The sequence below is a fragment of the Temperatibacter marinus genome (genome assembly GCF_031598375.1).
Lineage (GTDB): Bacteria > Pseudomonadota > Alphaproteobacteria > Sphingomonadales > Kordiimonadaceae > Temperatibacter > Temperatibacter marinus.
Genome location: NZ_CP123872.1, coordinates 1,263,550 through 1,321,220 on the forward strand (window position 1 = coordinate 1,263,550; position 57,671 = coordinate 1,321,220).

The following is a 57,671-nucleotide window of genomic DNA, read 5'->3' on the forward strand; positions in this document are numbered from 1 at the left end:
TACCATGGAGTTGGTGAGCGGCCTAGCTATTGCTTATGGTATGAGTGGTGATAATCAACTTCTTGATATCTCTGCTCGCCAGAAAAGAGTTGCCTTGACCGGAGGCGGAGCAAAAATAGCCTTGGCCCGTGACGCCGGAAAAATAGTGCCTTTTCAATTTAAAACAATGAAACTGAGCGACGGCGCTGAAGGGGATGAAGGCGCGCTTGTGATCCTACGCTCTTCAGATAAGCCAGGACATCAGGCACTTGTATTGAAAAACACATCTCAAGGAATGGGACACGGTCATTTCGATAAACTCTCTTGGATTTTTTATGATAATGGTCAGGAGATTATTACGGACTATGGCGCTGCGCGGTTCTTAAATGTGGAAGCCAAAAATGGAGGCCGCTATTTGCCTGAAAATAAAAGTTGGGCAAAGCAGACCATTGCGCACAACACACTGGTCGTGGATGAAACCAGCCATTTTCATGGGAAATGGAAAGACGGTCAAAAGAAAAGTCCAGAACAGCTCGCCTTTGATGAGACTGAAACAATCCAACTTTCTTCTGCAGTTATGAGAGGTGCCTACGAGGGCGTTGCCATGACACGTACGATAGCCTTGATTAAGGATCCTGAATTAGAATTTCCAGTGACGCTTGATGTGTTGAAAGTTGATGCAACTCAGCCTCACCTCTATGACCTTCCTGTTCATTATAATGGCCAATTAATGGATCAGTCAGTTGTCTTGAAATCTGCAACCTCAGGCATGAGAGCCTTAGGGGATAAAAATGGGTATGAACATTTATGGTTAAAGGCAGTTGGAACGCCTAAAGAAGGCAAGCTTGCACGATTTACATGGTTAACAGATAATCGCTTTTACACATTAAATACAGTCAGTGAAGAGCAATCTCAGTTTTTATTCACTGAGCTTGGGGCACATGACCCGAACTTTAATTTGCGGCGTGAACAAGCGATTATCCACCGGATTCCAAAGGGTGAAAAAACAATATTTGTCAGTCTTTTAGAGCCACATGGGGATTATAACCCTGCTGTTGAATATACACTAGGCAGTCATAGTCAGATTAAAAGTTTGAAGCTTCACAAGCGTGGTTCGTATCAGGCGATAACTTTTACAACTGTCTTTGGCAAGCGCTGGATTTTGACACTCTCTTATGATCAGGACAAGCAAAAAACTCATCAGATAAAGCTTGGTGATAAAGAAATTAGTTGGCAGGGATTTTATAGCCTGCAGACGGTGGAGTGAAAAGATTATGGATACTTCTGTTAGTGAAAAATTTCTACTGTCCGAGTCCTTGCCAAAAGAGCAAGTGGCGAAGGGCGTGTTTCGACAGATACACGGCTACAATAAGGACATTATGTTAGTCCGCGCTTATTTTGACAAAGATGGTATCGGTGCGATGCATAATCACTTCCACTCACAAGTGACATACGTTGAGAGTGGTAGATTTGCTGTGACCATAGACGGCGAGGAAAAGATTTTAGCTGCAGGAGACAGTTTTTTCATACCGCCGCATGAAGATCACGGGGCTGTTTGCCTTGAAGAAGGGACATTGGTCGATGTCTTTTCTCCCGTTAGAGAAGACTTTTTGAGAGGGGAGGGCCTTTATAATGAAGATTAACGGACTGAGATGGTATATCGTATCGCTAGTGGCGCTCGCGACCATTATTAACTATATTGATAGAGGGGCGCTTGGATTTCTCTGGCCTGAAATATCCAAAGATTTGGGCCTGACGAAAACAGATTATGCAATAATTTTGAATGTCTTTACATTCTCATATGCTTTTGGACAGACCCTTTTTGGGAAAATCTTTGATTGGATTGGGACTAGGACTGGCTTTATACTTTCGATTGTTGTCTGGTCTGCAGCGACAATGCTGCATGCCGTCGCAACCTCTTTAACAACTTTTGCTATTTTTCGAGCTATTCTCGGGGTGTCTGAGGCAGGAAACTGGCCGGGTGCAACGAAGGCAAATGCAGAATGGTTCCCCATTAAGGAGCGCGCATTAGCACAGGGAATTTTTAACTCTGGTGCAGCGATAGGCGGCATCGTCTCTCCTTTGATTATTGGCTATCTTTTTGTCTTTTTAGGCAGTTGGCAGGCAACATTTGTTGTGATTGGCCTATTAGGCTTTTTATGGCTTGTTCCTTGGCTCATCTTATATAAATCCGGACCCGATAGCCATCCATGGCTTGGTGATGAAGAGCGTGAATATATATTAACCGGTCAGAAGAATACGGAAACAAATTCTGAAGCTGATTACGCGCCCACTTCTAAAGAGATATTATCCCGCAAAGAGAGTTGGGGGGTCATTCTTGCCTCTTTCTTCCTTGATCCCATCTGGTGGCTTTTTGTGGGCTGGTTACCGCTATACCTTTCTGAAACATATGGTTTCGGTGTTGCTGAAATTGCAGTCTATGCTTGGATCCCATACGTGGGCGCTATGTTTGGGGCTTGGTTTGGTGGATTGCTGGCACAGAACCGTATCAAAGCGGGCTGGACTGTGAATAAAACAAGAAAATTTGTGATTGGGCTTGGCGGCTTAATCATGCTGGTCTCACTCTTGATGACAGTAAAAGCGTCATCGCCCATTATAGCGGTTCTTTTAATGGCCGCCATATTATTTGGTTTTCAGACAGTGGTTGGTAATATTCAGACACTACCGAGCGATTTTTACAGTGGTAAATCTGTCGCTTCGCTTGCAGGATTTGCAGGCACAGCAGCGAAACTTGCTGTTGTAGGTCTGAACTTCCTAATCCCTATTATCACAGTGAATAGCTATGCTCCTGCATTTGTTGTTGGAGCGGCCCTTGCCATTCTGACAGTGGCTTCAGTCTGGCTTCTGTGTGGTCGAATTCAACCTTTAAAACCTAAAACATAAAATTATCTTCAACTGAAGGATTCAGAACATGAAACTAGAAAATAAAGTAGCAATCGTCACTGGTGGTGGCCGTGATATCGGTAAACAAGTTTCTCTAAAGCTTGCTGCTGAAGGCGCAAAAGTTGTAGTAAACTATTTCGATAGTGAGGAAGAGTGCCAAGCCACTGTTCAAGAAATTAAAGATGCAGGCGGTGAAGCAATACTTGTCTACGGTGATATGACCAAAGAAGAAGATGTTGCAAATCTTGTTGCTCAAACGACCAAGGCTTATGGGAATTCAATTGATGTACTTGTCAATGTCGCTGGCGGCCTAGTTGCTCGAAAGACAATCGGCGAGATGGATCTTGATTTCTTTGAATTTGTGATGAAACTTAATCTTACAAGTACATTCCTTGTGACAAAGGCAGTGGTGCCTCATATGTCTTCTGGGGCTTCTATAGTTAATTTTGCGTCTCAAGCTGGCCGTGATGGCGGGGGACCTGGTGCGTCTGTTTATGCCACATCTAAAGGGGCTGTGATGACCCTTACACGTTCCTATGCAAAGGAATTTGGTCCAAAAGGCATTCGCGTCAACGCACTTTGCCCAGGCGTCATTAGCACCACCTTCCATGATACTTTCTCAAAAGATGAAGTGCGCAAATTCTTGCAAGGCGCGACCCCCCTAAAGCGTGAAGGTAATCCAAAAGAAGTGGGTGATGTTGTTGCGTATCTTGCTTCAGACGAGTCTTCCTTCCTGAATGGCATTAACTTGGATGTTAATGGTGGATTGTTAATGTCATAAGTGCATTAGGCTTGATATGATTTACGATAAACTTAAAAAAATGGCTGTGGTGCCTGTCGTCGAGATTGAGGACAGTCACCAGGCAGTCCCCGTGGCAGAAGCCTTAATAAATGCGGGACTGCCTGTGATAGAAATTACTTTCAGAACGGACGCTGCATTAGAGGCCATTAAAAATATTGCAGATCAGTACCCTAGTTTTCTCATCGGAGCTGGAACGATTTCGTCTGTCCAGCAAGTTCAAGAAGCTGTGGATGCAGGGGCAACATTTATCGTGACTCCGGGTGTGAATATTCCTGTTCTTACTTATTGTAGAGATATGAAAATTCCTGTGATTCCAGGCGTTTGTACACCTTCAGATATTGAACGTCTTTTAGGCTACGATCTTCCTATGTTGAAATTTTTCCCCGCAGAAGCAGCGGGGGGTGTTGCAATGTTAAAAGCGCTCGCTGGGCCTTATGGTGCCATACAATTTATGCCAACTGGTGGGATCTCTCCTGAAAATTTAGAGTCCTATCTTTCTTGTGGTAATGTGAGTGTATGTGGGGGATCATGGATTGCAGCCAAAGGCCTGATTCAAAAGGCTGATTTTGAAGAAATTCAAAAACTTGGTGAAAAAGCGGTGGCTCAGGTCTCTTCAATTCGAGCAAAGGGGCAGTCATATGCGGCATAAAGTCATAACATTTGGAGAAATGCTACTCAGGTTGAAAACGCCGGGCTATGAGCGGTTTTTTCAGACGCAAGCCTTAGAAGCTACTTTTGGCGGTGCAGAGTCTAATGTGGCTGTCGCGCTTTGTAATTACGAAATGGATGCGTCTCATGTGACAGCTGTTCCAGATAATGAACTTGGCATCGCAGCCATTCAAGAGTTGCGTCGATTCGGAGTTGATACTCGGTTTATCAAGAAACAAGGCGAACGCCTAGGGACATATTATCTTGAAGCTGGGGCTGCTCAGAGGCCAAGTCGTGTGGTTTATGATCGGGCATATTCGTCTCTCGCGATGGCCCAGCCAAGTGATTTCGATTGGGAAGAGATCTTTAAAGGGGCCACTTGGTTTCATACATCAGGTATTACGCCAGCGATTAGTCAATCAGCCGCTGATATGTCTTTAGAAGCTATGAAGGCCGCAAAAGCACGCGGTGTGACGACGTCTTTAGACTTAAATTACCGGGGTAAGCTATGGACCTATGGTAAAGGGCCCAAGGACGTCATGCCGGCCCTTGTGGAACAAGCAGATCTTGTGATTGCAGGCCGAGAAGATTGTCAAAAATGCCTGGGTATTGATAGCGACATTCCCGCAGAAGAAGATATCGCACAGCTTGATCATTTTCATGATCTCGCGGATGAATTCCTCAAAAAATTTGACAGTGTCAGCAAATTATCCATCACTCTTCGGCAGTCAATGAGTGCTAATTATCATCGGTGGTCAGCCTGTCTATGGGACCGAGATAGTAAAGTTGTAGCTGATATATACAAAATTAAAAACATCATAGACCGAGTGGGAGGCGGGGATAGTTTCGCTTCCGGATTGATATATGGTTTAACTCATTATAAAACCGCACAACAAGCTTTGGATTTTGCTACAGCTGCCAGTTGTTTGAAGCATTCAATACCAGGAGACTTAAATCGAGTGACAGCTTCGGAAGTAGAATGTTTAATGGCTGGGGATAGTACTGGCCGAGTGCAGAGATAAGAACCTCCGATTTATTAGCAAATATTGTGGACCAGCTGCTAATGAATCAACGGTGGGAAGAGGAGTAATCCTCTTCCCTTTTTCTTTACCGGGTCTAATCTTTTTCTAGATTAATATGAAGCTTCTCAAAACCTTTAATTGAAAGTATGAAGATACTCTCAAATATAGGAAATCGGGTCGGAGTAAATACATGCAAGAAAGAAGTCTCGAAGTACAGCGCGACGAGTATAAGAGAAGACGGTTCTTAGCCATGCCCCTAGCAGGGACAATAATGTGGTTTGCTGTCGGTATGGCTAGCTTATTTTTAGAAGGCTATCAGCTTGTGTTGATGACGTATATATGTGTCGGTTCTATTGCCTATCTCGGGATGTTTTTATCGAAGCTAACTGGAGAGGATTTTCTTGATAAATCGAAACCAAAGAATGAATTTGATACTCTATTTATGATGACAGTTATGATGTCATTTCTTGTTTTTTCTATTGCTATTCCCTTTGGCCTTCAAGATCCGCAATCTATTCCGTTTTCCTTAGGTATTTTAACAGGATTGATGTGGTTGCCTTTGTCCTGGACAATCAAACATCCTATAGGAATTTTACATGCTGTTGGAAGAACAGTTGCCTTGCTGTTGATTTGGTTCCTTTTCCCAAATGAGACATATACGCTTATTCCATTTACAATTGTTGGGATTTATCTGGTTGTCATATTTGTCTTGGAACGTCGCTGGAAACAGTTTCAGGTGAATGAGATACCCTAAGCTTATCTTAGCCGTTTCACCCAATTTGCAAAAAGCATGATCCACTGATCGGTGCCATCTTCAGCCCGGCCTAAGCCAAAGCCATGACCGCCTTTTGGGAAAAGATGCATTTCCATAGGGACCTTATGTTTGGCCAGCTGTTCAGCGTAAAGAGTGCTTTCACTATAGTGACAGACATCATCGTCCATTGAATGAACAAGAAAGGCAGGGACAGTATTCTCTGTCACAAGATTGAGCAGACGATTTGCCTTGATTTCGTGTGCAGTCATAGGCCGGTGATAGAGACTGTTCTCAAGCCATTTTTGATTTTCTACATTTAAGCGGGTAACACCGTAGATAAGGGCAGAAAAATCAGGGTTCTTGTCTGAATCTGAATCAGTCCAGAGGCTCGCGACTGTCGCGAGATGGCTGCCTGCAGAAAAGCCCAATAGGCCTATTTGCCCTTGGATGCCATACTCGGGCGCCCTTGTTCGCAATATTTTCAAGGCCTGCCTGACATCCTGTAGGGGAACTTGGTGAGGTCGATGAAAAGCTTGTTTTTTGGGTAGACGGTATTTAAGAACAATGGCTGTGATCCCTTGGCCAGATAGGGTTTTCGCGACGTCATACCCTTCATGAAGAAGGGCTTCTACTTCATATCCTCCTCCAGGTAGAATAAGCACAGCCTTGCCCGAATTATCTCCTTGAGCATGATAGATGGTCATGGTTGGCACAGTAATATCGTAGCGACATATATATCCACCGCAATCAGCTTCATATTCTTTCAAATTGTGAGGCTTGTTGTTGGGTATTTCTCCGCTCGGCCACAGGGGTATGATAACAGGTGCTCTCGAGAATTCTCCTGTTTGTTCAGCACCCGTCGTGAAGGATACGATTATTAAAAGAAAGAAACTGAGAGGCTTAATCATAGGAGTGCAAAGGCCCTATATTCTACTTTATTCCCAGTTTCTCGTGCTTCTGCAACTGCCATGGTTCTATTGAGCCATTGATATTTTTCATGACCAGTTTCAAATTGCATTTGGACTTGGAATAAGGTTTCGCCATAGTCATAGCCAAGGCCTTTTCGAAGGCGCTCGGACAAGCTTTCATTAAATTGATATAAGCCTTGGTATGTCACATAAATCAAAGCATCATCGTGTGTCACAAAGGTTTTACGCACATCGATTTTCGAAAGACCATCATTGACAATCATCATCCAGTCAGCAGAAACGCCGTCTTTGACATAGCCGCTCAGTCGTGGCCCCTCGAACTGACCCCCAGTGACTTGATAAATATACCGTGTACCATAAGGGGTTGTTCCCACATTCTGGATTTCTTTGACGTCGCTGTCAAAGGTCATCAAATAGTCAAGTTTCATGAGGATCCTCCTTGAGCCATCTAAGCAGTGTTCGTGTCATGAAAACGAAAGCGAAAGCGATCGGCAGCCCAGAGAGAAGAGTTGCAGACTGCACAACTTTTAAACCGCCAATGAACATCAATCCAATGGGAAGAATTCCCAAGAAAAAAGCCCAAAAGAGTCTATGCCACCGCGCGGGGTTTTCCCCAGCATGGAGCTCTTTTGTCGCTGCGGATGCGAGTGTGTAACTGGCTGAATCATAGGTTGTTGCCACAAAGATTATGACCACAAGGGTAAAGACCACAAGAGCAACTTTGCCAAGCGGTAAGCTGCTGATCACCTTTGCAATGGCAGTGAACCCCTCACCGCCATTCACCATCGAGGCAACAGGTAAGATATTTTCTAATTCTAAGAAAAGCGCATAATTGCCCAAGATGATATAAAAAGCCCATGCGCCTAAGCTGCCATACGCACACATAGATAAAATAATTTGCTTTATGGTGCGGCCTTTAGAGATGCGTGTCACGAAGATGCCTACATAGGGTGCAAACGCGAGCCACCAGGCCCAGTAAAAGATGGTCCAGTCTTGTACAAATCCTGTTTCTTTTATTGGGTCCGTCCAAGTGATCATGGTAAAGACGTTGTTGATCATCGTTCCGATGCTTTCAGTACCCATGGCGAGAATAAAGCCTGTAGGCCCAGCGACCAGAACAAATAGTAAGAAGACAATAGACATATAGAGATTGGCATCAGCCAATTTTTTAATGCCCTTTTCCAAGCCGAGATACACTGAGGCAGCAAATAAAGAAACACAAACCACGATGACAAAAATATCAAGTGGTACACCACTTTCAATACCAGTTAATTCAGATAGGCCAGCGGAAACCATCGGCGTCGTCAAAGCGAGAGATGTCCCTGCCCCACCAATAAGACCAAACATAAAAGCCAAATCAATAACCTTTGCCCATGGGGATGTGGCTGCTTTATCGCCCAGGATAGCAGCGCTGAGCCTCAAATATGGAATTTTCTTTTTGTAAAAGGCATACCCAATTGCCACTGTTGGTAGGGCGTAAATACACCATGCTGTGAAGCCCCAGTGAAAAAGACCATAGCTTGTGGCCCATTTAATGGCATCCATCGACTTTGGTTTAGCCCCAAAGGGCGGTGCATCATAATAAAAGGCCCATTCAATACCTGCCCAATAGAGCAGACCGCCGCCAACGCCTGCGGAAAAGAGCATGGCTATCCAACTTGTTGTAGAAAATTCAGGAACATCATCTGGATCCCCGAGCTTGACCGAACCATATTTTCCAAAAGCCAGCCAACCCAAGAGGATCATTGTGGCTATCGCCACCCACTGAAAGAGCAAGCCCATATTCGAAGCAACCCAGTCATATAGCTGTGTAATAAACGGGCCCATTGTTTTATTCATCAAAATCATGGGCACAGCAACAATAAGCATACTCACAACAGCAATAAAAAAAGTTGGTTTATCTATAGGTTTATTATGGTCATCAGCCATTCTTACATTCCTTTAAACAGGCGGCAAATCGCCTGAAAGTTATCGGTATTTTTTCGGATCGGGCTATCTAATTCCTGAATATAGGGATCAGGCGTATCATAGTTTGGCCAAGTGGGTACTGACGGACCGTTCGGATTGCCAGTGGCAGCGAAATTAACCCAGTAACTGACCATTGCAGCGGTTAACGCTCTGTCTTCTTCCTCTGTGGGGAGCCATGAATCGTGCGTATTAAAAACATAAGGAATTTCTGCACCGTGATAGGCAAGAAGTTTCTCACTTCCCTTTCTTGCACGAGAGAAATTATAAACATAGCGCTCTGAGGAAAGTGCATTGGCCAGTCTTAAACTCGGGCAGGTGAAACTTTCCAGCGTGGTGATAAAGTCGAGCTGCAGTGATGGCTCGCTATATTTCTGTGCCGCAAAGGCTCTGATTTTTGGATCGTAATTTTTCAAGGCCTTCGCATTAATTTCAGCATCTTGAGAGAGATACATGAGCATTTCATTTGCATTGCTGCCAATTAAGAGAGGGATATCGCTTTGATACGCTGGTTCAGCTAACACATTCTGACCATCATGCACTGGATAATGATAGTAGCCAATCCCTGTTTTTCTCGGCCAATCAAGGAACTGAGGCCAGTCTAAGCGTCTTGCTTGCTCAAGTGAGGATAGGGTCAGTTTATGATAAAATTGCCGGCTCTTCTCAGCGGCTTCTTCTTGACTGATTGTTGGGTAAGGTCCTAGGGCTCCGCTCTGAATGATGGCTTTATGAAAGAGGCCTTTTGAGGCGGGGTTGAGCATTAATGCAGCGATGTTACCCCCTCCAGCACTTTCGCCGAATAGGGTGACATTCTCTGGATCACCGCCAAAAGCATGAATGTTTTTTTGAACCCACCTTAGCGCCGCGTTGAGATCTGAGAGGCCGTAATTATTGGCAAAGGCATCTTTATTTTGGCCAAAGGGGGTCGGCAAAAAACCAAGCGGTCCCATTCGATACTGGACGGAAATAATCACCACATCTTTTGTTGCAAGGAACTGGCCTCGATAGTTTGGCTCATAGGACCAGCCATTCACATTCGCGCCACCGTGAATCCAAACCATGACAGGCTTCTTCCCGTCATGGCTCTTTGTCCATATATTGAGATGAAGGCAATCTTCAGAAATGGAAGTGAGATCTGGAATCAGCGATGGGTCCTTCTGAAACCCTTTGGCGACATCTCTATACCAATCAGGATTGCCCTGATCTTGAGGACAGGCTGCAGGAAAATGTATGGCTTCGATGGGCGCCTTATATAAAAAATCTTGTGCAGGCTTAAATCTTAGAGTGCCCGTGGGGGCTTGGGCATATTGAATGCCGCGGTAAGAATACACACCATTTGGCTCACGTAAGCCAGTGATTTTCTGCCCCTGAATGGATGTGACAGCTGTTGTTTCTTTTGCAATAGTTTTTTGTGCAATACTTGAGATAAAGTAAGCCAAAGCAGCCATCGTGAGTAAAAAAACAAAATGTGATCGTCGCTTCAACATCTATTAATCCTGTCAATTTCATAGGATCATGCGCATATTGAACCCCAATTACAAATGAGAATAATCCGTCTATGTAATAGTTTTTCTCACACCATCCTATGTTATTAGAGAGGCGAGACGGCGGGACTTTAGATCCTCATCTTCCTCTAATTTTTCTAGGAGCCACTCTCTAAACTGCTTTACCTTTTTCACTGTTCTTTTTTCAGAAGGGCACACCAAGTACCAATTGCCTGGCGCTGGTGTTGTCAGGTCTTTGAAGGGGCGAACGAGAACGCCGCTGTTTATTTCTTCCTCGACATAGGGTTGCATGCCGAGGGCAATCCCAAGGCCACGTACTGCAGTCTTGAGCGCATGGTCATATGAATCGAAGTTAATGCCAGAGCTTAGATCAATATTCTCAACCTTATATTTATTGAGCCAGACAAGCCAATCCCGCTCTGAAGGGTAAACTTGCAGGATGGTGTGATTAGCTAGGTCCGTTGGCTTTTCAAGGGGAGTTTCACCCTCAAGCATGCTCGGAGCACAGACGGGAAAAATCTCTGGGGAGAATAGATATTCAAAGAAGAGATCACTCTCTTCAGGGTGGCCGATCATAATGGCCAGATCTATATCTTGGTTGTTAAAGTCCACATCAATCTGTGATGTATTAAGGCGAACTTGATAGTCGGGATACATTTCTGAGAATTCAGGCAAGCGTTGGATAAGCCACCGAATTGCGAAGGAGGAATAGGTTTGAATAGTTAAGACATTGCTTTGATGGGGTTGCAACAGGACTTTCGTTCCTTCTGAAATTCGGTCAAACGACTCGCGAAGGACAAGAAAGTATTTTTTACCGGCTGAAGTTAACTCCACGGACCGAGGGTAGCGAATAAATAATTCAGTCAAGAGATGGTCTTCAAGTTTCTTTATCTGATGTGAAATCGCTGAGTGAGAGACAAAAAGTTCGTCCGCAGCATCTCTAAATGAACCAAGACGTGCCGCTGCTTCAAAAGCTTTCAGAGCGTTTAGAGGGGGGAGTTGGCGCCTCACTGAGGTATCCTTTCTCATATCAAAAATATCATTGAGTTAGTTTTTCTCACCCTAGTGAATGTAATATCAAATTGTCAATAGCTCTTAAACCCTTCATTTATATAGGGTGATCTTAGGAGGTGGTTTTCATGCAGTATGAAAATAATTTACTACAAAATAAACGCGTGATTATAACGGCGGGTGCTGGAGGCATCGGCCTGGGCATGGCAGAAGCTTTTGTTGCAGCTGGGGCAGCTGTATCCATTTGTGATGTGGACGATCAATCATTTGCTGACATAAAGGACAAAGGCATTGTGCATTGTGGCCAGGCGAATGTAGCGTCTTTTGATTGCATGCAGGCGTATTTTGAAGACGCCTTAAAGGCATTGGGTGGGCTGGACATACTAGTGAATAATGCTGGAATCGCAGGGCCAAACGGACTGATGGAAGATATTGACCCTGAAGAGTGGCGGAAAACAATTGATGTAGATTTGAACGGTGTTTTCTATGCGACGAAATTGGCAATTCCTCATTTAAAGAAAAATGATGCAGGGTCGATTTTAAACATTGCCTCAAGTGCTGCATTTTTTGGGTATCCAAATCGGGCACCCTATGCGTCAGCGAAATGGGCCGTTGTCGGAATGACGAAGACAATGGCAATGGAATTGGGGCCTCACAACATTCGTGTGAATGCCATTTGTCCAGGAAGTGTGAACGGGGACCGAATTGACCGAGTGATCCGGGCTGAATCAGAAAGTAGAAATATATCTGAGCGGGAAGTCATGGATAGTTATTTAAAACATGTCTCCTTAAAAACCTTTGTTGATAAGGAAGATGTCGCCAATGCAGCGCTTTTCCTTTTATCAGATTTAGGCAGGCGTATTTCAGGGCAAATTATTGGTGTTGATGGGCATACAGAGTCACTGAGTCAGCATTAAATTGATCAAATCATAGAGTAATTGAAGAAGAGAGTAGGACAAGAAATGAAGGCTGTTTGGTATGAAACGACTGGTGAGGCTGAATCAGTATTAACGATTGGGGAAATTGCTGTACCTGAGTTGAATGCTGGAGAAGTGATGGTGAGAGTGCATGCTTCAGGAGTTAATCCTTCTGACGTAAAAACACGGGCTGGTGCTAGAGGCCCTCTTGCTTTTGATCGCGTTATTCCTCATTCAGACGGAGCTGGTGTGATTGAGGCTGTCGGTGCGGGTGTTTCTACAGAGCGTATTGGGGAGCGTGTTTGGATCTGGAATGGCGCATGGGCGCGGGCGATGGGGACCAATGCTGAATATATTGTAGTTCCCGCCGAACAAGCAGCGCATTTGCCTGATGCCGTGAGTTTCGAAGCAGGGGCTTGTCTTGGCATTCCAGCTTCTACAGCTTACTATGGTGTATATGCTGACGGCTCTGTAGAGGGGAAAACTATCCTTGTCACAGGCGGTGCTGGCGCTGTTGGTCACTATGCTATTCAATTTGCCAAAGCGGGCGGTGCGAAAGTTATTACAACGGTTAGCGGCCCTGAAAAAGCAGCCCATGCTGAGACCGCGGGTCCCGACGCAGTGATCAATTATAGAGAAGGGGATGCAGCAGAAGCCATTTTGGCTGCAACGAACGGAGAAGGCGTTGATCGTGTTGTCGAGGTTGAATTTGGTGGAAATCTAGAGGTAACCAATAAAATCTTAAAACCAAATGGTGTTGTTGCGACCTATGGTTCAATGGGAGATATGGAACCTAAATTGCCCTTCTACCCAATGATGTTTAATTGCGTAACTGTGCGAATGTACCTTGTATACCTATTGTCACAAGAGGCGCGTGCATTGACTGTCAATGGTGTGAATGAATGTATTAAGGACCCTTCATTTAAGCATATGATCACAGAAGTTTACCCTTTTGAAAAAACTGCAGAAGCGCATAAAGCTGTTGAAAGTGGAACGCTTATTGGTAATGTTGTCGTTAAAGTCAAATAACGAAAGCAGTCTGCATCATGGTGGCCGTAGATTCAGCATCTGAAAAGCTTCATCAAGCCTATGCACTTTTCCAGAAAGGGCAGATTGAAGAGGCTGAATCTCTGAGCCGAGATCTATTAAGAAAAGATCCGAATAATGTTTCAGCACTTCGATTATTAGCTGAGATAGGAATTCAAGTGGGCGTCTATGAAGAGGCAGAAAATTTGCTTCTTCATTGCTTAGACTTAGCCCCTGATTTTACCCTTGCTCGTTTAAATTATGCTGCCTTGCTTGCCAAGCGAACGCGCTATCAAGAGAGTATGCTTGAGCTAAAGCGTTTACTCGAAAGCGAGCCTGATAATGTTGCTATTCTTGTGCAAAAAGCTTCGGTTCTTGTGAGCCTCGGTGATTTTGACGCAGCGGAAAAATTATACCGAAATTTGACAAAGAGGCTGCCTGAGCATGCTCATATTCAATTGTCACTTGGTCATGTTCTAAAAACAAAAGGGGATGTGGCAAAAGCTATTGACGCTTATCGGGCTGCTATTGCACTTGAACCAGCGATGGGGGAGGCCTATTGGTCTTTGGCTAATTTAAAAACATTCACTTTCACGGACGCGGATATTCTGCAAATGAAAGAACAGATGTTGGTTGAACAGCCCAAGGCACAAGATTTTGTGCATCTCTGTTTTGCTCTTGGCTATGCTCTCGAGAAGCAAGGTGATGTGGACGGTTCTTTCGCAGCTTATGCAAAAGGTAATCAGGTGAAGCGGCACATTGTTCACTATGATGCGCGAACGCATTGCCAGGATATGTTGCGCCAAAAAAGATTTTTTTCACCGGCTCATTATGAAAAGAAAGGGATGGAGGGCTGTGATGATTCTGCCCCTATTTTTATCGTCGGTCTCCCTCGTGCGGGCTCCACACTCATCGAGCAAATTCTCTCTTCCCACTCTCAGGTGGAAGGAACAATGGAATTGCCCGATATTATTTCTATGGCCCGCCGCTTGAGCGGAAAAAAAGTTGTCACGGATAAAGGAAACTATCCTGAAATTCTATCTACTCTTTCCTCAGAGGACATTGAAAACTTAGGGGAAGAATATATTGAAAGGACGAAGGTGCATCGGTCTGGCTTGCCTTTCTTTATTGATAAGATGCCAAACAATTTCATGCATATTGGGTTTATAAAAGAAATTTTACCAAAGGCAAAAATTATTGATGCCAGACGCCATCCGATGGCTGGATGTTTTAGCTGTTTCAAACAGCTCTTCGCAAAGGGTCAAAACTTTACATATTCTTTGAACGATATCGGGAATTATTACTGCGATTATTATGAAATAATGGAGCACTGGGACACTGTTTTACCGCAAGCCGTTCACAGGGTATATTATGAAAAAATGATTACTGATACGGAAATGGAAGTGCGCCGTTTGCTAGACTATTGCGGCTTGCCTTTTGAAGAAGCATGTCTCACATTCTATCAAAATGACCGAGCAGTGCGGACGGCCAGTTCGGAACAAGTTCGCCAGCCCATTTACCAAAGTGGCCTTGAGGCATGGAAGCCCTATGAAGGCCACCTTGCGCCCCTTCAAAAAGCACTTGCTCATGTATTGCCGAAATATCCGGCACTCTAAAAGATAAGCTTAACCTTTAGTTTTATTCATACAATTTGCTGGGTTTTTGATGATTTTCCCTATTCAAGGGTAAATTTAATTCATGTCAGTGTATGAAAAGGTCGTTTGCCTAATTCTTTCTGCTTCCCTAGCCTGCGAGATGGGAAAAATATATTCTGGAGGGAAATATGAAAGAATATTCAAAAGCCACGTTAAAAGTGGCACTGTTAACTACAACTGTTATGTCAGCACCGCTGGCGGCTCAGGCACAAGATGATGAAATGATGCTTGAAGAAATTGTCGTTACCGCACGTAAGACATCTGAATCTATGCAGTCAGTTCCTATCTCAATTCAAGCTTTAGGCCAGTCTAAACTAGAGGATGCTAATGTCGGAGGTTTCTCTGATTTTACCAAAATGCTGCCAAGCGTCTCTATCGCTTCCGTAGGCCCAGGGAATGCCCAAATTTATATGCGGGGTATTTCTGATGGCGGGGATGGTAACTTTTCTGGGACAAATCCGAGTGTGGGTGTCTATCTAGACGATCAACCTGTAACGGCAATTGGGCGTGTGCTGGACGTTCACATGTATGACATTGCTCGTGTGGAAGCTCTCTCTGGACCGCAAGGCACGTTATACGGGGCAAGCTCTCAGGCGGGAACCATAAGAATTATTACAAATGAGCCAGACCCATCAGGGTTTTCAGCCGGCATTGACATGAGTGCTGGATTCACCAGAAAAGGTGAAGAAAGCTACTCACTTGAAGGGTTTGTCAATGTGCCTGTGTCTGATACTGCAGCGCTCCGTGTTGTTGGATGGCATGTGAGTGATGGCGGATATATTGACAATGTGAAAGGCGCAAAAGTCTTTACAGTTGATGGATTAAACAATGCTGGAAATCCAGCTACATCGCGTATCAGAGTCACCAATGATGACTATCTAGAGAAAGACTTTAACGATGAAGAAAACACAGGGATGCGTGCAGCGTTAAAAGTAGACCTCAATGATAGTTGGACGGCAACAGCTAAATTGATGCATCAAAAGCAAAAGACAACAGGTGTTTGGGATCACGACCCTGAAGATGTTGGGGATTTAAAGGTGCAGCGCTTCTTTGAGGATCGCGGAGAAGATAAATTCACTCAAGCCGGGTTAACCATTGAAGGTGAAGTTGCAGGCATGGATCTTGTCTATGCTGGATCCTACCTAGACCGTGATGTTCAATATGATATTGATTATAGTGAATATGCGGCATACTCAAGCTTCATCCCTTACTATACGTGTGATTTTGATGCGAACTATTATTTCTTGACGGACACTTGTACAGACCCACGCATTCAGTTTGATCAAGAATCTAAATATAAAGTTCAAACTCATGAAATTCGCCTTCAGAGCGCTCAGGATAAACGCTTAAGATTCATCGCAGGGTTATTCTATCAGGATGCTGAGCATGCTTACGACAATCAGTGGCGTATTCCAACACTGCGCGCTGGTAAACGAGCAGATGATAACTTTACAGGGAATGTCTCTGGCCATTATTCAGATTCATACTTCATTACTGATCAAGTTAGGACGGACACAGAAAAAGCAGTGTTCGGGGAAGTGACTTACGACATTAATGAACAGCTTTCTGCGACAGTTGGGGCAAGGTTTTTCAAATCCAGCAGTAAGCTTGAGGGTGTGGTTGCTACATTCTGGTGGAATGGCGAATTGTTAGATTTAGAGTCGTCAGAGAGCAGTTCGATTTTTAAATTCTCACTTGATTATCAGGTGAATGATGATGTGCTCTTGTATGGTACGGTCTCTGAAGGATTTAGACCTGGTGGTAATAATCGGGTGACAGGCACATCGGCAGGTGCAACCTATAATTCTGATCTGATTACAAACTATGAATTTGGTTGGAAATCTACATTGGCAGATGGTCGGGCGCGTTTTAATGGGTCGATCTTTGTGATGGATTGGTCCGACATTCAATTAACACGCTTTGATCCTAGCATCTCTCTCCTTGGCTTAACAGCCAACGTGGGCAGTGCCAAAGTGAAAGGGTTAGAGACCGACATCACTGTTGCCGCAACAGAGTCGCTTACTTTGTCAGCAAGCATGTCGTATATTGATGCATCACTGTCAGAGAATTATGCTGTTGATGTTGCCAATATAGACAGCAATCCTGACGCGCCTGAGGGAACACGATTGTCAATGATCCCTAAATTTAAGGTGCATATGAGTGCACGCCAATCCTTTGAATTTATGGACTATAGCAGCTTCTTCCAAGCGTCTCTAAGTCATCAGGGGAGTTCCTATAATGACTTTTTCATAAACAACAGAGAAAAACAGGCTGGCTATACAATCGCAGACCTTTCAATTGGTATTGAGGAAGATGATTGGTCCTTAATTCTGTTTGCGGAAAACCTCTTTGACGAACGTGCTGAAATGTACCGCAACTCTATCGATTACGATAGTCGGATCACAACGAACAGACCGCGTTCCTTCACTGTTAGATATTCGAAGCAGTTCTAGACCATCGTCGAATATCATGATTTTAGAGAATATTATGGGGCCCTTCGGGGCCCTTTTTTGTGAAGTCTATTAGGATCAAGGGCTTAAAATTTTTCAACTGAAACTCTCGTACTAAGCATCATAATTATTGAAAGTAGTTGAATTTTTACCTCTTGAACCCTTTTAAGGATTAGTTTTTCTAAAGCTAGAGTTGAGATAAACAGTTTGTATTCGGTGTGTGAACTATGGTTAATTAAAGATGGGATCGTATCGTAAAGCTTTTGGGAGGATAAAATGATCAAAAATTTACGGGAAAAACATCATCTGAAATTGTTAGCGGGCGTTTCAGCTTATTCGCTTTTGATGATGACGCCGCAGGCAAGTTATGCTCAGGATGCTGATAAGGACGACGATGATGATATTGAAGAGCTGATCGTTATTGGTACAAAGTCAGCCTCTAATATTCAGGATGTGGCTCAAAGTATCACTGCGATTAGCGGGGAAACAATTGAGAAAGAAGGGTTGATGAACTTGGCGGATTATGCCCGGTCGATCCCTTCACTCACTTTTTATGCCTTGCAGCCAGGCCGGAATCAAATTGTATTCCGCGGTGTTTCTACTGGCACAGACGAATTTAGGACAGATAGTTCCACATCTGTTTATTTTGATGAGCAACCGATGACTGCTATCAGTCAGCAAATTGATCCGCGCATGGTCGATATTCAAAGAATTGAAGCTTTGCCTGGACCTCAAGGAACTCTGTTTGGATCTTCCTCCCAATCAGGGACTATTCGCTTCATTACGAATAAACCCGATACTTCAGGTTTTGGTGGTCAGGTAGAAGCATCGGTTGGCTTTACTAAAGGCGGTGAAGCAAGTTATGACATCAACGGTGTTCTGAATATTCCACTCACAGATGATTTGGCTGTACGGGCTGTCGGTTTTAAAGTTCAAGACGGTGGCTATATCGATAATGTGTTTGGGACAGGGCTAACCGGATCCTATGATAACAGTGATGTTGTTGAAGATGATTTCAATGACTGGGGTGTTTATGGAGGCCGTCTCTCTGCAAAATGGGATGTGAGTGATACATGGTCTGTTCTGGCAACAGGCATGTATGAAAAATCCGAATCTAACGGAGACTGGAAAACAGACCCCTCAGCTGGGGACTATGCGATTGTTCGTTTCCGTGATGATTTCCGAAATGATGAATGGTGGTCAGCAGCCTTAACAATCCGTGGAGATTTGGGCTTTGCAGATCTGGTTTCTGCAACCACCTATCTTGACCGTAAAATCAGTTATGAGTGGGACGGGTCCACCTATGATGCTTGGCGCTCAAGTTATTATGAGACTTTTGGTAATTATGCGGCTTACTATGCGCTCCAAGAAACTGGAGATCGTAAATCATATACCTATAACAATCAGACTCAAAAAAGATTCACGCAAGAAATTCGCCTGTCCTCTAAAGGGGATAGCCGGTTCCAGTGGATGGTCGGTGGCTTTTATGAAAAAGTAGAAGATGACTGGGATTGGGGCACTAAAGTTCCAGATTATTTTAGTACAAAAAGTTATGCGTCTGCCAATTACTGGTCATGCTATTATGCCTATTACGAGCCTGCCTTCCAGTGCCCGTTAAAATCAGGCGATCGCTATTATTCACAGCTATATGATCGCACGGTTTCTCAGGTCGCTGTTTTTGGTGAGCTTTCTTATAATTTCACAGATAACCTCATGGCTGTCTTTGGGGCGCGTTGGTTCGAATTTGAACGGGACCGCACAGAAATTAATCAGTGGCCATTCGGTCTGCCGCCCGAGGGTGTCACAGGTGATTTTTATGGTGGAACTGATATTATTCAGGCAAAGAATAATGACACTGTCTATAAGTTTGGCCTAGAGTATCGTATTGATGACGATCGAATGGTTTACTTTAACTATAGTGAAGGCTTCAGACTTGGCGGTGTAAACTCGCTGAGGGCTGCAAATACTGGCTTTGTTCCACGCGAATACGGTCCTGATACTTTAACCAACTATGAGGCTGGCCTAAAAAGTCAATGGTTGGATGATCGACTGACGTTAAATCTTTCTGTCTTCAGAATGGAGTGGCAAGATATCCAGCGCAGTGTTTGGTCTAATAGTGTTTGGTGGCTAAACGGGAATGTGAATGGGGGTGAAGCTGTGTCAAAAGGCTTTGAAGGGTCTATGTGGGCACAAGTCACACCGCGCTTAACATTCAATGCCAATTTATTCCTTTCGGATGCGAAATTAAAAGATCCTATCCTGAATAGTGATGGATCAATTGGTGTCGCAGCAGGGACAGATCTCACCTTTGCACCGTCCAGTAAATATTCCTTTGGATTTGAATATACTATTCCTGATGCAATGTGGGGGGCAGACTTTTGGGTTCGCTATGATTTTTGGGGACAAGCTTCACAGCTACAAAACCAATATACTGGCTTAGTTATCCCGTCTTATAACGAGAGCAACCTAACCGCAGGTCTTTGGAAAGAAGGCGATTGGGATGGCACACTTGCTATTTATAATCTCTTTGATCAGCGTAATATCAGCTCAATTGATGAGGGTGATAATTATGCTGCAGATTATTTCGGAACGAATATGTACCGGAATATGCAAAATGTTAATCGTCCTCGGACACTTTGGCTCACGGTTAGAAAACGTTTCTAATTAGAGATCCTCACAATTGAAAGGGTACTATTCGCTTAGGCGGGTGGTACCCTTGTTTTTTATGTAGAAAAATCTGGTGAGACGGGTTGATTTGTCTGACTGCATATGCAGAACTACAGATAGAAAAGAGGAGACTTTGGTGAAATTAATTGCGACGTCTGTAGTGCGAGGGAGTTTTCAAGGGGAAAGTCACGGCGGTGTTTATCTACTAGACCTAGATCAGCAGCAGGTGACGCAACCTCTTGATTGGAATACAGCGGATATTGATTGGCAAGGAAGGGGATGGGATCGAGGCCTGAGGGGTATCGCTTTTCATGCGGGTCTCGTTTATATCGCAGCCAGTGATGAACTGTTTGCCTATACACCAGATTTTCAACCAGTTGGGTCATGGCGAAACCCTTATTTAAAGCATTGTCATGAAATTTCAGTTCACGAGAATACTCTGTTCTTAACGTCTACGGCTTATGACAGTATTTTGGGATTTGATCTCATCGAAAAAAAGTTTAATTGGGCCCTGCATGTTGATTTAGAAGGCCTCAATTATAAAGGATCAATCTATGATCCATACGGAGATGAAGGCCCATTATCCCTCAATAAATTGCATTTAAATATGGTCACAGCCACCACGGGTGGTTTGTATATAAGTGGCCGTAAATCAGGGGGCATGTTGCTCTTCAACGGCGAAACTATCCATATGTCAGCCATGTTGCCGCCAGGTACGCATAACGCACAACCCTTTCGTGAGGGTGTGTTGTTTAATGACAGCGACTCTGATGTCGTGCGTTATGCATCACGCAGCGGCGATGAGGACAGAGCCTTAAAAGTTCCGCTTTATCCGTCAAGTGATCTGACCCATCAGGACTTCGACGATAGCCGGACTGCACGACAGGGATTTGCAAGAGGCCTTTGTGTGATTAATGAGCGGTTAATTGCGGGAGGATCCTCGCCTTCAACCATCTGTGTTCACGACCTGCAAGAAGGCAAGACAGCCCTGAAGGTTAATTTAACAATGGATATCAGAAATGCAGTCCATGGCTTAGAAGTTTGGCCCTACTAATCCGCTTGATAAACAATTTTACCGTCTACATATGTGACAAGAACTTTCGTTTTACAGTGGGGCCCTTTAAAAGCCTCACATATACTATAAGCTTCTCGGCTATAGGCTAATGTTGGGGTTTTCCCCAATGTTTCAGCGGCTTTGATGATGTCATGGTTTATGATAATAAAATCTGCTTTTTTCCCGATTTCTAGGGAACCAGTCATGTGATCATGATTCAATGCTTTTGCACCATTGATGGTATGGGCATCAATCAGATCTCTGATGGAAAGCCGCTCCCGCTTATTCATCATCATCCATTGAGGGTCTACTTGCTTATTCGCCCCTTCTAGAGAAGGAGTGATGAAATCGCCGCGCATCAGACCGTACATGATGTCGGAAAAGGGACGCAGCCCCACTGCTTCGACAGGGACATCGCTTCCAGCAGAGAGTGTCGCGCCGTGCTCTTGCATGCTCTTAAAGATATATGCCTTACTCATATAGTCTGAGTTTTGATTATAAAGATCCTTGAATTCATAGACATTATTATGTCGCTGTAAGAAAGGCATAACGGTTACGTCATAAGCGGGACTTGGGGAAAGCCAAGATAAAGTTGGGGTGACAAAAACACCCAGATCTTTGAGCCGGCCTAAATCATTCGGATCCATGACTTGCATATGAGAAATATTGTGCGGCAAAGTGCTTAGTTGTCTCGCTCTTGCTGCTTCTATCGCCGTGAGTGTGACATCGATGGCGCGATCGCCGAGAGAATGAAAATGTGCTGTAATCCCTGCTTTATCAAGGGCCTTAACAGTATCGATTAAACTTTTTTCATCAAATTCTATGATCCCATAATTTTGGGTATCATGGCTGTAGGTTGTGTGGCCTTTTTGATCCCAATGAACCGTTTTATACGGACTTTTCAAGGCGGCAGTTTGGGTTGGGGTTTCAATCACACCGTCTACCATAATTTTCACTGCCATAGATTTTAAAAAATCAGAATAAGGGGCTAAATCACGGCTCACCTTTAGGACATCCTGAATAAAGGCTTCGGTCTTAATTTTGTTGTTTTGGTCCACATAGAGATCTTCTCTCAGGGCGTAAGCTAACGTCAGTCGGACCTTCAATTCATTCTTCTCAGCAAGAGGTTTGAATACGGCGATTTCTCTATCTGTCGACCACACATCCTGTGCAGAGGTCACCCCTTTAGATAAAAAGAAGTGGTTGATATCATCCGCTCTAGAGATCAAAGAATTGACAGACTCTTTCTTATAGAAAAAGAGATCATAGGCTCCAGCATCTTTAATCAAACCAGACGGCCGTCCTTCTGCGTCCCGAGCAAAATATTCCTGGTAGGCTTTCAAATCCGTTTTTAATGTCTCTGCGGTTACAGCAATTGCTTTTTCATGGAGGGTTGCCCCGTGCATAAATCCATAACTGTTGGTGGCATAGGCATGGCCGTCTGTGCCGAGAAGGTAAACAATATGCGTCTCACTCACTTGATCAAGACCGTCTCGTAAACTTGCATAAGGGCCCAAAAATTGAGGGCTGTCGACACCATAGCCACTGAACTGGCCAACTGTAATCCAAGAGCCCGATTTTGGAAGTTGTTGCCCGTCAGATTGGAGACATTTCTTAATATAATCAATGATTTCCTGCAGTGTGAATATATTACCTTCAGGGAGCGTGCAGGTCAATTTTTCGACGGCGAGTAAAGGATGGACATGAGCATCATGCAGACCAGGTAAGATCATCTTTCCTTTTAGGTCAATCATTTCTGTATGAGGGCCTGCGTAGGTTGTAGCTTTGTTGATTGACCCAGCATATAGAATTGTATCGCCTTTAATGGCGAGGGCCGTCACTGACGATTGTTGATCATCAGCCGTATAAATGACACCATTCCAAAAAATTTTATCGGCACCCTTATCGTCAGCCGCCATAAGCGGCATGCTAATGAATAGAAAGAGAGTTAAACTATATAGGGTGCAATTTTTTATCATGATAACCCTGCCTTTTTTACTGTGGTCGGGAGTCGGTCCAATATGTCTTCAAGACTATACTTCCAGTCTTCAAGATGGCTTTCATATTCGCGCCACTTGCCAAGACCTCCTTTATAGATTGGCTGGCGAACTTGTTCTGAACTGGCCGTGAGCACAGCCCGTTTATTTTCATGAAAATTCAGGCAATTTTCTTCAAAGGGCAGGCCGCAAAAGTCTAGAAGCCCCCTGACTTGGTCTTCCAAATTAAGAACAGTATGCTCGTAATGCGCTGTGTAAATTTTCCCGGGCAGGACGGAGTGCCAGTAAGTCATAAGAGAATCATAATTTTGGTAATATTCTCCCAGTTCAAAGATATCGTAGGTGAAATTCTGCCCAGCCGCGAATAGCTGCTTGTAAGCCCCGAGACAACTATCAAGAGGATGCCGTCTCGCATCAATAATCTTTGCATTGGGGAGGATGGTTGATAAAAGCCCGATATGAGCAAAATTGTTCGGTAGTTTATCCGTGAAAAACGGCTTTCCTTCCACTCTGTGCGGTTTCACGGCTTCGAGATATTCTTGACCATAAGCCTTAAAGTCCATATCTCGTAGGTCCAGAACAGACTGAGGGTAGTGAATTTTATCAACGCGGTATTTGCCAATTGAACTAGCGATCCGGCCGAGATCGGAAAGCTCAGCCGTTCCTTCAACTTGACTATGGCTCGCAAGAATTTGCTCTATAAGTGTCGAGCCCGATCGCGGTAAACCAACGATAAATATAGGATCTGGACTCGGATCTCCAACGGCTTTTTTCTCTTCTAAAAAGTCAGCAGTAAACGTATCCATAAGTCCTTTATGCATTACATTCATTTGAGCTGGGTCGAACGTGACTGAAGGCCGCTGTTTCAGGTTGCCTTCATGGTAGTGATGCCAAGCTTTGTCAAACTCCTTTTGATCTTCATAGGCTTTCCCTAGGGAGAAATGCATATGGACAGATGATTTGACGTCCAGCTGTTCGTTGGTGGCAAGCTGCTCTTCCATGGCTTTGATCTCAGTGTCTCTAAATTTAAAAATCTTTAAATTCGCCATTGACCAATAGACTTCACCGTAATCAGGTCTCAACTCGATAGCACGTCTATAGGCCGTCAGAGACTCTTCCATATGTCCTGTTGTTTTTAAAACATGTCCAAATCCCATTTGATAGCCTGCAATTTCAGGCCTAATACTAATGAGCTTTCTATAAACATCTAAGGCTTTATCTGGGAAGTTTGCGGTTCCATATGCACTGGCTAGACCTGCAAGAGCATCTGCGTTATCGGCCTCATGGATCAGAACGGCCTCAAAGCATTTAATGGCTTCATCTGCCCGCATCAGGCTCTGTAAAAGCCCCCCTAAGTCGAGCCAAGCAAAAAGAAAATCTGGGGCTATGTCTGTTGCCCGTCTCAATAAAGCCTCTGCATCGGAGAGTTTTTTATCCTGATCTCTGTAGCTAAGCGCGAGTAAACGCATAGCATCAACATTATCAGGCGCTTCTCTGAGGGCTTTTTTGAAAGCTATTTCCGCCTCTTCAAGGCGGCCGGACCGGATATGCTCGAGACCAATTGCAATATTCTCTTTGCCTTTATCACGAGTAAAATAATCTTGAAAGGAGGTGTCTGCCTCTTGACCGCGTCCCATAGCAGCAAGGACTTGGCCAATTTTTTTATGAACTTCGGCGTTGGACGAATCTAATCTTGCAGCCCTTTCAAGTAGTGGTAAGGCTTCTTCAAGATCGCCCTTTTGGGCCAAGATGCTTCCTAAATCTTCATATAAGGGAGGAAAATCATCTGTGATGGTCAGTGCAAATCTAAGCTGTTGTTCGGCTGCTTCGCCCTTTCCTTGACGCAATAGGCTATGGGCCAATAATCGTAAAAAAGGAGGGCTGGATGGATTTTCAATCAGAACATCGCGGCAGAGTGCCTCAGCTTGCTTAGCTTTGCCCGTTTTTAAAGCATTAATAATTTTTGCGGATTGTGCGGCTAAATGCATCTCTTGTGTCACGTCTTCCTCCAGAAATAATCCCATCTTTAGTGTTAGCAAAGAAAAGGCCTGATCTGAACTGAAAAGTCCTGCCCTATATATTTTTCGCCCATGACTGAATTTCTTTCATCCTTGAAAGAGACTTTCTCCTTGAGCTTTGTGCTGGACTTACCATAATGGAAGTGAACAAGGGAGGAGTGTGCGCCATGGATATTGCGGTGCCTGTAAAAAATTTAGGACCTGTCGATGTGGCGCCGCTGATAAAAGCGGTGCTCGCTCAGGACGAAGCATCATGGTTTGAACAGGATTATCGGCAAAAATCATATGATGTGCACAAAGAGACCAGTTCAATAGTCATGATCTTTTGTGATGATGAATGGCCAAATGTTTCCACCTTCAAGGACAAGGGCTGGGATAAGCTCGAGTCCGCGTTGATGCCAACAATCAATCGGATTATTGCAGAGAATTATCCAGCGGGCGGAACTATTCTAAGGGCCATGGTCGCCCGCTTGCATCCTAAAGGACGGATTACGCCCCATGTTGATGCCAAACCGTCTTTTCATGCGGGTCATAGAGTGCATATCCCTTTGGTTACAAATCCTGCTTGTCGGTTCACAGTAGACGGTCGCCCCTACAAGTTTGAAGTGGGACAAGCATACGAGATAAATAATCAAAAGCCCCATAGTGTCATCAACAACGGGCGGGACAATCGGCTTCATATTATTTTTGATTATATGCCTAAAGGGATGAATGAGGAAGATGATGGAAGCAGTAGATAAGATTATTATCATGGACGGGGCCATGGGCACTGAGCTGAGAGCAAGGGGGGCGCGCGTGGCGGATTATAAGTCCTCTGCTTGGTCGGCTTTTGCCTTGCTGGAAGACCCAGATGTTATCGAAGAAATTCATCTTGATTATATTCTGGCAGGTGCCAGGGTTATTACAGCTAATAATTATGCTGTGACCTCGTCATTATTAGAGCGCGCAGGCCTCGAAGCAAGGCAGGAAGAGTTGCTGAAACAGGCTGTTGAATTGGCCCTTAAGGCGCGAAAAAGAGCTGGAATCTCTTCAGTAAAAATTGCTGCCTCTCTCCCTCCGCTCAATACCAGCTATCAATCTGATTTGGTCGGTGATTTTGACCATATTTTAACGGAGTACCAACACATTGCACACAGTGTTAAACATTCAGTAGATATGTTTATTTGCGAGACAATGACCACTATTTCAGAGGCAAAAGCGGCCGCGAGAGCTGGATGCGCAACAGGGGTGCCGACCTTTGTTTCTTTTACCCTAGAGCCCTCAACCGGTAAATTGCGCGGCGGAGAAACAATAGAAGCTTTGGTAACGGGACTTGCTGACTTACCAATCGCTGGATTTTTGTTCAATTGCTGTGATTGTCATACCATTTTGAAAATGCTGCCTGAGCTTTCAGCCTTGGTCACGGTTCCAATTGGCGCCTATGCGAACCCAGTTTTACACGAGCCCTTAGAGAATGGGGAGCCCGAACAGGTTATTGCCAAGCCATTAAATGCCGAAGAATACGCAGACCAAGTGGTTCAATGGGTTCAAGCCGGTGCGACCTATGTCGGTGGCTGCTGTGATACAAGTCCCGCCTATATACAGCGTATGAAGCAGAAATTAAATCACTGAAGCCATATTTCTCTGGTTAAAGAGTCATGGCGATTGAAAAGCCCTCTCTCGTGGCAGCAAGGGGAGAGCGGGGTGCAAAAGCATCTCCCAATAATTTAACATCTATCCCTGCATCCCTTAGAGGACCTAATAAATCATTATTAGGAACGCGCGCTGTTGAAAAGGTGATGGCTGCGATATTTTCAACGTCTACCATAGAGCCATTGTAAACATTTTTAAGGCGAACGATGCCGTCTTCCAGACGATCCAAAAACTCAGGTTCTACACTGGTAATAATTTCAATCTTTTTGTCGTGTAAACGCTGATAAAAGCCCTGTCGATTCACAAGGGCCATATCTGAGCCTATGCGTTCACGGGGGGTGGCAAGAACAAGATGATCAAATACAGAACTAAAATATTCAGCGGCCGCATAGGTCATGTCTGTATGATCCTGGTCATAAATAAGCAGGGTCCCTGCTTCACTGCGCGACCTGTCTAGGAACATTTCAGAGAAAAGTCTAAGATCGATGATAAAGCCCTCTGCAGCATATTCTTCAGGAATGAAATTTGGGATTGATGGGGTAGAGCCTGTCGCTAACAGAACAACATCGGGTTCAAGAGCTTTAATATCCTCAGCAGTTGCTTCAGTTCCAAGCTTAAACGTGACCCCTTGTTTAACCGCAGCTTCATATTGATAATCATAGATGCTGGATAGGTTTTCTCCGCCCGGTAATTCAGCGTGGAGGCGGGTTTTGCCGCCTACTTCTTGTGACGCTGAAAAGAGCGTAACTACATGCCCCCGCGCCGCCGCCACCCATGCAGCCTCAAGGCCAGAAATTCCGCCGCCGACAATCACAACCTTTTTGCTGATTTCTGCGGCAGAAGGGGTCCAATCGTCTTCACCAGGTTGCCCTACAAGGGGGTTGTTATCACATTCAAGTTTATTCCCGTCTACAATGGTTCTCCAGCACGTATTACAAGAAACACAGTACCGAATGGTACCTTCGCGGCCCTCCCTGGCTTTATTGCCAAAGGCGGGGTCTGTCACAAGGGGGCGTCCGAAGAATGCCAATTCAGCTTGCCCTGATGTGAGTGCATGTTCTGCTTCGTTTGGGTCTGTCATATACCCAAGGGCGCCAGTGGGAATAGAGGGAGCTGCTTTTCGAATCTCAGCAATTTTCCCATTGTAAGGCGCCCGGTCTCCGTGCGCGTCAGGCAAATGGGTATAAAGCGAATTCGCGTGTGCGCCCCAAGCAAAAGTCCAATAGTCAAAGTGACCATGATCTCCAATTTCTTTGGCAATATTAAAGGCTTCTGTCATATCGATGCCACCTGGTACATAATCTTCACCGGGTAGTTTGAGGCCAAGGATGAAGTGATTGCCGCATCGCTCTCTGATGGCATCAATAAGGCTGATGATCATTTGACAGCGACGTCTTGTATCACCGCCAAAACTATCGTCTCTCTTATTGGCTTGTGGCGATAAAAATTGATGGAATATATGGCCGTGTCCTGCTGAAATTTCTACCCCTGAAAAACCACAGTTTTTAAGCTTTAAAGTCGAGTCTGCAAAAGTTTCAATCATTGCCAAAATTTCTTGTTCTGACATAGGGTGAGGTACCGTCCAGCTCAGGTCGTCCGGTAAGGCTGAAGCCCCCACGGCGTTGCTTCCACGGCCTACTTCATGTCGGCCCCGACCAAACTCTTGAATTTGCCCTAGCAAACGAGTGTCTTCCCCTTCGACGGCAGCAGCAAGTCTAGCGAGTGCCTCTAATCCGGCTTGAGAGAAGACAGTGGGACGTCGCGGATCTGCTTCGTGACGCTCTAGCAAGGCAAGGGGTTCTGTGACGATGAGACCTGTACCGCCTTTAGCACGGCTATGATGATAATTGATGAAATTTTCTGTCAGGACACCGTCTTTACAAAAGCGGGTAGTCATAGAGGCATGACCCAAGCGATTTTTCAATGTCATGCCGGCCATTTTCATAGGAGAAAAGAGAGTAGGATAACTGCTCATAATAACACACCCTGTATCAAGTAGTACACAGCCATATACCGGGATATTCCCGTCTAAGTCGCCGTAATCCTTGAAAAATATTATAGTATAGTTGACGTCACAAAATAATTGTTATTCACTTTAATTACAGTAGTTCATCTCAAGCTGGGCGTAAATGACTTAGCTCAATGGCACTGCCTTAAAAATGTGTATGATAAACTGCGACATAAAAAGCGACCCCAGCGAGAGGGAAGCATTTGTTGTATTCTATGGGAGAAGGGAAGATGAGTACACTCGTTGTATTATTTAACTTAAAAGAAGGCGCGGATGTCGCCCAATATGAGAAATGGGCAGAGACAACAGATCTTGCGATCGTTAGGAAATTATCTTCCATCGAAGCTTTTCGTTTATTCAAGTCTGAGGGCCTGTTGATGAGCGAAGACACACCGCCTTATGCGTATGTCGAACTCATCGATGTGAAAGACATGGAACAATTTGGGGCGGATGTCGGCACGGACGTTATGCAAAAAGTTGCCGGAGAATTCCAAGAATTTGCAGATAATCCAATGTTTATACTGACCAGCGAACTTTTCCCGGCCGCTCCGAAGAGACCGCTCGAAGGAAAAGTCGCCGTGATTACAGGGTCTGGTCGTGAGGCTGGACTTGGTGTTGCAATTGCAAAGCGCCTTGCCGAGGAAGGGGCTTCTATTGTCATTTCAGATTTAGGTCAGTCTCAAGATGAAGCCACGCCAGATCGTATGATTGGATCGACTTCAGAAATGCAAGAAATTGCTGACTCGATCCGTGCTCTTGGTGTTGAAGTCTCTACATGCCCTTGTGACGTCAGAGATAAAGGCCAAGTTGAAGCGCTGGCCCAGCATGCTGTGGACACTCATGGTAGCCTTGATATCTGGGTCAATAACGCAGGCATCGGTTATATCATGAAGCCTATGGAAGAGATTTCTGAAGAAGATTGGCGTGCTGTCATTGACGTGAACCTCTCTGGCGCTTTCTTTGGAGTGCAGGCTGCAGCCCAAGCCATGAAGGCGCAGGGCAGTGGCGGTAGGATTATAAATATTGCCAGTCAAGCGGCTAAATCAGGTTTCCCTTTTGCTCAGGCCTATTGTAGTTCCAAGCACGGCCTTGTAGGCCTTGCTCGGTCAGCAGCCATTGAACTGGGGAGCCATGCGATCACAGTCAACAATGTGTGCCCGAACCATGTGACAACGGGGTTGGGAGCATGGCAAAATGAATATTTTGCAGAAAAACTTGGTAAAACACTTGAGCAATATAAAAAGGATATGGCCGACCGTATTCCTTTGGGCCGTCCTGGCTTGGCATCTGATACAGCCAATGCTGTGGCTTTCCTCTGTTCAGACCAAGCTCAATATATTACGGCTGAATCGATGAATGTGTCGGGCGGCGAGGAACCACATTAAACGGAAAAAAAGAGGCCATTGAAAGCCTCTTTAAAATTTATCATGGTCTCCGAATTACGAGTCCGCGGTCCCTTCAGGCCGCGGTTTCATGCCATCCAACTCTTGTTCGACTGAGCGCAGAACAGTGGAAATTAATTTCCTGTGCGCTAAGGCACGCTCTTGGGCGGCAATCGTATCGGGGCGGTAAGATTCTATCTTTGAACGAGGAAGAATTCCGGTGTCTTCCATGACACGTTCTAGGCTATCAAGACGCTCGCGTGTGACGGCTAACTCTTGCATCAAACTAAGGTTCATGGACATGAGATGTTCCATGGCCGGGTCGTCAAAATACTTAGGGCGTTTGCCTTTGGATTTGGCGTTCACATGTTGAAAAGGATCGATACTTGCTGTTTGATTGGTCATCGTCTTTATCCTTTCATTTCTTTGCGCGCGCCCATAGCGTGCCATGCTGCGGCACGACCATGATCTTCAGATTTACCAGAAACATCACCTGTTGCGAGCACGGGGTCTGGTACGGCTTTGACTTTAAATTCCACATGGCTGCTTTTGTGAAAGCCAGCTTCTTCCATGACGGCTACAAGATCCATCTCATGCAGGCGAGTCCAAAATGGCTCGTTGTTATTGAAGGCGTCCCAGTCACGGATGAACTGTTCAAAAAGCGGGACTGAGTCGTCATATGATGGTTGCTCTAGATGCAACATGAGGCCTCCAGGGGTTAAAATGCGGTGAAACTCGGCCATCATTTTCCGCATGCTTTTCTCTGAAGTTTCATGCAGGAACATAGTGGTTTGGACCCAGTCAACGCTATTGTCAGGAATGACAGAGAGGTCTTCAGCGTTGAGCTGGCGAAAGCTAATATTTTTGACATCAAGTGCGGCTGCTCGGGCTGCAGCATAGCGGAGCACAGCGCCAGAGACATCAATCCCAATCACTTCTGCATCAGGGAAGGCTTTCGCGATAGGCAAGAGACTGTGTCCGACAGTGCATCCGACATCTACTATTCTTTTGGGATGAAAATCTTTGAGATCATTCTTGGCAAAGTTTGCAAGAGCTTGCCCGCCGCCGTCGCTAAAACGGCCCATTGCCCCACCAGTGGTTACAAAAATGCCGCAGTCATAATTTGCTCCTGCAGAAATGTCATTAGGTATTAATTCTGTGTGATAGCTTCCTGGCATACAGTGGTGATCAACCCCTGCTACATAATTTGGCAGCTCTAGGGAGGGGTCTAGTTCAAGATTGCCATTTTCTTCGGTCAGGGCTGTCGCTTTGTTCACAAGGTCATCAATTTGACGCAAAACGAGACTGCGGCCGGCTTGTTGGCGTTGCTCCATCGTATTGCGTTTCAAGGCAGACCAAACGCGATGAAAGCTATCTTGGTTCATAACATCCCTGATCTCATGACGAGACGCAGGCTCGCGCCCTTCTCGTTTTTCAAAAGCAGGCTTAACACGTGTTTCGTATGTTTTCTTGTTGCCAGGCCCCAATGTTTCCGCGAGATATCTATTCATATTTGCCAGGAAATTAAACCGCGCAATTTCATCTAGGTCTGCCTCTGGAAAAACGTCATGTTTCCCAACTAAATGCCACGGCGGCGGCGTTGTTGTCTTCATATGAGTCATTCATTCTCTCCCAACTGCGTCACTGTGAAGGCGCTCCCTGCACAGTGGAATTCGTGTGAAGTCATTCACATTCACCTGTTCCTAACACGTGGAAAGAGTATTAAGCGGTCTGGATAAAGTTGCATTAATTTAAATCAATCCCAGTCAAAAAAGTCTAGAACCGATGATAAAAAGGATAACAATAAAGAACCCTTCAGAGGAGAATTCTCAGCAGCCTTTAGGACGAACGAGGGGGTAAAGGCAGTAAGAGAGAGGTTCGCTTTATATAGTTTTGATAGTCAGGATTTTCACCCCATTTTTTTAGCCCGTGCTTCTGGAGCATGGGGATGCCACTGATCTTAGTGAGTAAGAAATAGACAAAGATTGGTGAGATGAGAAGGATCCACTCAGCCCCAATGAGCGTTGGCATCGCCATTAGAGCTATTCCAGCCCATAACAAAATTTCGCCGAAATAATTCGGATGGCGAGACCATGACCATAAACCTGTTTGGATGAAAGCTTCTTTATTTGAAGGATCTTTTCTAAAGGCTTTCTTTTGATTATCAGCAACGACTTCAATAGCAAATCCAATGCACCACATAAAGGTCCCTAGGAGAAAATAAATATCCAAAGGCATGCGGTTAGGCGTTGTTATCATATAAAGCGCACAAGCCGCAGTCAGGGTGACCCAAGTGCCCTGCAAGGTCCAAGCAATTAGAAAACGCAAGGGGTTTAACTTAATCTCATTAAAGCGACGATCGTGTCCATCTTTAGTAATGCGTGTAAAAAGAAAACTGCCTAACCTGAGAGCCCAAAGCACGACCATTGCAGCGACAATCATCCCTTGAAGGCTTAGCGGTGCTGCTGCATAACATGCTAAGGCCGTCACAGATAGATAGGTTAGCGTGCCAGTGATATCATAATATTTTTCAGTTTGTGCTAGAGCAGCAGGAATGAAAGCAATCCAATTTATAGCATAAGCCAATAGACCACAACCAACCAACAGGGAGATGCCATTCAGTCGGGTATCAGATCCGCCTGCTAACCACATCACCCCCATCCCTATAGATGTTGCGATTAGAAAGATTATTATTGTGCGCAGTATTTTCATCCCACTACTCCTTGAATCCCTAATTGTCATGCATTTTTGATCATGATTTTTTAATTCTTATATTAAAGTCTACGGCGTAAAATAGAAAATGGATCGACCTATTATTAGGGACTCTCTATATTTCTCCGCTTTATAGCGCATCCTGCACAAAATTTTGTATATGGCGGCATACTGATTTTGAATGAGATGGTTTTGACAAGGACGTCAGGGCTTGATCAGCTAATTGAGTTGAAATAGTCACACCGCGTCTTTCCTCCAACAAAGCTTTTTCGTACCCAATTAAAAACTCTGGATGGGCCTGGAAAGTTAAAATATGCGTACCATATTGTAAGCCCGCATAAGGGCAGAAATCAGAATGAGCAATCACATGGGCGTCTTTGGGAAGGGAATAGACCTGATCTTGGTGCCATGCATAGAGGGAAATTTCTCTCATTTCATTGTCTATTTTCATTTGATATGTCATCAAGCCCACACCAAATCCCTTCTCATCTTTTCTTACTTTACCCCCCAAGGCTTGGGCAATGATTTGATGACCAAAGCAAATACCAATCACTTTCTTGCGGGCAGCATTCATGCCTCTAATTTTTTCCTCTAGAGGAGGTATCCAGCTATGATTTTCATAGACGCCGTATTTAGACCCCGTGATGACAAAAGCATCATAGGCTGAAATCTCTGGGAAGTGATGATCAAAAATACGATAGCTGGTTGCCTCGCTTGGGGAGAGGCCGAGCATGGTTTTACACATTTCATCATAATCACCAAAAAGGTCAATTGCTGATTCTATTGATTCACCGCACTGTAAGATTGCTATTTTCATATTTATCGTACTTTATTTTAGCCCTTATAGTGGCAAGTCACTCTAATTTATCGCAAACATCATGCCTTATTATACAGGGTAATATCAATAGTGAAAAAGATGCTAATAATTTTCCTTGCATGAAGGGGTGTGAGTGAATATTATAAATGATAGCGCTAACATTGCGGAATTAGAATGTTATAACCCCTAAGGGATCAAATGGTTATTAATTTTGATAAATCGCTGGTCACTATGAAAGATGTTGCTGAGCATGCAGGTGTCTCAATGATGACTGTCTCTCGCGTCTTGAATAAAGAGGTTAAAGTCCGTGAATCAACGCGGGAAAAGGTGATGACGTCTGTGAGTGAACTTGGCTATAAGCCGAACCTATCGGCCCGTAGTCTAGCTGCGTCCAAGTCATTCTTTGTTGGGTCCTTTTATCTGGATGCTCGCTCTGGTTATTATGCGCAATTCCTTGTGGGGGCTTTACATAAAAGTCGTGATGTTGGTTACCATCTCGTTGTTGAACCCATTCCCGACGCTAAAGAAGAATGGGTCTATGATAGCCTTTCTTTTTATAAAGAGTCGAATTTAGCGGGAGTGATATTGCCGCCACCCCTGTGTGAAAGTTTACCCGTCGTTGAGGCATTGCATTCAATTGAGGCGCCGATCGTACGAGTTTCACCCAGCAAACATGATGCCCGTGCTGCGTCTATTCGGATCGATGAATTTCAAGCAGCTTATGATATGACACAATATCTTCTGTCTCATGGCCATCGCAAAATTGGGTTCATTCTGGGTGCAGATGATCAACAAGCAAGCCATCAGCGATACGAAGGTTTTTGTGCGGCTCTCAGTGAAGCGGGCTTATCCCCTAACCCTAAATGGATTGGGAAGGGCGAATACCGTTTCAAGCAAGCCTTGATTGCCGCAGATTATATCCTCAAAGATGAGAATAATCGTCCCACAGCTATTTTCGCGAGTAATGATGATATGGCATCGGCAGTCTACTCTTCTGCTCATCGCCACGGCCTATCCGTGCCACAAGATCTCTCAGTCACTGGATTTGACGACACACCTATAGCAACAACAATATGGCCAGCCCTGACCACTGTTAAGCAGCCGATTGACCGTATGGCTGCGGAAGCTGTTGAAACACTGGTTCATATGCTTTCAGAACATAGAAGCCATGGTGTTATGCCCATTGATGATAAAGTCATTGGTCACACAATCATGGAGCGCGGATCTGTGAGACAGCTTGAGCCATAAGTATGAATTTTAGCCCTGGGAGGGGTGTTATCGTCATGATCAATAATCCTATCTTGCCCGGATTTAATCCTGATCCCTCAATCTGCAGAGTTGGGGATGATTATTATATCGCTACGTCTACATTTGAGTGGTACCCTGGCGTTCAAATTCATCATTCAAAAGATTTGAAGAATTGGCAGTTAGTCGCACGCCCTTTAAATAGGGCAGATCTCTTAGACATGACAGGCGTGCCTGATAGTTGTGGTGTATGGGCCCCTTGTTTATCCTATAGTGATGATAAATTTTGGCTGTGCTTTACGAATGTGCAGCGCTTTGATGGTAACTTTAAAGACACCCCTAATTTTTTAACCACCTGTGCGACGATTGATGGCGAATGGTCTAGCCCCACCTATATGAATAGTAGTGGCTTTGATCCTAGCCTCTTTCATGATGAGGATGGCCTTAAATGGTTTTTGAATATGGTTTGGGATCATCGACCGGACCGGACATTTTTTGGGGGCATTATGATGCAAGAATATTGCCCCAAAAATGATAAACTTATCGGACCCAGAAAAAATATATTTCAGGGAACGCCATCTGATGGAACAGAGGCGCCTCATTTGTATAAGAAAAATGGCTATTATTATTTAATGACCGCTGAAGGGGGGACGGGATACGCGCATGCTGTGACTGTTGCTCGATCAAAAGATATTTGGGGCCCTTACGAAGTGGATCCAGAAGGCCATCCTCTAACAGCGGCTGATAAACCTGCGAAAGGGTTGCAGCGATGTGGCCATGCCAGTCTTGTTGAAACGCAAGAGGGTGATTTCTATCTGCCGCATCTTTGCTCCCGTCCTTTAGAAGGGTTGAAGCGTTCCCCTCTTGGGCGCGAGACCGCCATACAAAAATTCACGTACACAGAGGATGGATGGTTTAGAATGGCCTCAGGGGGGAATGGTCCGGAAGATCAGGTTGTCATGCCTGATTTGCCAGAGTTTCCTGTGCCTGCCGAGATGACCTATGATGATTTTTCGAACTCAACACTTAATCCTGTGTATCAATGGCTAAGAACACCTTATCCAGAACGGTTTTATTCTTTAACAGAGCGAGCCGGCTATTTACGGTTAAAAGGCAACCAATCAATAGGTAGCACGTTCATGCAAGCGTTGATTGCGCGTCGTCAGGTAGACCTTGCCTATTCAGCAACGACAGCTGTTGAGTTTGAGCCCAATGATTTTCAGCAAATGGCGGGATTGATCTGTTACTACAATAGTCAGCAATTTCACTATCTCTATATTTCCCATGATGAAGAGATTGGTCGCTATCTAAGTGTGATGAGTTGTGAAGGGGAAGCTTCTATGGCGCTTTCTTTCCCGACAGATTTTGAGAAAATTCAATTACCGCCGTCTGGCAGTGTCACCCTAAAGGTTGATGTCAATCACGCAGAGATGCATTTCAGTTGGTCGCTTGATCAACGGACGTGGTCATCGCTGGGCGTGACTTTGGACGCAAGTCTTTTGTCTGATGAGGCGGGTCGCGGGGACGGTGCTAATTTCACAGGCACTTTTGTGGGTCTGTGCTGTCAGGATCTAACAGGTGATAACACGCCAGCTGATTTTAGCTTCTTTGAGTATCGAGGTCATGACGAAGATCAGTGATGGCCCCTCTCTTTCTCTCTCTTGAAGGGGACTATTTTATACAAATTATAAGACAGCGCAGTTCTAGTCTGTTACAGTCTCTTTCGTATCGTTCTAAGTTTGTTAACCAAGATTTTGGATTTTAGAGTGGCGTTTCGCATAGGTATTGGATTGATTTTTTTCTGTTTGATCAGCTTTTCCTTGATGGGAAAAGCTAGTGAGCGCAAGCCTGTCTCTGATCAAAATCCCCTGATTGTTATCTTAACTGACGGCCTTCCTTTTGCTTCGTTAAAAAAATCTCAAGGCATTTTTGTTGAAATGTTTGCAGAGATACAGAATGAATTAGATATTCCAATTCAAGTAGTTACACTCCCTTGGAAAAGAGGGCTTAAGCAATTGGCCCAGGCCAAACATCCCACAGTTTTGATCAATCTTGTCCGAACAGTAAAAAGGGAAAAGCACTATGATTGGTTATCCCCTCTCATTGTTTCTTATTCTCAATTTGCTTCGCTCGGTCCTGAAAAATTAACACCCGACCTTGCGAAAAAAAAGCAAAGAGCTCTTGTTAAAAAGGGAACAATCTATGAAGCCTATCTCAGGCAAGAGGGATATGAAAATATCATGGCCCTGAATGCGAGTGTTTGTCAGCTTTCAGCAATGGTAGAGTATGGAAGGGGTGACTTTGTCTTTTCCGGACATGGGCTTTTGACCTCTTGCCTTGAAGAAGCAAAGCTTGATCGCCTTGTCCTCTCTGACAAAGTGCATGCAATTACCACCTATATGGTCAGCAAATGGTCTCTTACCTCTGACCAAAGAACGAAACTCACAAATGCAGTGCAGGCATATGTGAAGACAGACGCTTTTAAAAACCTTCTGATCAAATATAATTATTCTTCAAAAAATAAAGCGGATGAACAATAATCTCCGTACATAAGGAAGGGTTATTTTAAAGGCTTCTTTTCACGAGCGGCTTTAAAATCTGTCTAAGCGTATCCGGTATTGGTGTTGGTTTTCTAGTGTTTCGATCCACATAAACATGAACAAAATACCCCTGTGCCACAGGTTTTAGAGGGTCCTTTGTGAAAAGACCAATTTCATAACGCACACTGCTATTGCCAAGATGGCTCACTTTCAAGCCCGCCGTGATGTCCATAGGGAATTCTATGGGGGCAAGATAGGTGCACTGAGTTTCAATAACCAGACCAATGATCGGACTTTCGTGAATGTCGAGTCCTTTATTTTCGATTAAATAGCTGTTTACCACTGTATCAAAATAGCTGTAATAGACCACATTATTCACATGCCCATAAATGTCATTGTCCATCCAGCGGGTTTGCAATTCTTTTGTATGAGGATAATGATCTAAGGGATAAGGATCCATTACCAAGCCTCCTTATATAGAGAGAGGGCCGTCTCGTATGATACCTCTCTCGGGTTGTTGACCAATAACCGCGTTTGCAACTGGCTGTCTTTTGCCAACTGAGGTAAATCACCTTCACGGATATTCACTTCTCTTAACTTTGTTGGAAGCCCAGAAAGGGCGATAAGATCGTCTATCCATTTGAGGAAATGATCAGCGGATTCTGGCAACCCAACAGACTTTGCAAGCGCGCCGTATAAGGGTCCAGCCACAGGCTGATTAAATCGAAGGACTGACGGCAACATGAGTGAGTTCGATAGGCCGTGGGGAATATGATGTATGGCACCCAGTGGATAGGCTAGGGCGTGAACAGCGCCCACAGGGGCATTCGCGAAAGCCGTTCCAGCCAGAGAAGCGCCTATTAGAATTTGCCGCCGAGCGTCTAGATCACTCCCGTCTTTCAATACTCGATTAAAATGAGGGCCGATGAGGTGCAGGGCCGTCTTTGCATAGAGATCGGATAGTAAGTTTTTCTTGATCTTAGATGTGAAGGCTTCAATGGCATGTACCATGGCATCAAGGGCCGTATAGGCTGTGATGGAAGGCGGTAAACCAAGAGTAAGCTCGGCATCCAAAATGGCCATGTCAGCATAGAGGACCGGCGATACAACCCCCATTTTACTCTGTTCTCCAGTGGTCACAATGGCAATAGGTGTCGCTTCAGATCCCGATCCTGCTGTCGTGGGGATTTGAATCAGCGGTAAACGTTTTTCAGTGATTTTATCGAGACCATAAAAAGAGGCCAGAGGATGCTGTGCGTGGCATAAGACGGCCACCAGTTTAGCAACATCAATACTGCTACCACCGCCAAGACCGATGATAAGGTCGGCTCTACATGCTTGGGCTTTGCGTGTGGCTTTTTCAATGACCTGTTCAGCGGGGTCAGGTTTCACTTCGCTGAAAAAAGAAACCTGATAGCCATTGGTGATCAAATCTTTGGACAGCCTGTCTCCATATCCAAGATCCATAAGCCCTTGATCTGTGACAATCAGGATAGAACGACATGAAAATCGCTTATGAATCAGAGAGGCGAGTCGGGCTGTGATTCCGTCCTCAACGATGGTTTCTTTAAGTGATGAAAAAGTCATCTCATACATTTTTTGACCTCCCCAAGTCTGAAAAATAGATCAAAAGCATATCAGAGTTTCAAAAGAAGTATATGAGAAAAGTCTGTGCAGAATGGACAGAAATCATCCATTTCCTATGGGGGTCCCCTCTATTGGAGTAAACCCTATAAAACTGTAATTATATAATGATTTCAACAAGATAACACTTTATTTACCTTTTGTTGAGATGGTGCATTTGTCAATAAATCAATTGGGGATGAACAATGACACTTAACAATCGATCACATATAAAATCTAAATCATTACTCTTATCTTCCGCTTCTTTGGCGCTTATGGCAGCTTTCTCTGCGCCCTCTCTGGCACAAGATGAAGAGGCGGACGTTTGGCTGGAAGAAGTTACCGTTACAGCGACGAAGCGGGCCACAAGCACACAGGATATTCCTGTAGCGATTACAGCCCTTGGTGAAAAAACATTGAAGCAAACACATATCAATGTTTTCACGGACTATCTCTTACAGTTACCGAGTGTTTCTTCCGGTGGGACTGGCCCTGCTCAACATTCCATTTATATCCGGGGTCTCTCGTCGACAACACCGGATCTTGCAGGCGCAGGGGTAGCAGGTCTTGCCCCTAATGTTGCGCTTTACTTGGACGAGCAGCCTGTAACACAAGTGGGTAGGAATTTGGATGTTTATGCTGCCGACTTAAACCGAATTGAAGTTTTACCGGGCTCACAAGGAACGCTCTTTGGAGCTAGTTCTCAAGCAGGCACCATTCGGCTCATTACCAATAAGCCTGTTCTTGATGAATTCTCTGCGCGACTTGCTGGGGGCTATGCCTTTACGGAAGGGGGCGATGAAAGCACAAAAGTTGAAGGTGTTATTAACTTTCCTGTCACTGACAATCTGGCCATTCGATCGGTCTTCTATACTGATGATCAGGGCGGGTACATTGATAATCGTCGTGGGGAGCTATCTGCACGAGAAAGCGCTCGCTTTCAAAGCTCAATGTCTCGACCTAATGGCACCTTGACAGAGAATGGCTTCCAATCAACAGCAAATCTGACAGGGGTCACTTTTCTGAATGCACGCAATGATGATTTAGTTGAGAAAAACTTTAACGATGTCTCTTATGAGGGGGTTCGTCTCTCTGCTCTTTACACACCCATGGATGACATGACTGTGACTGTTTCTCATATGCGTCAAACAATGGAATCAGAAGGGGTTTTCTTTATTGACCCTGAACTTGATGATCCAAATGACCTCTCTATTCAGCGTTATGCTGCTGATGACGAAGTTGATCATTTTGCGAATACTGCCTTGCAAATAGAAGCCCTTATCGGTGATCTAGAGGTGGTTTACGCCGGTGCCTATCTTGAGCGCGAAACGGATCAAACGATGGATTATACAGACTATCTCTTTATTGGTCAGTATTTGCCTTATTATATTTGTGATGCAGCTGTGACTTACCCTGGCAGCAACGATCCTTCTGGCACATGTCAAATGCCGCAAATGTTTGTGGATAGTACCACAGCGACAAAAATCTCAACCCATGAACTGCGGTTTATTACACCAGCAGACCTTCCTTATCGTCTGACAGCAGGGGTTTTTTATAGTAACCAAAAGTTGGTTGAACAAAATAATTTCACCTATCCAGGGTCAATTAATGCTGAAAGCTTTACGCCGGGTGTTTATGGATGGCCTCAAAATGAACCCCTCCCTGGATCAAGTGTAACAAATCCTGATCCTAGACCGCGGGGGGTGATTTTCTTTAATGATGTGACACGCACAGATAACCAGTTAGGGTTTTTCGGAGAATTTTCATATGATATTTCAGAAAAGCTGACAACAACCATCGGCCTTAGATACCATGATGTTGATGTGCGACTTAAAGGATCAGCCAATTCGTCTTTCTATAATTTTGGGGGCGAGGATGTGAATGCTTTTGGCGCTAACTTGGACGAACTTTTCGATGGAACACAAGTCAGAAACGGCGTTGCAGTTCCTAAAAGTGCTGTCGCCAAGGGATGGGTCCTAAAAGGCAATGTCTCATATAGGCCAACTGAGACCAGCTTAGTCTATTTCAACTATTCGCAAGGATTTCGTCCAGGCCTACCTAATAGGCCTGCTGGTGCTGGCGGTGGGGCTGTTCCTGGTTCAGTTGAAACTGACGAAGTAACCAACTATGAATTTGGTTGGAAAATGGACTTACTGAATAAAAGTTTGCGGTTTAATGGTGCGGCTTTTTATGTGGATGTGAAAGACTTACAAACTACAATTTTTGACCCTCAGGTAACAAATCTGCTTTTCTCAGACAATGCAGCAAATGCAGTGATTAAAGGTCTTGAGGGCGATGTAACGTGGGCTACGAAAATGATCCCTGGTCTAGTACTTTCGTCATCATTCACCTTCCTGGATACTGAAATTAAAGAGCTCGTCGGTGCGTCTGTGGCCATTGCGGGCCCTGGAGAGCAACTGTCGAATGCACCGTCTTTTCAAGGGACGTTCAGAGGCCGATATTCATGGGATTTGAATGAGGATTTTCTTGCTCACGCTCAATTGAGTGCAACCTATTCTGGCTCTAGTTACAGCGACATTGTTCTGATCAATCGAGCTAAGCAAAACGATTATTTGTTGATGAATGGGTCTGTAGGTCTTCAAGGGGATGCATATTCTCTGACGGCTTATGTGGATAACCTTACAAATACCCGAGCGCAATTATTCAATAACCAAAGTTATGGTAAGGCGCGTGTCACCATTAATCGTCCAAGAACGATCGGTTTGAGATTTGCCGTTGACTTTTAACTCTCCTCTTTTTGTCAACGCATGGCTAAGGCGCTTTAGGCGCCTTAGTTTTGGAGATCATCGATGGAAAAATTAGATATTTCAGAAGCGTTAGCAGGAGCTCAGCAATCCATGTTGCGCGGTCAGTTTAAAGATGCAATGGCTGCAATCAGTGATATCCTCTCCTTCAGTCAGGAGAATAGAGATGCACTTTATATGAAGGCTGTTGTGGAAAGATATAGTGGTGTTTTAAAAGATGCCGAAAGAACGCTAATACGACTTCTAACACAATCGCCTACGTTTGGTAGGGGCTATCAGGAACGGGGCTATCTCTTAAAAACAACGGGTGATCATGAAGGGGCTCAAGTCGCTTTTGAACAGGCGATTACATATAATCCAACGCTAATGGGAGCCTGGCAACAGTTGGTGACCCTTTATGTGAAACAGAAGTCGGATATTCCCTTGATGAATGCACAACACCAATTGGCAAGGCTTCAGGCGCTGCCAAAAGAGTTAACTGCAGTCAGTCATTATTTTTATGAGGACCACTTTAAAAAAGCGGAGGCATTATGCAGAGCATTTTTAAAGGTTAATCCGGCGCATTTCGAGGGCATACGTTTGCTTGCATCGATCGCCGAAAGGCTTGGCTCCTATGAAGAAGCTGAATTTTTGCTTAAGACCGCACTTACCTTAACTAATTCTAAAAGTGATATTGCCATTGATTTGTTGAAATTATACCGGAAGAGACAAAAATTTCCCGAGGCTCTTGAGGTGGCGAAGCAACTGGTCGAGCAAGATACTAGAAATCCATTGTTTCATTCTTATCATGCTGTACAGGCTCTCCAAAGTAATGACTATCAAACGGCCTTGAAGGGGTTTGATCACGTCCTAAAGTTATTGCCGACCGATGCAGTAACACATACTTCCAAAGGGCATGCCCTCAAAACAATTGGAGATCAAAAGCAAGCCATCAAAAGTTACAAAGCGGCGCTGGCGATTACACCTTCGTATGGCGATGCTTGGTATGGCCTAGCCAATTTAAAAACTTACTGCTTTTCTATGGCAGAACTTGAAACTATGGAAAGTTTGATAGAAGCGCCTTATTCTTTGCCTCATAGAGCACAAATCCAGGTTCATTTTGCCCTAGGCAAGGCCTATGAAGATCAAAAAGAATATGGACAATCCTTTTATCATTATCAAAAAGGCAACGGCCTTCGATATACTGAAAATCGCTATTGCCCAGATCAAATGGAAAAAGAGTTTGAGCTGCAAAAATCTATATGTACAGACGCTTTATATGGCCAGCATGTTGCAGGGACTGTGCAGGCAGAAGACCCAATTTTTATCGTGGGCCTGCCGCGCGCAGGTTCCACTCTAGTCGAGCAAATCTTGGCCTCTCATTCTTTGGTAGATGGCACGATGGAATTACCTGATATTTTGATGATTGCCCAAGAGATCCGAGGCCGACAAAGGCTAGAATCAGAGACAGGCTATCCGCTCGTCTTGCCTTCCCTTCCAAAGGAGACCTTGAACAAATACGGCGAGCAATATCTAGAAAATACTCAGCAACATAGGCAATGTGCTCCTTATTTTACGGATAAAATGCCTAATAACTTCCGTCATATTAGCTTGATAAAACTCATTTTACCAAAAGCGAAAATAATTGATGTGCGACGCAACCCGATGGATTGTTGCTTTAGTGGCTTTAAGCAGCTTTTTGCCGAAGGCCAGGAATTCACCTATAATTTGAAAACAATTGGTCGTTATTATCGATCTTATGTGGCGCTGATGGATCATTTCGATCAGGTTTTTCCGGGGGACATTCACCGTGTACGCTATGAAGACCTTGTGGCAGATAGTGAGCAAGAAATTCGACGATTGTTAGACTACTGTGGCTTACCTTTTGAGCAAAATTGTTTGGAATTCTATAAAACCGAGCGGCCGATTAAAACGGCCAGTTCTGAGCAAGTGCGCGAGCAAATAAATCCTAAAGGTCTAGAAGCTTGGAAAACTTATGAGGACTATTTATGGCCTCTCAAGGAAGCATTAGGGACCGCAGTGGACTAATCTTGAAATGGGTGGTTAATAGATCTCATTGACTTCTCTCTGATGAGTGGCTTTACTCTGTACTGGAGAAAATCATCAAGGATGATTTTGGAAAACTAGGGACAGATTATGAGTAAAATCCAAGAAATATGGACAGACCGTGTTGAGTATTCAAAACAACGTTTTGTTGAAAAAGACAAAGATGAGCTAGAACCGGGTCAAATTCTTGTAGAAATAGATAAATTTGCTCTAACAGCGAACAATGTGAGCTACGCCTTGTCCGGCGAGGCAATCGGATATTGGGGATATTTCCCTACGCATGAGGGAACTTGGGGTAATGTTCCAGTGTGGGGGATGGCTACCGTAAGTGAGGTCAACGGCTCTTCTATAAAGGTTGGGGAGCGTTTATATGGATTTTTCCCTATGAGTTCTCATTTAATCATGAGCCCAGGTAAAATATCTGAAAAACATTTTATGGATGAGACCGAGCACCGTCGTCCCTTGCCGCCACTCTACAATCAATATATGCGCACTGAAGCAGAGCCTGCCTTTATGCAGAAGCTTGAAAATGAGCGCTGTCTTTACTTTCCGCTTTTCATTACAGGCTATGTGATTGCAGATTTTCTAATGGATCAATCTTGGATGCAGGCTGAACAAATTATCATCAGTTCTATCTCGTCAAAAACCGGTTATTCATGCGCCAATTTCATCAAATCTATGGGGTTTGAAGGTAACCTTGTTGGAATTACATCCCCCCGTAATCATGAATTTGTGACTCAACTTGGCACCGCCGATCAGGTCATTTCCTATGGTGAGGAAGACAGGTTAAACAAAGTAAGTAGTGTCTATGTTGATATGTCAGGTGATGGAAATACGCGTAGAGAAATCCATAGCCATTTTGCGGATCTCTTAAAATCGTCGCAGGTTGTCGGGGCAACACACTGGGAAAGTGAACGTACTGGTAAGGGGCTTGATGGACCAAAGCCTGAATTTTTCTTTGCGCCTAGTCAAATCGCAAAGCGTAATCAAGAGTGGGGCCCTGGTGTCTTACTGCAAAAAGGCTCAGGGGCAAGCGCAGATCTTGCAGCAAAACTGGCAGATCAAGTCAGTATTGAGTTCCACCAAGGGGCTCAGAATGTCATGCAAATTTGGGCGGATCTCCTTGCTAACAAGGTCAGTGGCCAAAAAGGCTTGATCGTGAACTTATGAGTACAAGAGCGTAAAAGTTTAGAGGTATCCTGTCGATTTCAAAATCATTCGGATACCCAAACCTACCATAAGCAAGACAATGAACAGACCAATGGCATTGCTCAATTTCCCGTTGATGTGCTTCTTCAGCAAGGTCTTGTTATTCATCGCGACCAACAGAAATGCCGCAATAATCGGTAGCAGTAATCCATTGGCAAATTGTGCTGATAGGATGATCTCTACGGGACGGATGCCCGTGAGAGCAACAGCTAGGCCTATCGCAATAACCACTAGCATGATCGCTCTGAATTTATACGACGTGATGCCGCCTTTTATGCCCGTGAGTTCAGCAAAAACATACCCTGTAGCAAGAGGTGCTGCGATTGCACTGCTGAGACCAGCTGCAAAAAAGCCGATGCCTAAAATCGCTTTTGAAAAAGAACCAAACAAAGGTTCAATTTGACGAGCCATATCTCCAGCACTGGTGACCGTCAGACCACTGCCAAAAAGACTGGCAGCTGCTGTTGAGGCCACAAGAATAGTAATCAGTCCCCCTAGTCCCACTGCGATATATGTGTCTTGCTGGGCGACAGGGAGCGCCTCTACTGTGGTCCACCGCGTTTTCGCCGCAGAAGCATGGAGGAAGAGATTATAGGGCACCACAGTCGTTCCAATGAGCGCAATAATAACAAGCAGGCTATTTTCAGCGATCGCGGGAATAACCAACCCTTTAGCAAAAGCAATCATATCTGGCCGTACGATGATAAAGGTCGAAATAAATGAAATCGCCATAAGGAGGACCAACCCAATCAAGAGCTTTTCAATCTGTTTGTAGGATCCAAGATAGAGAAGCAGGCCTGCTATGCCCGATATAGAGAGGACTGCAGCGGTGAAGACAGTATCGCCTTCTCCAAACAGGGCTTGAATACCAATAGCGCCCCCTGCAATATTCCCAGCTTCATATGCAGCATTGCCCACGCAGAGCGCGACCAGTATAATTGCGAAAAGTGGCCATTTTAAAAGCGAGGTCTCGAATGTTTCCTTCAGCACCTCGCCCAAGCCTTTGCCAGTTACAATGCCAAGGCGAGCAGACATTTCTTGGAGCGCCATTGTCGCAAGCGTCGCAAAGACCAAAGCCCATAGAAGGCTATAGCCAAAGGTCGCCCCGGCAATGGTACAGGTTGTTATAGTACCCGGGCCGATGAAAGCGGCTGAAACAAGAGCACCAGGCCCCATATTTTGAAGTTTACGGATCATTCTTCTTCCTTTTGCTTTCCAATGGCGACTGATTTCGGACCAAAACCGCCCCCTGTGGGGGTTTGGATGATAATCCGATCACCGGCCATCACCTGAGTTTGTCCACTTCCGCCCATATCTTCACAAGAACCATCTTGTCTTTCAACCCAATTTTTTCCAACCTGACCGTCTTCGCCTCCCTTCATGCCGAGAGGGGGTAAAAGGCGGTGTCCAGAAAGGATAGAGCATTCCATCGCCTCCCTGAACCGAATTTTTCGAGTAACCCCGTCCCCAGCAGTCCATTCCCCTTGGCCACCAGAGCCTTTATTGATTGAAAATTCATCAAGGATCACAGGATAACGCAGTTCCAAAATTTCAGGATCTGTCATTCGGGTGTTGGTCATATGGGTATGGACAGCATCTGTCCCATTAAAGGTGGGTCCAGCAGGACTACCGGAACAGATTGTTTCATAATATTGATACCGATCATTTCCAAAAGTCAGATTATTCATCGTCCCTTGACTGGACCCAAGCGCCTTCAGTGCCATAAAGAGGGCGTTCGTGACAGCTTGGCTCGTTTCCGTATTCCCAGCAACCACGGCCGCAGGGGGTGTGGGATTGAGCAAGCTGCCCTTTGGCACAGCAATTGAGATGGGAATCATACAGCCTGCATTCAACGGAATATTATCTTGGACAAGACAGCGGAAAACATACAGAACCGCAGCGCGTGTTATGGTTTCTGGCGCATTAAAATTGTGGTTTCGTTGTTCTGACGTGCCCTTAAAGTCAAGGGCGGCAGTCTGGTCTTTTTTGTTAATATTTATGGATACTTGAATAACAGAGCCATCGTCCATTTCATAGATGCACGAACCGCTAGTCATTGTAGAAATGGCCTTGCGAACTGCGGATTCTGCATAATCCTGAATATGGCCCATATAGGCTTTGACCACAGGCAGGCTATAATGCTCTATGAGGGTTAATAATTCCTTGGCCCCTGCAGCATTGGCAGCTGTTTGAGCCATCAGATCGGCAATATTTTGGTCAATATTGCGTGCTGGATAGGGAGGCGTTGCCAGTATTTCTCTCATTTCCTCGGTGAGGAAACGGCCTTTTTTGACCATTTTAACACAGTCAAAGACAATGCCTTCTTCTGTGCTTTTTGTCGCTCTTGGGGACATGGAACCAGGAGCAAGGCCGCCGATATCTTCGTGATGTGCCCGACTGGCGACATAAAAGAGAATGGTAGTCTCAGTACTATCAAAAACGGGTGTGATGACTGTCACATCGGGCAGGTGAGAGCCCCCGTTAAAGGGGTCGTTATGCACAAAAACATCCCCCGGATTAAGAGGTTGCCCGCTATCGATTAAGACCTTGATCGTAGAATCCATGGATCCTAAGTGGACAGGTACATGCGGCGCATTTGCAATCAAATCACCGCTTGCATCAAAAAGCGCACAGGAAAAGTCAAGGCGTTCTTTTACATTCACAGACTGAGAAGTGTTCCGAAGCACAATTCCCATCTGTTCTGCGATTGACATAAAGAGGTTATTGAAAATCTCTAATGTTACGGGATCGTAATGAGTTGAAACCGCTGCGATATGCTGGCGCTTTTTCTCCCTCTTTAGGATCAAATGACCGTAGGAGTTAACGGTGGCATGCCATCCAGGCTCTATTACGAGAGTGCCCGTTGGTTCTATAATGATTGCAGGGCCAGTGAGGCTATGCCCGTATCCCAAAGTTTCTATAGAGTAGACAGGGGTATCTAACCACTGGCCGTGATGGTAGACGCGCGAGTGCTCTATAGGTTTGGGAGGATGGTTTGCTTTTTGTTGACGGACTTCTTCGCCAGAAGCTCCGCCGCCCGATCCAGCAACAATCAAAGTTTCAAGGATGATATCTTTCTCTGGGGCAATGAATCCAAACCGTTTTTTGTGCTGAGCTTCAAAGGCTTTGCGCATGGCACCGGGAGTTGTTAAATCAACAGATATGGTGGTGTCTGTCGCTTTATATTTTAGGAGAGCTTCTGTCTGAGTTGCAATGGCATTCTCTGACAGGCCTTGATCTGTTAAATCATAGATAATTTCGGATTTTAGAGCCGTAAGTGTTGATTCTAATTCTATAAGTAAATCATCGCTTAAGACCGCTGAAATTTCTTGTTGGCGTTCCGCCTGTAAGGAAGCGAGCCCCATACCATAAGCGGATAAGACCCCAGCATAAGGATGGATGAAAATTGTCTCAATCCCAAGTTTATCAGCGACCAAACAGGCATGTTGTCCCCCCGCGCCGCCAAAACAATTCATAGCATAGTCTTTGACATCAAAGCCGCGGGAGATGGTGATTTTTTTGATGGCTTGTGCCATATGATCAACGGCTATATCCAAGAAACCTTCGGCGACATCTTCTGCACTGCGTCCATCGTTCATCTCTTTTGAGATTGCGTCAAAGGCAGATTGAGCGGCCAACATGTCAAGCGGCTGATCTTGATTGGGCCCGAATATAGCGGGAAAATAGCGCGGCATAATTTTACCGAGACAGACATTAATATCGGTAACCGCAAGCTTCCCTTTACGGCGGTAACACACCGGCCCCGGATTAGCGCCTGCAGAGTGTGGCCCCACCTGGAACCGATTGTCCTGATACGTGAGCAAGGATCCCCCGCCTGCGGCGACAGTGTGGATATACATCATGGGCACCCGCATCTGAACGCCGGCCACTTCGGTTTCGTAAGTTTTCTCGAAAGATCCAGCATAATGGAAGACGTCTGTTGACGTGCCGCCCATATCAAAACCGATGACTTTATCAAAGCCGGCCAGTTCAGCAGTTTTCACAGCGCCGATGATCCCGCCCGCAGGGCCAGAGAGGATGGCATCGCGGCCCCGAAAACGATCAGCCGCTGTTAACCCGCCAGATGATTGCATAAAAAGAACATTCTGAGAGGGTTTTTCCTTGGCTGAGGCTGTTTTATCCAAGGCGGCAGAAATTTTATCCACATACCGCCTGAGAATAGGCGTGAGATAGGCGTCGACCACCGTGGTCTGACCGCGGGCAACAATCTTAGTGAGGGGGCTTACATCCCGACTGATGGAGATCTGAGTATAGCCCACACGGCGGGCAATCGCAGCGATCGCTTGCTCGTGGGCGGGATATTTATAAGCATGCATCAAGGCCACAGCTATAGACCTATAACCTTCACTGTATGCAGCGACAAGATCGGCATGGATGGCTTCTTCGTTGAGGGGTGTCTCTATTCTTCCCTCGCTTAATATGCGCTCTTCCACCTCGATAACTTTTTGATACAAGAGCGCAGGCTTTTTTATCTCTAGCGCAAAAGTATCGGGGCGCGCCTGATAGCCAATATCAAGAATATCCCTGTAGCCTTTTGTGACCAGAAGAACGACAGGGTCCCCTTTTTTCTCAAGCAATGCATTGGTGGCAACCGTCGTCCCCATTTTTACAGCGTCAATTTCTTCGCTCGGGATCGGAGCCTTAGGGTCAAGCCCAAGAAAAGAGCGAATGCCGTGCAAGGCAGCATCCTCGTAGGCTTCAGGGTTTTCAGACAAGAGTTTGCGTGTTTGAATATGACCGTCTGGTGCTTTCGCTACAATGTCTGTAAAGGTCCCGCCGCGATCAATCCAAAACTGCCATTTATTACTCATTTTATACCCTTAAATCGCTAAATACTGCGATTTTTAAATGTTTACATATTGTTAACATGCAAATTACTATGCTTGAAAAGCTCAAGCAAAACAGCGCGTTAGCCAGCCTGAGCTTACATATTGTTTACATGGGTAGCAAAATAGGGCTTTTGCGGCTAGTGAGAAATTGCAGTTTCTCTAATAGATTTCTGAATGGATTGTTAACATGTGAATATTATTTTGAGAAAATTTCTCAAAAATAGTCTCACGCGCTATTATCTAAAGTAATTCAACAGCACTAGCCTTCATCTGATCTGTAACGTCGATATATCGCTGTGTCGTTGTAAGGTGCTTGTGTCCAGCGAGTTCCATGATAACTTTAGCACTTACACCCGAGTGAGCTAGCTTGGATATATAGTGACGACGCCCGCTGTGACTTGAAGCAGTGGGTACGCCACTTGCGATATATAGTCTTTTAAACAATAAGCTGAGGCTATTTTGTGAAAATGGCTTCTGGCTCTTTTGAGATTGAATAAGGGGCTGGTTTAATACCAGATTAACCTCTTTGTCTGTTGCAAGCCATTTTATGTACCGTGTCAACTCCGCACGAAGCTTAGTTCCTATAAAAATACGGCGAGTGACATGCCCCTTCGTGTAAGCGGGGTTAATCTGCAATTGGTCTACTACAGTCCCGTCTTGATTTAACAAATCCTTCACCAGCAATTGAGAAATTTCTCCAACGCGCATACCTGACCAATGAGATAAAAGCACTATGATACGATTTCTCTCTGCATGTCGGCCTGTTGCAATGATCTTTAATGTCCGTTTAAATTGTGTGTCTGTTAATACTGCTGCTTGCTTCATAATACGTACTTTCGTTAGTTTAAGTATGAAGAAAGTATATTTTATTCGAGCAGTGCTGTCGGCCTAAATCAGAACGCCAGTAAAACCAACGCTTAGAAGCATAATAGTGAGAAATGTATATTTTATGTGATTGTTATTTTAGTGGAGGACGCTATTTAAAAAAGAAATAGCACGATCTTTTGACCTGAAAGAGCCTTCTAGTTTGTCGCCGTTGGTATAATGAATAACAATCTGATATTTTGCGAAGGTGAGTTCTTCATTATTTGGCTCAGAATTGTAATCATAAATAAATTTTTTGGCATTTGTCATGTCAGTGAAAGAATAGTTCTCACCAAAGAGGGGGGATATAAAGATTTGTTTAATTTGTCTATCGAGTGCTTCTTTTAATTTGGACGTGAAAGAGTTTATCTCTTTTTCATGCAGGTTTAGTAGTTCTGTTGTAACAGCATCTTTTTTGGAACTTGTTAATTTTCTAAATGCCTCCAGTTTTTTCCAGCCATCATCATCCTCAGTGTCTTCGTCAAAGTAGATGTCTACACCAAATTTTAAAAAAACTTTAACCACATTAGCATAATTAAAATAGATAATATTAAAGCCGCTTGCATTAAGTTGCTTAAGGGACGGTGCCGTAAAGTCTCCTGCTATTACTGCCCCTAAAAAGGGCTTCAGATGAGAATATTTATCAGCTATTGGTAATACAGCAGCTTGAATTTCTTGCGCTTTATTTTTTGAGTGTTTTGTATATCTTCGCCATGCAGCTTCTATTATGGCAACAGGTTGTCCCATATTAGTATCTGAACCATTTTTTTCAATTAGGAAGTCTAAATCATGAGAGCTGCCGTAAATATCTTCCCATTTTACTTTTTTACCTTTTCTAGCAGGCCTGTCTTTACCAACAAAGTCCAAATAAAATCCATTGGTATCAGCTACACTTTGAAACACGGGAAGCATTGCTTGTTCAAGGAAAAGTCCTATTTCTTGCCCTAAAGTGTGTATGGGAGACTTAGCCATATTATATTATCCCTCTACCCAAAGTCGTCCTTCATGCAGTGGGACTGTATGGGTTCTATTTTTCCACTTAACATTTCTATCACGTAATTTTTCAAAAGAAAACCCTTTGAAACCATGATGTAATGCTATTTGAGCAAGCCATTTTTCTGCAGGAACATGAATGCCATATGGTGCGGAATCTCCTATTACAAAACATACCTTTGCACCATCAACAGTAGCATTTCTTATGTTTAGCCAGATTTTTGATAAGTCGTAAAAGTATGCTGCGATCATTGTATGGTACGCTTTTTTTCCGCCTTTAGTATGACGAATTTCATCAAGAGCTTTAGTAACTTTAAAAATATCATCTTTAATTGGTTCAAGTTCAGCAGAAGATAGTAATTCATCTAAAATCACCTTGTCTCCAGCAGAGTGTTGGGAGCATGAGCGCATTATAGATGGGCGGACGGCTGTTTTTAAATCACCCCATCCATCTATTTCTCCCCAAAATGTCATTTCTAATCTTGTAGCATCGGCATAATCAAAATTATTGGGATATGGAGGAGATGTAATCACTAAATTACATTTGTTTGCATGAATAGATTGTCTAACATCAAGTTCTTCAATTTTACAGTTTGGTTTCCACCCTATGTGCTGGACATGGTTCATGTCTTCACTCATCAATAGCGCTTTTGCCCAAAAACCATCAAAAGGGTCTATTACTTTTGACTTAGATTTATTGGGTAAAACATATTGCCATTGAGCTGTTCCTGCATGACTACAGGCGCGAATTATGGATGTTATATTGAGCCATACTAACCTCCAAACAGCATCATTTGTACATAGATCTTCATATGCTTTTTTTAGATAATCTAGTTTTTGTAGCGCACCTGGTGAATAACACTTTCCAAGTAATTGGTTGGTTTCATGTCGGGTTGTATTAAATGAGTATGTTTCGGCTAAAGATAGGATACTTTGACAATGTGATAGAAAATCTTCTGCTGGTAAATGCCAACACGATTTGGCTTTTGCTACACGAGTAACGAAAGGGTGTCCGTCAAAACCAAAAGATTTCACGCCTAACGTATCAGCAGCAAAGCAAGTTGTGCCAGAACCTAAAAAGGGGTCCAAAAGAATTGCATCATTACCCGTATCGGATTGATATTTTATAATTTCTTGTTCTACCCATTCAGCAGAAAATCCCGCCGAATACCTAAACCATCTATGGATCGGTAGCTTCATGTTGTCTGTAAATGTACCAGACCTTTTAATTTTTGTGCTCATCTCAATTAATTACTCAGATATAGGATTGTATATAGTCTGACTAACTAGCACTAAAAAGGAGGTGTAGTAAGTGAAAAATAAATACTCATGGAAAAGGAGTTAAGCCATGCTTTATTATGAGATCATTACAGAAGGCCGATATGGCCGTAAGCCTATATTGACACCAAAGATAGTGCGTCAAAAAAAAGAAGCGGAAGAACGATATCAGCGTGAACAAGTTGAGAAAATTCCTCACACCTAATTTAGGCGAAGGCACTCATCTGAGCGCCTCCGCCATGCTTGGAATTTTGAGATTAGAAACTTACTGTGTAAAAGCTTGCAGAATTTCGTTGGCTGTGACTTTCAAAGGCCTGATGTTTCTGGCGTGTGCTGTGGTTACGATAATTAAATCCAGCTCATCAATGAGAATGATATATTGGCCGCCGCCCCCTTGGGCTGAAGTGGTGAAATAGCTTTTGTCACCAATTTTAATGTCAGCCTGCCACCAATAGTACCCATAGCCCGGTTTGGTGATATTTTCAGTGGTGAAGAAGATGTCATCTTCGTTAATTTCGATGATTTTTCCTGTTGCTTTGGCTATAAAGTCTTCGCCAACAAGCTGCGTGCCGTTCCACTTGCCCTTATTCTTTGTTAGCATACCCCACTTCAGCATGTTTCGAGATGTCATGCTTGATCCGCTGGGGCCGCGCGGCAGGCCACTTGCATCTTTTCGCCAGCCATAATTTTCTATTCCGATCTTATCCAAAAGCTCGGTTTTGATGAAATTTTCGGCAGATCCAGGCACGACAGCATCCAGCACTTGCATCACGATCTGTGGGTCATAAGGTTTATAGTCATGTGTTTGAGACGCCTTGGTTATAGGCGCTGTATTTGTCAGAAAGGCTTGAACAAGACCTTGACCTTTTAAAAGGTCTGGGCTGGTTTCATATTCTTTCTTGCTCTCATCACTGATTTTTAGACCAGAGGTCATTGTCATCGCTTTGTGAAGAGTGATATTTTCAGTGCCTTCAACAAGTTTTGTAGGGTCGAGATCTTTTAAAAAGCTAATCACAGGCTTGTTCAGATCAGCCATCGATAGGTACCCCATCTGGATGGCACGACCAATAGCCATGCTTGTGTAAGCTTTAGTAGCTGATGACTGTGGGTGGGGTAGGTCTATGCGTCCCCGCCTGAAGTATGATTCAAAAACTAGCTTATCTCTGTGTGCGATGAGCAGGCTGTCGAAATCCCCAAATTTACCTTCTGCCATCTCATTTGCTAGTTTGACAATCATATCTTTATCGCCGCCGTCAACGCCCAATTTACCAACAGGAATAGCATCGTTTTTGTCTTCTGGTGTTGTGTCAATAAAGCTGGTTTTAAGGGAGGTCAAATCGAAGAAGCTATTCCAGAATTTGTGGCTTACTTCGGAACTGGCTGCTTTTGGAGCTTTGCCCTCTGATTGGTTATTGCTGTCTGCTGAAGCATGGCTACTAACCCCGCTTAAAAGAGCGATTATTGCGAGTGTCTTGAATGTAGAATTGATCGTCATGTTACCCTCTGTGAAGTCTCTGATAAATTATTTTTATAGCCACAAAAAGCGAGCGGCATGTCTATGCTGCCATCTCTTATGAATTAGATAGAAATACAATGATTTTGCGGTAAGACGTGCCGCCTTGAAGGTAGAGTGTTATGTTATATTATTTATAATGTGCACGGAGCGAGTAGCGATAGAATGCATATTTATGGCACTGTCCTGAGGTTGTAAAGTGTATTTAAAGACATGCAAAAACTTGGGTCTGTAATTACTGCGCTTTTTAGGATTTACTTGGATCGATGCACCTGAAGAACGATCGCCTAGAAAGGGGTTGATGTCGGGCCTAAAAAAATGCAACACATAAACTGTGAAAGATTTCTAAACAATAAATTGAGTATGACTCTTGTCCCATATGAGAAATTGTGAGCGTTGCGATGACTATTACTATTGTAATTACTCCGGTAATCTTTGGAAGCTTTGCCCTGATTGCCGGCGCAGCATTTTGGATCAGCAAGATCGACAACATTATGACTCTCTACAGAGGCAAAGGTTGTTTGCATATGGCTGGGGCCGTAATGTAGATTCTGATGTAGCCAACTATGATTATACTTTAAACGAAGATGGTAGTCTTACATATAGATGCGTCCCTAACGATTATTTCGATACTCAAATAAGACAGTTAATAATCGATGGTTTTTTTGCTCGAATGGATGAAGCAGATCTCGTGGGGGCAACTTCTCAGTATATGTTGGATATGGCGTATGCTGCAGGTGTTGATGAAGAGTGCCACACTTCTTTTTGCATTCGGCACGAAACTAAGGGATTTACTTTCACTTTTAGAGCAGAGCCAAATGTCAATTTTGATTTTGATGAGAAGGATGAAGTTGTTGCTATTGCCCATAGCCCTTTTGAAGGGGAAGAAATGAGCAATGCTTATGGTAGAGGCTGTGCAGATTATATCACGGCAAACAGAGAGATATGTCTTGCACAAGCTGAGATAACCCGTGAAGAAGAGGTAGCCAAACGAAGAAAGCAATTCGAGAGAGCCGTGCAAGACCATACTTGGGTTGATGAGTATTCGGTGAGAATGATTAAGGGTTTTAAGTATGCTGTGATGATACCTTGGATATTATTTCATTTAGGTGCAGCCTGGTGGGGATTAGATTTGTTTTTTCCTGAACCGGCAGATTTTTGGCTATTGAATTGGCAAACGGTGAAATTTCTATCCTTTCTTTTGGCGCTCTGCGTTTCTGCGAGTATTCCTTCTTATGTTTCAAACCGCAGAATTGCCGTCGTGAATTATTTACATACTGAGAATTGGAGAAAGACTTTGCTGGAAGTCGGCCCGGAACATCAACTCTTGGCTTCAGACAAAGGTTTTCTTGAGACCCTGGACGCTGAGGATGATTTAAATAGATATTGGACACTACGGAAAATTATTCTAGCGCTTACCATCAATGTTTGCAGCATTCTTCTTGCTGCATATTTATTTGACACCTATGTCTGGTTTAATAGTCTCTTCGAACGCCTTCTCTAGAGTGAGAAATAAACAGCTAAATATATAGAAAACGTTTCAGAAATCTATGAAAAGCCATATCATATTCCTTCGTTTACTAGAGGCTCTATGGTTTCTTAGACAGCACCCTCTAGACCCCGTGCAGTATGTAATTTTTTATAACTGTCTATTAACCTGAGATGCTTGTCTAGTCCTTCAAGCTTCATGCTTGTTTTTGTAAGGCCATAAAATCTCACATCGCCCGTAACTGAACCAATAACATTTTCCATGATTGCGGCACCGTACATGCGGCCTAGGTTGTGTTTATAATCATCAAGCTCTAGGTCGTTGTCTAAGGTAATATCGAGTACAGCATTTAAGGCGCGGTAAAATAAAACCCGGTCGACGGTATTTTCATTGAAGGTTAAGAAATCTGTGACAATTTCCAGGGCCTCTTCATAGTTTTTTAAGGCACAGTGAATGAGGATTTTCAATTCACCAATATCAAGCTTGCCCCATACTGTATTTTCATCAAATGCAATGCCGATTAACTCAGCGATCACTGTATAATTATCTAGCTCTTCTTCTTCTAAGCGTTCCAGCAAGGCTTCTAACGCATCATCAGATAAGGAATGGATGTTGAGAATATCTTCTCTAAAGAGCAGCGCTTTATTAGTGTTATCCCAAATGAGATCTTCTATGGGATATACTTCTGAATAGTCGGGCACTAAGATACGGCATGCAGCAGCACCGAAGTTTTCATGCGCGGCCACATATACCTCTTTCCCAAGTTCGGTGAGGATCGTCATCAAGCGATCATTCTCTTCTTCTGTTGTGCCGCTAAAGTCCCATTCGCAGAATTCATAATCCTGTTTTGCACTAAAGAACCGCCATGAAATAACTCCTGTAGAATCGATAAAATGTTCTACAAAGTTATTTGGTTCTGCCACTGCCTGACTGTTGAAGGTTGGTGGCGGGACATCATTAAGCCCTTCAAAGCTGCGGCCTTGGAGTAATTCAGTGAGGGAGCGTTCCAGGGCCACTTCTAGACTTGGATGGGCTCCAAAAGAGGCAAAAACACCGCCGGTCTTCGGGTTCATCAAGGTCACACACATCACGGGGAACTTACCTCCTAGGGAGGCATCCTTGATCAAAACAGGGAAGCCTTTGTTTTCAAGTTCTTCAATGCCAGCCTGAATTGAAGGGTATTTTTTTAAGATATCTGCTGGGACATCAGGCAGAATAATTTCTTCTTCAATGATTTGACGTTTCACTGCACGCTCAAATATCTCTGAGAGGCATTGGACCTTTGCCTCATTCAAATTATTGCCAGCACTCATACCGTTGCTGAGAAATAAATTTTCGATTAAATTTGAGGGGATATAGACGGTCTCTTGATCTGAAGAGCGGGTGAAGGGTAGGGCACAAA

45 protein-coding genes and 1 pseudogene (2 of these 46 only partly in view) are annotated in these 57,671 nt (G+C 44.3%); 25 read left to right on the top strand and 21 right to left on the bottom strand.

Annotated features, from left to right (window positions below):
* The 7 genes from QGN29_RS05695 to QGN29_RS05725 form a co-directional block, all read left to right on the top strand.
* Positions 1-1,246, top strand: the 3' portion of a protein-coding gene (locus QGN29_RS05695) for an alginate lyase family protein (protein WP_310799728.1). 938 nt of this gene lie to the left of the window's left edge; only the last 1,246 of its 2,184 coding nucleotides appear in the window; its start codon lies beyond the left edge, outside the window; its stop codon occupies positions 1,244-1,246.
* Between the two features lie 7 nt (positions 1,247-1,253).
* On the top strand, positions 1,254-1,622 hold the full coding sequence (locus tag QGN29_RS05700) for a cupin domain-containing protein (protein WP_310799729.1): 369 nt from the start codon (positions 1,254-1,256) through the stop codon (positions 1,620-1,622).
* Positions 1,612-2,883 carry an MFS transporter gene (locus tag QGN29_RS05705; RefSeq protein ID WP_310799730.1) on the top strand — a complete coding sequence of 424 codons (1,272 nt, stop codon included), beginning with the start codon at positions 1,612-1,614 and terminating at the stop codon, positions 2,881-2,883. Before QGN29_RS05700 ends, QGN29_RS05705 begins: the two co-directional genes overlap by 11 nt.
* Before the next feature lie 28 nt (positions 2,884-2,911).
* Positions 2,912-3,664 (top strand): SDR family NAD(P)-dependent oxidoreductase, encoded by a 753-nt coding sequence (locus tag QGN29_RS05710; RefSeq protein ID WP_310799731.1) that lies wholly within the window; start codon positions 2,912-2,914, stop codon positions 3,662-3,664.
* A 16-nt stretch (positions 3,665-3,680) separates the two neighbouring features.
* Positions 3,681-4,334 carry a bifunctional 4-hydroxy-2-oxoglutarate aldolase/2-dehydro-3-deoxy-phosphogluconate aldolase gene (eda, locus tag QGN29_RS05715; RefSeq protein WP_310799732.1) on the top strand — a complete coding sequence of 218 codons (654 nt, stop codon included), beginning with the start codon at positions 3,681-3,683 and terminating at the stop codon, positions 4,332-4,334.
* On the top strand, positions 4,324-5,355 hold the full coding sequence (locus QGN29_RS05720; protein WP_310799733.1) for a PfkB family carbohydrate kinase: 1,032 nt from the start codon (positions 4,324-4,326) through the stop codon (positions 5,353-5,355). The genes eda and QGN29_RS05720 overlap by 11 nt, the downstream gene beginning before the upstream one ends.
* 190 nt (positions 5,356-5,545) lie before the next feature.
* Positions 5,546-6,109, top strand: a complete 564-nt coding sequence (locus tag QGN29_RS05725; RefSeq protein WP_310799734.1) for a DUF7010 family protein — start codon at positions 5,546-5,548, stop codon at positions 6,107-6,109.
* Between the two features lie 2 nt (positions 6,110-6,111).
* On the opposite strand, the gene QGN29_RS05730 is transcribed toward QGN29_RS05725, so the two are convergent.
* From QGN29_RS05730 to gcvA, 5 genes are all read right to left on the bottom strand, one after another.
* Positions 6,112-7,017, bottom strand: coding sequence for an alpha/beta hydrolase (locus QGN29_RS05730; RefSeq protein ID WP_310799735.1), 906 nt, complete (start codon positions 7,015-7,017; stop codon positions 6,112-6,114).
* Positions 7,014-7,466 carry a DUF3237 domain-containing protein gene (locus QGN29_RS05735; RefSeq protein WP_310799736.1) on the bottom strand — a complete coding sequence of 151 codons (453 nt, stop codon included), beginning with the start codon at positions 7,464-7,466 and terminating at the stop codon, positions 7,014-7,016. Before QGN29_RS05735 ends, QGN29_RS05730 begins: the two co-directional genes overlap by 4 nt.
* Positions 7,456-8,967, bottom strand: a complete 1,512-nt coding sequence (locus QGN29_RS05740) for a BCCT family transporter (RefSeq protein ID WP_310799737.1) — start codon at positions 8,965-8,967, stop codon at positions 7,456-7,458. Before QGN29_RS05740 ends, QGN29_RS05735 begins: the two co-directional genes overlap by 11 nt.
* A 2-nt stretch (positions 8,968-8,969) precedes the next feature.
* Positions 8,970-10,490 (bottom strand): carboxylesterase/lipase family protein, encoded by a 1,521-nt coding sequence (locus QGN29_RS05745; RefSeq protein ID WP_310799738.1) that lies wholly within the window; start codon positions 10,488-10,490, stop codon positions 8,970-8,972.
* A 96-nt stretch (positions 10,491-10,586) separates the two neighbouring features.
* Entirely contained in the window at positions 10,587-11,519 is a 933-nt protein-coding gene (gene gcvA / locus QGN29_RS05750) for a transcriptional regulator GcvA (protein WP_310799739.1), read from the bottom strand.
* A 128-nt stretch (positions 11,520-11,647) separates the two neighbouring features.
* On the opposite strand from gcvA, the gene QGN29_RS05755 reads away from it, so the two are divergent.
* The 6 genes from QGN29_RS05755 to QGN29_RS05780 all read left to right on the top strand — a co-directional run bounded on the left by QGN29_RS05755 (position 11,648) and on the right by QGN29_RS05780 (position 21,288).
* On the top strand, positions 11,648-12,436 hold the full coding sequence (locus tag QGN29_RS05755) for an SDR family oxidoreductase (RefSeq protein WP_310799740.1): 789 nt from the start codon (positions 11,648-11,650) through the stop codon (positions 12,434-12,436).
* A 45-nt stretch (positions 12,437-12,481) separates the two neighbouring features.
* Entirely contained in the window at positions 12,482-13,465 is a 984-nt protein-coding gene (locus tag QGN29_RS05760) for an NADPH:quinone reductase (protein WP_310799741.1), read from the top strand.
* 17 nt (positions 13,466-13,482) lie between these two features.
* Positions 13,483-15,078: a tetratricopeptide repeat-containing sulfotransferase family protein gene (locus QGN29_RS05765; protein WP_310799742.1), complete on the top strand. Its 1,596-nt coding sequence runs from the start codon at positions 13,483-13,485 to the stop codon at positions 15,076-15,078.
* 167 nt (positions 15,079-15,245) lie between these two features.
* A complete protein-coding gene (locus QGN29_RS05770) occupies positions 15,246-17,570 on the top strand; it encodes a TonB-dependent receptor (protein ID WP_310799743.1) in 2,325 nt (774 codons plus the stop codon).
* Between the two features lie 273 nt (positions 17,571-17,843).
* A complete protein-coding gene (locus tag QGN29_RS05775; RefSeq protein ID WP_310799744.1) occupies positions 17,844-20,231 on the top strand; it encodes a TonB-dependent receptor in 2,388 nt (795 codons plus the stop codon).
* Between the two features lie 139 nt (positions 20,232-20,370).
* Entirely contained in the window at positions 20,371-21,288 is a 918-nt protein-coding gene (locus tag QGN29_RS05780) for a hypothetical protein (protein ID WP_310799745.1), read from the top strand.
* On the opposite strand, the gene QGN29_RS05785 is transcribed toward QGN29_RS05780, so the two are convergent.
* Entirely contained in the window at positions 21,285-23,267 is a 1,983-nt protein-coding gene (locus QGN29_RS05785) for an amidohydrolase (protein WP_310799746.1), read from the bottom strand. The genes QGN29_RS05780 and QGN29_RS05785 overlap by 4 nt on opposite strands.
* On the bottom strand, positions 23,264-25,285 hold the full coding sequence (locus QGN29_RS05790) for a tetratricopeptide repeat-containing sulfotransferase family protein (protein ID WP_310799747.1): 2,022 nt from the start codon (positions 25,283-25,285) through the stop codon (positions 23,264-23,266). The genes QGN29_RS05785 and QGN29_RS05790 overlap by 4 nt, the downstream gene beginning before the upstream one ends.
* Before the next feature lie 185 nt (positions 25,286-25,470).
* Between QGN29_RS05790 and QGN29_RS05795 the strand changes: the two genes are divergently transcribed.
* Together QGN29_RS05795 and QGN29_RS05800 are read left to right on the top strand one after the other, a co-directional pair.
* Complete coding sequence (locus QGN29_RS05795) at positions 25,471-26,043, top strand: aspartyl/asparaginyl beta-hydroxylase domain-containing protein (RefSeq protein ID WP_310799748.1); 573 nt, start codon at positions 25,471-25,473, stop codon at positions 26,041-26,043.
* Positions 26,024-26,914 (top strand): homocysteine S-methyltransferase family protein, encoded by an 891-nt coding sequence (locus QGN29_RS05800; protein ID WP_310799749.1) that lies wholly within the window; start codon positions 26,024-26,026, stop codon positions 26,912-26,914. The genes QGN29_RS05795 and QGN29_RS05800 overlap by 20 nt, the downstream gene beginning before the upstream one ends.
* A gap of 16 nt (positions 26,915-26,930) precedes the next feature.
* On the opposite strand, the gene QGN29_RS05805 is transcribed toward QGN29_RS05800, so the two are convergent.
* Positions 26,931-28,910: an oxidoreductase gene (locus QGN29_RS05805; RefSeq protein ID WP_310799750.1), complete on the bottom strand. Its 1,980-nt coding sequence runs from the start codon at positions 28,908-28,910 to the stop codon at positions 26,931-26,933.
* A gap of 263 nt (positions 28,911-29,173) precedes the next feature.
* Between QGN29_RS05805 and QGN29_RS14470 the strand changes: the two are divergent.
* Both QGN29_RS14470 and QGN29_RS05810 read left to right on the top strand, forming a co-directional pair.
* A pseudogene (locus QGN29_RS14470) lies at positions 29,174-29,419 on the top strand (RedY/HapK family protein); the annotation flags it as partial.
* Positions 29,420-29,455: 36 nt separating this feature from the next.
* Positions 29,456-30,328, top strand: coding sequence for an SDR family NAD(P)-dependent oxidoreductase (locus QGN29_RS05810; protein WP_375164685.1), 873 nt, complete (start codon positions 29,456-29,458; stop codon positions 30,326-30,328).
* A 54-nt stretch (positions 30,329-30,382) separates the two neighbouring features.
* Here QGN29_RS05810 and QGN29_RS05815 read toward each other — a convergent pair whose 3' ends face one another.
* From QGN29_RS05815 to QGN29_RS05830, 4 genes are all read right to left on the bottom strand, one after another.
* Positions 30,383-30,730: a hypothetical protein gene (locus tag QGN29_RS05815; protein WP_310799752.1), complete on the bottom strand. Its 348-nt coding sequence runs from the start codon at positions 30,728-30,730 to the stop codon at positions 30,383-30,385.
* Between the two features lie 5 nt (positions 30,731-30,735).
* Positions 30,736-31,947, bottom strand: coding sequence for a class I SAM-dependent methyltransferase (locus tag QGN29_RS05820; RefSeq protein ID WP_310799753.1), 1,212 nt, complete (start codon positions 31,945-31,947; stop codon positions 30,736-30,738).
* 217 nt (positions 31,948-32,164) lie between these two features.
* Entirely contained in the window at positions 32,165-33,037 is an 873-nt protein-coding gene (locus QGN29_RS05825) for a DUF1295 domain-containing protein (RefSeq protein WP_310799754.1), read from the bottom strand.
* Between the two features lie 130 nt (positions 33,038-33,167).
* The gene (locus QGN29_RS05830) at positions 33,168-33,854 is read right to left on the bottom strand and encodes a type 1 glutamine amidotransferase (protein ID WP_310799755.1); all 687 of its coding nucleotides are present in this window, start codon (positions 33,852-33,854) and stop codon (positions 33,168-33,170) included.
* A gap of 198 nt (positions 33,855-34,052) precedes the next feature.
* On the opposite strand from QGN29_RS05830, the gene QGN29_RS05835 reads away from it, so the two are divergent.
* The 3 genes from QGN29_RS05835 to QGN29_RS05845 all read left to right on the top strand — a co-directional run bounded on the left by QGN29_RS05835 (position 34,053) and on the right by QGN29_RS05845 (position 37,639).
* Entirely contained in the window at positions 34,053-35,102 is a 1,050-nt protein-coding gene (locus QGN29_RS05835; RefSeq protein ID WP_310799756.1) for a LacI family DNA-binding transcriptional regulator, read from the top strand.
* 35 nt (positions 35,103-35,137) lie between these two features.
* Positions 35,138-36,739: a glycoside hydrolase family 43 protein gene (locus QGN29_RS05840; protein WP_310799757.1), complete on the top strand. Its 1,602-nt coding sequence runs from the start codon at positions 35,138-35,140 to the stop codon at positions 36,737-36,739.
* Between the two features lie 126 nt (positions 36,740-36,865).
* Positions 36,866-37,639 (top strand): substrate-binding periplasmic protein, encoded by a 774-nt coding sequence (locus tag QGN29_RS05845; RefSeq protein WP_310799758.1) that lies wholly within the window; start codon positions 36,866-36,868, stop codon positions 37,637-37,639.
* A gap of 25 nt (positions 37,640-37,664) precedes the next feature.
* Here QGN29_RS05845 and QGN29_RS05850 read toward each other — a convergent pair whose 3' ends face one another.
* Both QGN29_RS05850 and QGN29_RS05855 read right to left on the bottom strand, forming a co-directional pair.
* Positions 37,665-38,099 (bottom strand): acyl-CoA thioesterase, encoded by a 435-nt coding sequence (locus tag QGN29_RS05850; protein WP_310799759.1) that lies wholly within the window; start codon positions 38,097-38,099, stop codon positions 37,665-37,667.
* A complete protein-coding gene (locus QGN29_RS05855) occupies positions 38,099-39,235 on the bottom strand; it encodes an iron-containing alcohol dehydrogenase (protein ID WP_310799760.1) in 1,137 nt (378 codons plus the stop codon). Before QGN29_RS05855 ends, QGN29_RS05850 begins: the two co-directional genes overlap by 1 nt.
* Before the next feature lie 233 nt (positions 39,236-39,468).
* Between QGN29_RS05855 and QGN29_RS05860 the strand changes: the two genes are divergently transcribed.
* The 3 genes from QGN29_RS05860 (at position 39,469) to QGN29_RS05870 (ending at position 45,243) form a co-directional block, all read left to right on the top strand.
* Entirely contained in the window at positions 39,469-42,009 is a 2,541-nt protein-coding gene (locus QGN29_RS05860; RefSeq protein ID WP_310799761.1) for a TonB-dependent receptor, read from the top strand.
* A 63-nt stretch (positions 42,010-42,072) separates the two neighbouring features.
* Positions 42,073-44,055 carry a tetratricopeptide repeat-containing sulfotransferase family protein gene (locus QGN29_RS05865; RefSeq protein ID WP_310799762.1) on the top strand — a complete coding sequence of 661 codons (1,983 nt, stop codon included), beginning with the start codon at positions 42,073-42,075 and terminating at the stop codon, positions 44,053-44,055.
* Between the two features lie 108 nt (positions 44,056-44,163).
* A complete protein-coding gene (locus QGN29_RS05870) occupies positions 44,164-45,243 on the top strand; it encodes a DUF2855 family protein (RefSeq protein ID WP_310799763.1) in 1,080 nt (359 codons plus the stop codon).
* 18 nt (positions 45,244-45,261) lie between these two features.
* On the opposite strand, the gene QGN29_RS05875 is transcribed toward QGN29_RS05870, so the two are convergent.
* The 5 genes from QGN29_RS05875 to QGN29_RS05895 form a co-directional block, all read right to left on the bottom strand.
* Entirely contained in the window at positions 45,262-46,479 is a 1,218-nt protein-coding gene (locus QGN29_RS05875) for an Nramp family divalent metal transporter (RefSeq protein WP_310799764.1), read from the bottom strand.
* A complete protein-coding gene (locus tag QGN29_RS05880) occupies positions 46,476-50,114 on the bottom strand; it encodes a hydantoinase B/oxoprolinase family protein (RefSeq protein ID WP_310799765.1) in 3,639 nt (1,212 codons plus the stop codon). Before QGN29_RS05880 ends, QGN29_RS05875 begins: the two co-directional genes overlap by 4 nt.
* A gap of 258 nt (positions 50,115-50,372) precedes the next feature.
* The gene (locus QGN29_RS05885) at positions 50,373-50,957 is read right to left on the bottom strand and encodes a tyrosine-type recombinase/integrase (protein WP_310799766.1); all 585 of its coding nucleotides are present in this window, start codon (positions 50,955-50,957) and stop codon (positions 50,373-50,375) included.
* Positions 50,958-51,095: 138 nt separating this feature from the next.
* A complete protein-coding gene (locus QGN29_RS05890; protein ID WP_310799767.1) occupies positions 51,096-51,968 on the bottom strand; it encodes a hypothetical protein in 873 nt (290 codons plus the stop codon).
* Between the two features lie 6 nt (positions 51,969-51,974).
* Positions 51,975-53,231 carry a DNA methyltransferase gene (locus QGN29_RS05895; protein ID WP_310799768.1) on the bottom strand — a complete coding sequence of 419 codons (1,257 nt, stop codon included), beginning with the start codon at positions 53,229-53,231 and terminating at the stop codon, positions 51,975-51,977.
* 106 nt (positions 53,232-53,337) lie between these two features.
* On the opposite strand from QGN29_RS05895, the gene QGN29_RS05900 reads away from it, so the two are divergent.
* Positions 53,338-53,472 (top strand): hypothetical protein, encoded by a 135-nt coding sequence (locus tag QGN29_RS05900; RefSeq protein ID WP_310799769.1) that lies wholly within the window; start codon positions 53,338-53,340, stop codon positions 53,470-53,472.
* Positions 53,473-53,532: 60 nt separating this feature from the next.
* Here the strand turns inward: QGN29_RS05900 and QGN29_RS05905 are convergent, their stop codons facing one another.
* Positions 53,533-54,762 (bottom strand): serine hydrolase domain-containing protein, encoded by a 1,230-nt coding sequence (locus QGN29_RS05905; protein ID WP_310799770.1) that lies wholly within the window; start codon positions 54,760-54,762, stop codon positions 53,533-53,535.
* A gap of 535 nt (positions 54,763-55,297) precedes the next feature.
* On the opposite strand from QGN29_RS05905, the gene QGN29_RS05910 reads away from it, so the two are divergent.
* Positions 55,298-56,284 carry a hypothetical protein gene (locus QGN29_RS05910; RefSeq protein WP_310799771.1) on the top strand — a complete coding sequence of 329 codons (987 nt, stop codon included), beginning with the start codon at positions 55,298-55,300 and terminating at the stop codon, positions 56,282-56,284.
* A gap of 95 nt (positions 56,285-56,379) precedes the next feature.
* On the opposite strand, the gene QGN29_RS05915 is transcribed toward QGN29_RS05910, so the two are convergent.
* Positions 56,380-57,671 carry the 3' portion of an OsmC domain/YcaO domain-containing protein gene (locus QGN29_RS05915; RefSeq protein ID WP_310799772.1) on the bottom strand. Its footprint extends 886 nt past the window's final position, so 1,292 of the gene's 2,178 nt are visible here — the last part of the coding sequence; its start codon lies beyond the right edge, outside the window — the gene reads right to left on this strand; its stop codon occupies positions 56,380-56,382.

Excerpts from the sequence above, each read along its gene's own strand:
- QGN29_RS05765 (WP_310799742.1), top strand. The coding sequence starts at position 13,483 with ATGGTGGCCGTAGATTCAGCATCTGAAAAGCTTCATCAAGCCTATGCA.
- QGN29_RS05810 (WP_375164685.1), top strand. The coding sequence starts at position 29,456 with ATGTTTATACTGACCAGCGAACTTTTCCCGGCCGCTCCGAAGAGACCG.
- QGN29_RS05865 (WP_310799762.1), top strand. The coding sequence starts at position 42,073 with ATGGAAAAATTAGATATTTCAGAAGCGTTAGCAGGAGCTCAGCAATCC.
- QGN29_RS05880 (WP_310799765.1), bottom strand. The coding sequence starts at position 50,114 with ATGAGTAATAAATGGCAGTTTTGGATTGATCGCGGCGGGACCTTTACA.
- QGN29_RS05815 (WP_310799752.1), bottom strand. The coding sequence starts at position 30,730 with ATGACCAATCAAACAGCAAGTATCGATCCTTTTCAACATGTGAACGCC.
- QGN29_RS05805 (WP_310799750.1), bottom strand. The coding sequence starts at position 28,910 with ATGAGCAGTTATCCTACTCTCTTTTCTCCTATGAAAATGGCCGGCATG.
- QGN29_RS05875 (WP_310799764.1), bottom strand. The coding sequence starts at position 46,479 with ATGATCCGTAAACTTCAAAATATGGGGCCTGGTGCTCTTGTTTCAGCC.
- QGN29_RS05885 (WP_310799766.1), bottom strand. The coding sequence starts at position 50,957 with ATGAAGCAAGCAGCAGTATTAACAGACACACAATTTAAACGGACATTA.
- QGN29_RS05785 (WP_310799746.1), bottom strand. The coding sequence starts at position 23,267 with ATGATAAAAAATTGCACCCTATATAGTTTAACTCTCTTTCTATTCATT.
- QGN29_RS05860 (WP_310799761.1), top strand. The coding sequence starts at position 39,469 with ATGACACTTAACAATCGATCACATATAAAATCTAAATCATTACTCTTA.
- QGN29_RS05745 (WP_310799738.1), bottom strand. The coding sequence starts at position 10,490 with ATGTTGAAGCGACGATCACATTTTGTTTTTTTACTCACGATGGCTGCT.
- QGN29_RS05760 (WP_310799741.1), top strand. The coding sequence starts at position 12,482 with ATGAAGGCTGTTTGGTATGAAACGACTGGTGAGGCTGAATCAGTATTA.
- QGN29_RS05905 (WP_310799770.1), bottom strand. The coding sequence starts at position 54,762 with ATGACGATCAATTCTACATTCAAGACACTCGCAATAATCGCTCTTTTA.
- QGN29_RS05795 (WP_310799748.1), top strand. The coding sequence starts at position 25,471 with ATGGATATTGCGGTGCCTGTAAAAAATTTAGGACCTGTCGATGTGGCG.
- QGN29_RS05820 (WP_310799753.1), bottom strand. The coding sequence starts at position 31,947 with ATGACTCATATGAAGACAACAACGCCGCCGCCGTGGCATTTAGTTGGG.
- QGN29_RS05755 (WP_310799740.1), top strand. The coding sequence starts at position 11,648 with ATGCAGTATGAAAATAATTTACTACAAAATAAACGCGTGATTATAACG.
- QGN29_RS05720 (WP_310799733.1), top strand. The coding sequence starts at position 4,324 with ATGCGGCATAAAGTCATAACATTTGGAGAAATGCTACTCAGGTTGAAA.
- QGN29_RS05775 (WP_310799744.1), top strand. The coding sequence starts at position 17,844 with ATGATCAAAAATTTACGGGAAAAACATCATCTGAAATTGTTAGCGGGC.
- QGN29_RS05895 (WP_310799768.1), bottom strand. The coding sequence starts at position 53,231 with ATGAGCACAAAAATTAAAAGGTCTGGTACATTTACAGACAACATGAAG.
- QGN29_RS05835 (WP_310799756.1), top strand. The coding sequence starts at position 34,053 with ATGGTTATTAATTTTGATAAATCGCTGGTCACTATGAAAGATGTTGCT.
- QGN29_RS05770 (WP_310799743.1), top strand. The coding sequence starts at position 15,246 with ATGAAAGAATATTCAAAAGCCACGTTAAAAGTGGCACTGTTAACTACA.
- QGN29_RS05730 (WP_310799735.1), bottom strand. The coding sequence starts at position 7,017 with ATGATTAAGCCTCTCAGTTTCTTTCTTTTAATAATCGTATCCTTCACG.
- QGN29_RS05840 (WP_310799757.1), top strand. The coding sequence starts at position 35,138 with ATGATCAATAATCCTATCTTGCCCGGATTTAATCCTGATCCCTCAATC.
- QGN29_RS05800 (WP_310799749.1), top strand. The coding sequence starts at position 26,024 with ATGATGGAAGCAGTAGATAAGATTATTATCATGGACGGGGCCATGGGC.
- QGN29_RS05740 (WP_310799737.1), bottom strand. The coding sequence starts at position 8,967 with ATGGCTGATGACCATAATAAACCTATAGATAAACCAACTTTTTTTATT.
- QGN29_RS05850 (WP_310799759.1), bottom strand. The coding sequence starts at position 38,099 with ATGGATCCTTATCCCTTAGATCATTATCCTCATACAAAAGAATTGCAA.
- QGN29_RS05705 (WP_310799730.1), top strand. The coding sequence starts at position 1,612 with ATGAAGATTAACGGACTGAGATGGTATATCGTATCGCTAGTGGCGCTC.
- QGN29_RS05855 (WP_310799760.1), bottom strand. The coding sequence starts at position 39,235 with ATGTATGAGATGACTTTTTCATCACTTAAAGAAACCATCGTTGAGGAC.
- QGN29_RS05830 (WP_310799755.1), bottom strand. The coding sequence starts at position 33,854 with ATGAAAATAGCAATCTTACAGTGCGGTGAATCAATAGAATCAGCAATT.
- QGN29_RS05870 (WP_310799763.1), top strand. The coding sequence starts at position 44,164 with ATGAGTAAAATCCAAGAAATATGGACAGACCGTGTTGAGTATTCAAAA.
- QGN29_RS05700 (WP_310799729.1), top strand. The coding sequence starts at position 1,254 with ATGGATACTTCTGTTAGTGAAAAATTTCTACTGTCCGAGTCCTTGCCA.
- QGN29_RS05725 (WP_310799734.1), top strand. The coding sequence starts at position 5,546 with ATGCAAGAAAGAAGTCTCGAAGTACAGCGCGACGAGTATAAGAGAAGA.
- QGN29_RS05735 (WP_310799736.1), bottom strand. The coding sequence starts at position 7,466 with ATGAAACTTGACTATTTGATGACCTTTGACAGCGACGTCAAAGAAATC.
- QGN29_RS05890 (WP_310799767.1), bottom strand. The coding sequence starts at position 51,968 with ATGGCTAAGTCTCCCATACACACTTTAGGGCAAGAAATAGGACTTTTC.
- eda (WP_310799732.1), top strand. The coding sequence starts at position 3,681 with ATGATTTACGATAAACTTAAAAAAATGGCTGTGGTGCCTGTCGTCGAG.
- QGN29_RS05710 (WP_310799731.1), top strand. The coding sequence starts at position 2,912 with ATGAAACTAGAAAATAAAGTAGCAATCGTCACTGGTGGTGGCCGTGAT.
- QGN29_RS05900 (WP_310799769.1), top strand. The coding sequence starts at position 53,338 with ATGCTTTATTATGAGATCATTACAGAAGGCCGATATGGCCGTAAGCCT.
- QGN29_RS05825 (WP_310799754.1), bottom strand. The coding sequence starts at position 33,037 with ATGAAAATACTGCGCACAATAATAATCTTTCTAATCGCAACATCTATA.